This window comes from Oceanisphaera avium (assembly GCF_002157875.1).
Taxonomy (GTDB): domain Bacteria; phylum Pseudomonadota; class Gammaproteobacteria; order Enterobacterales; family Aeromonadaceae; genus Oceanimonas; species Oceanimonas avium.
The window spans coordinates 865073-922743 of record NZ_CP021376.1; the positions used below are offsets into that span (position 1 = coordinate 865073).

At 46.7% G+C, this 57671-nt stretch carries 55 protein-coding genes, 1 tRNA gene and 1 other RNA gene (2 of these 57 running past the window's edge); 21 read left to right on the plus strand and 36 right to left on the minus strand.

The window, feature by feature from the left end:
• The 3 genes in view from CBP12_RS03900 to CBP12_RS03910 are tightly spaced (each overlapping or abutting the next) and all read right to left on the minus strand, a layout consistent with a single transcriptional unit that may run on beyond the window.
• Positions 1-136, minus strand: partial view of a c-type cytochrome gene (locus CBP12_RS03900; protein WP_198341854.1) — the beginning only. 458 nt of this gene lie to the left of the window's left edge; only the first 136 of its 594 coding nucleotides appear in the window; its start codon is at positions 134-136; the stop codon falls past the left edge of the window.
• Positions 137-754, minus strand: a complete 618-nt coding sequence (locus tag CBP12_RS03905) for a cbb3-type cytochrome c oxidase subunit II (RefSeq protein ID WP_086963141.1) — start codon at positions 752-754, stop codon at positions 137-139.
• Complete coding sequence (locus CBP12_RS03910; RefSeq protein ID WP_086963143.1) at positions 751-2367, minus strand: cbb3-type cytochrome c oxidase subunit I; 1617 nt, start codon at positions 2365-2367, stop codon at positions 751-753. Before CBP12_RS03910 ends, CBP12_RS03905 begins: the two co-directional genes overlap by 4 nt.
• Positions 2368-2642: 275 nt before the next feature.
• Between CBP12_RS03910 and CBP12_RS03915 the strand changes: the two genes are divergently transcribed.
• The gene (locus CBP12_RS03915; protein ID WP_198341883.1) at positions 2643-3326 is read left to right on the plus strand and encodes an adenine nucleotide alpha hydrolase; all 684 of its coding nucleotides are present in this window, start codon (positions 2643-2645) and stop codon (positions 3324-3326) included.
• A 119-nt stretch (positions 3327-3445) separates the two neighbouring features.
• Positions 3446-4378: a DMT family transporter gene (locus CBP12_RS03920; protein ID WP_086963147.1), complete on the plus strand. Its 933-nt coding sequence runs from the start codon at positions 3446-3448 to the stop codon at positions 4376-4378.
• Between the two features lie 13 nt (positions 4379-4391).
• Here CBP12_RS03920 and CBP12_RS03925 read toward each other — a convergent pair whose 3' ends face one another.
• The 3 genes from CBP12_RS03925 to CBP12_RS03935 form a co-directional block, all read right to left on the minus strand.
• Positions 4392-5159, minus strand: coding sequence for a methyltransferase domain-containing protein (locus tag CBP12_RS03925; RefSeq protein ID WP_086963150.1), 768 nt, complete (start codon positions 5157-5159; stop codon positions 4392-4394).
• A 216-nt stretch (positions 5160-5375) separates the two neighbouring features.
• A complete protein-coding gene (locus CBP12_RS03930; protein ID WP_086963152.1) occupies positions 5376-7310 on the minus strand; it encodes a methyl-accepting chemotaxis protein in 1935 nt (644 codons plus the stop codon).
• 308 nt (positions 7311-7618) lie between these two features.
• On the minus strand, positions 7619-9553 hold the full coding sequence (locus tag CBP12_RS03935; RefSeq protein WP_086963155.1) for a methyl-accepting chemotaxis protein: 1935 nt from the start codon (positions 9551-9553) through the stop codon (positions 7619-7621).
• A 486-nt stretch (positions 9554-10039) separates the two neighbouring features.
• Here CBP12_RS03935 and CBP12_RS03940 point away from each other — a divergent pair, with 486 nt between their 5' ends.
• Positions 10040-11194, plus strand: a complete 1155-nt coding sequence (locus CBP12_RS03940) for a cytochrome P450 (protein ID WP_086963158.1) — start codon at positions 10040-10042, stop codon at positions 11192-11194.
• A gap of 465 nt (positions 11195-11659) precedes the next feature.
• On the plus strand, positions 11660-12577 hold the full coding sequence (gene arcC, locus CBP12_RS03945; protein WP_086963160.1) for a carbamate kinase: 918 nt from the start codon (positions 11660-11662) through the stop codon (positions 12575-12577).
• Between the two features lie 96 nt (positions 12578-12673).
• Here the strand turns inward: arcC and CBP12_RS03950 are convergent, their stop codons facing one another.
• Both CBP12_RS03950 and CBP12_RS03955 read right to left on the minus strand, forming a co-directional pair.
• Positions 12674-13732 carry an NAD(P)H-dependent flavin oxidoreductase gene (locus tag CBP12_RS03950; protein ID WP_086963163.1) on the minus strand — a complete coding sequence of 353 codons (1059 nt, stop codon included), beginning with the start codon at positions 13730-13732 and terminating at the stop codon, positions 12674-12676.
• 64 nt (positions 13733-13796) lie between these two features.
• Positions 13797-14405 carry a cupin domain-containing protein gene (locus CBP12_RS03955; RefSeq protein ID WP_232455143.1) on the minus strand — a complete coding sequence of 203 codons (609 nt, stop codon included), beginning with the start codon at positions 14403-14405 and terminating at the stop codon, positions 13797-13799.
• Positions 14406-14756: 351 nt separating this feature from the next.
• Here CBP12_RS03955 and ggt point away from each other — a divergent pair, with 351 nt between their 5' ends.
• A complete protein-coding gene (gene ggt / locus CBP12_RS03960; protein ID WP_086963165.1) occupies positions 14757-16493 on the plus strand; it encodes a gamma-glutamyltransferase in 1737 nt (578 codons plus the stop codon).
• 10 nt (positions 16494-16503) lie between these two features.
• Here ggt and CBP12_RS03965 read toward each other — a convergent pair whose 3' ends face one another.
• Positions 16504-16989, minus strand: a complete 486-nt coding sequence (locus CBP12_RS03965) for a hypothetical protein (protein WP_086963167.1) — start codon at positions 16987-16989, stop codon at positions 16504-16506.
• A gap of 256 nt (positions 16990-17245) precedes the next feature.
• On the opposite strand from CBP12_RS03965, the gene CBP12_RS03970 reads away from it, so the two are divergent.
• The gene (locus CBP12_RS03970) at positions 17246-17686 is read left to right on the plus strand and encodes a YkgJ family cysteine cluster protein (protein WP_086963170.1); all 441 of its coding nucleotides are present in this window, start codon (positions 17246-17248) and stop codon (positions 17684-17686) included.
• On the opposite strand, the gene betT is transcribed toward CBP12_RS03970, so the two are convergent.
• The 5 genes from betT to CBP12_RS03995 all read right to left on the minus strand — a co-directional run bounded on the left by betT (position 17683) and on the right by CBP12_RS03995 (position 22756).
• Positions 17683-19899 carry a choline BCCT transporter BetT gene (betT, locus tag CBP12_RS03975; protein WP_086963172.1) on the minus strand — a complete coding sequence of 739 codons (2217 nt, stop codon included), beginning with the start codon at positions 19897-19899 and terminating at the stop codon, positions 17683-17685. The two genes, CBP12_RS03970 and betT, sit on opposite strands and share 4 nt — an antisense overlap.
• A 254-nt stretch (positions 19900-20153) precedes the next feature.
• The gene (locus CBP12_RS03980) at positions 20154-20498 is read right to left on the minus strand and encodes a hypothetical protein (RefSeq protein WP_086963174.1); all 345 of its coding nucleotides are present in this window, start codon (positions 20496-20498) and stop codon (positions 20154-20156) included.
• 41 nt (positions 20499-20539) lie between these two features.
• Positions 20540-21397 carry a PA4780 family RIO1-like protein kinase gene (locus CBP12_RS03985; protein ID WP_086963177.1) on the minus strand — a complete coding sequence of 286 codons (858 nt, stop codon included), beginning with the start codon at positions 21395-21397 and terminating at the stop codon, positions 20540-20542.
• Positions 21398-21716: 319 nt separating this feature from the next.
• Complete coding sequence (locus CBP12_RS03990; RefSeq protein ID WP_086963179.1) at positions 21717-22025, minus strand: DUF6172 family protein; 309 nt, start codon at positions 22023-22025, stop codon at positions 21717-21719.
• 149 nt (positions 22026-22174) lie between these two features.
• A complete protein-coding gene (locus CBP12_RS03995) occupies positions 22175-22756 on the minus strand; it encodes a DapH/DapD/GlmU-related protein (RefSeq protein ID WP_086963181.1) in 582 nt (193 codons plus the stop codon).
• 118 nt (positions 22757-22874) lie between these two features.
• Between CBP12_RS03995 and CBP12_RS04000 the strand changes: the two genes are divergently transcribed.
• Positions 22875-23258, plus strand: a complete 384-nt coding sequence (locus CBP12_RS04000) for a DUF1971 domain-containing protein (RefSeq protein ID WP_086963183.1) — start codon at positions 22875-22877, stop codon at positions 23256-23258.
• Between the two features lie 34 nt (positions 23259-23292).
• Here CBP12_RS04000 and CBP12_RS04005 read toward each other — a convergent pair whose 3' ends face one another.
• The 6 genes from CBP12_RS04005 to CBP12_RS04030 all read right to left on the minus strand — a co-directional run bounded on the left by CBP12_RS04005 (position 23293) and on the right by CBP12_RS04030 (position 27883).
• Positions 23293-23658, minus strand: coding sequence for a hypothetical protein (locus CBP12_RS04005; RefSeq protein ID WP_157420037.1), 366 nt, complete (start codon positions 23656-23658; stop codon positions 23293-23295).
• A gap of 5 nt (positions 23659-23663) precedes the next feature.
• Entirely contained in the window at positions 23664-24206 is a 543-nt protein-coding gene (locus tag CBP12_RS04010; protein WP_086963189.1) for an alpha/beta hydrolase, read from the minus strand.
• A gap of 112 nt (positions 24207-24318) precedes the next feature.
• A complete protein-coding gene (locus CBP12_RS04015; protein WP_086963191.1) occupies positions 24319-25368 on the minus strand; it encodes a lipoate--protein ligase family protein in 1050 nt (349 codons plus the stop codon).
• Between the two features lie 137 nt (positions 25369-25505).
• Positions 25506-26072 carry a tellurite resistance methyltransferase TehB gene (gene tehB, locus CBP12_RS04020; RefSeq protein WP_086963193.1) on the minus strand — a complete coding sequence of 189 codons (567 nt, stop codon included), beginning with the start codon at positions 26070-26072 and terminating at the stop codon, positions 25506-25508.
• An 80-nt stretch (positions 26073-26152) separates the two neighbouring features.
• Positions 26153-26725 carry a DUF2799 domain-containing protein gene (locus tag CBP12_RS04025; RefSeq protein WP_086963195.1) on the minus strand — a complete coding sequence of 191 codons (573 nt, stop codon included), beginning with the start codon at positions 26723-26725 and terminating at the stop codon, positions 26153-26155.
• Between the two features lie 267 nt (positions 26726-26992).
• Positions 26993-27883 carry a hypothetical protein gene (locus CBP12_RS04030; RefSeq protein ID WP_086963198.1) on the minus strand — a complete coding sequence of 297 codons (891 nt, stop codon included), beginning with the start codon at positions 27881-27883 and terminating at the stop codon, positions 26993-26995.
• Between the two features lie 698 nt (positions 27884-28581).
• Here CBP12_RS04030 and CBP12_RS04035 point away from each other — a divergent pair.
• Entirely contained in the window at positions 28582-28791 is a 210-nt protein-coding gene (locus CBP12_RS04035) for a CsbD family protein (protein WP_086963201.1), read from the plus strand.
• Positions 28792-28941: 150 nt separating this feature from the next.
• On the opposite strand, the gene ffs is transcribed toward CBP12_RS04035, so the two are convergent.
• Positions 28942-29039: signal recognition particle sRNA small type (gene ffs / locus CBP12_RS04040), an RNA gene on the minus strand.
• Positions 29040-29163: 124 nt separating this feature from the next.
• On the minus strand, positions 29164-30891 hold the full coding sequence (locus CBP12_RS04045; RefSeq protein WP_086963204.1) for an SLC13 family permease: 1728 nt from the start codon (positions 30889-30891) through the stop codon (positions 29164-29166).
• A gap of 121 nt (positions 30892-31012) precedes the next feature.
• On the opposite strand from CBP12_RS04045, the gene cysD reads away from it, so the two are divergent.
• From cysD to cysN, 3 genes are all read left to right on the plus strand, one after another.
• The gene (gene cysD, locus CBP12_RS04050) at positions 31013-31912 is read left to right on the plus strand and encodes a sulfate adenylyltransferase subunit CysD (RefSeq protein ID WP_086963207.1); all 900 of its coding nucleotides are present in this window, start codon (positions 31013-31015) and stop codon (positions 31910-31912) included.
• 179 nt (positions 31913-32091) lie between these two features.
• Positions 32092-32439 carry a four helix bundle protein gene (locus CBP12_RS04055; protein ID WP_086963209.1) on the plus strand — a complete coding sequence of 116 codons (348 nt, stop codon included), beginning with the start codon at positions 32092-32094 and terminating at the stop codon, positions 32437-32439.
• A 114-nt stretch (positions 32440-32553) separates the two neighbouring features.
• Positions 32554-34473, plus strand: a complete 1920-nt coding sequence (gene cysN / locus CBP12_RS04060; RefSeq protein ID WP_198341855.1) for a sulfate adenylyltransferase subunit CysN — start codon at positions 32554-32556, stop codon at positions 34471-34473.
• Positions 34474-34544: 71 nt separating this feature from the next.
• Here cysN and CBP12_RS04065 read toward each other — a convergent pair whose 3' ends face one another.
• The 4 genes from CBP12_RS04065 to prmB all read right to left on the minus strand — a co-directional run bounded on the left by CBP12_RS04065 (position 34545) and on the right by prmB (position 37623).
• Positions 34545-34841: a YfcL family protein gene (locus CBP12_RS04065; RefSeq protein WP_086963212.1), complete on the minus strand. Its 297-nt coding sequence runs from the start codon at positions 34839-34841 to the stop codon at positions 34545-34547.
• A gap of 145 nt (positions 34842-34986) precedes the next feature.
• Positions 34987-35514 carry an elongation factor P hydroxylase gene (locus tag CBP12_RS04070; RefSeq protein ID WP_086963214.1) on the minus strand — a complete coding sequence of 176 codons (528 nt, stop codon included), beginning with the start codon at positions 35512-35514 and terminating at the stop codon, positions 34987-34989.
• Positions 35515-35596: 82 nt separating this feature from the next.
• Positions 35597-36682 (minus strand): chorismate synthase, encoded by a 1086-nt coding sequence (aroC, locus tag CBP12_RS04075; RefSeq protein ID WP_086963216.1) that lies wholly within the window; start codon positions 36680-36682, stop codon positions 35597-35599.
• Positions 36683-36693: 11 nt separating this feature from the next.
• A complete protein-coding gene (prmB, locus tag CBP12_RS04080; protein WP_086963218.1) occupies positions 36694-37623 on the minus strand; it encodes a 50S ribosomal protein L3 N(5)-glutamine methyltransferase in 930 nt (309 codons plus the stop codon).
• Positions 37624-37684: 61 nt separating this feature from the next.
• Here prmB and smrB point away from each other — a divergent pair, with 61 nt between their 5' ends.
• Positions 37685-38209 carry an endonuclease SmrB gene (gene smrB / locus CBP12_RS04085; RefSeq protein ID WP_086963221.1) on the plus strand — a complete coding sequence of 175 codons (525 nt, stop codon included), beginning with the start codon at positions 37685-37687 and terminating at the stop codon, positions 38207-38209.
• Positions 38210-38266: 57 nt separating this feature from the next.
• On the opposite strand, the gene sixA is transcribed toward smrB, so the two are convergent.
• Positions 38267-38779 (minus strand): phosphohistidine phosphatase SixA, encoded by a 513-nt coding sequence (gene sixA, locus CBP12_RS04090; protein ID WP_086965362.1) that lies wholly within the window; start codon positions 38777-38779, stop codon positions 38267-38269.
• Between the two features lie 945 nt (positions 38780-39724).
• Here sixA and CBP12_RS04095 point away from each other — a divergent pair.
• From CBP12_RS04095 to CBP12_RS04105, 3 genes are all read left to right on the plus strand, one after another.
• Positions 39725-40711 (plus strand): YeiH family protein, encoded by a 987-nt coding sequence (locus tag CBP12_RS04095; protein ID WP_086963223.1) that lies wholly within the window; start codon positions 39725-39727, stop codon positions 40709-40711.
• A 37-nt stretch (positions 40712-40748) separates the two neighbouring features.
• Positions 40749-41192, plus strand: coding sequence for a universal stress protein (locus CBP12_RS04100; protein ID WP_086963225.1), 444 nt, complete (start codon positions 40749-40751; stop codon positions 41190-41192).
• A gap of 170 nt (positions 41193-41362) precedes the next feature.
• A complete protein-coding gene (locus tag CBP12_RS04105) occupies positions 41363-42055 on the plus strand; it encodes a DUF2982 domain-containing protein (RefSeq protein ID WP_232455144.1) in 693 nt (230 codons plus the stop codon).
• Positions 42056-42115: 60 nt separating this feature from the next.
• Here CBP12_RS04105 and CBP12_RS04110 read toward each other — a convergent pair.
• Positions 42116-42203 (minus strand) — tRNA-Ser (locus CBP12_RS04110).
• A gap of 259 nt (positions 42204-42462) precedes the next feature.
• Between CBP12_RS04110 and rnt the strand changes: the two genes are divergently transcribed.
• Complete coding sequence (rnt, locus tag CBP12_RS04115; RefSeq protein WP_086963227.1) at positions 42463-43161, plus strand: ribonuclease T; 699 nt, start codon at positions 42463-42465, stop codon at positions 43159-43161.
• A gap of 90 nt (positions 43162-43251) precedes the next feature.
• Here rnt and modF read toward each other — a convergent pair whose 3' ends face one another.
• Positions 43252-44718: a molybdate ABC transporter ATP-binding protein ModF gene (gene modF, locus CBP12_RS04120; protein ID WP_086963228.1), complete on the minus strand. Its 1467-nt coding sequence runs from the start codon at positions 44716-44718 to the stop codon at positions 43252-43254.
• 174 nt (positions 44719-44892) lie between these two features.
• On the opposite strand from modF, the gene CBP12_RS04125 reads away from it, so the two are divergent.
• A complete protein-coding gene (locus CBP12_RS04125; protein ID WP_086963230.1) occupies positions 44893-45138 on the plus strand; it encodes a TIGR02647 family protein in 246 nt (81 codons plus the stop codon).
• 72 nt (positions 45139-45210) lie between these two features.
• Here the strand turns inward: CBP12_RS04125 and CBP12_RS04130 are convergent, their stop codons facing one another.
• Positions 45211-45822, minus strand: coding sequence for a peroxiredoxin (locus tag CBP12_RS04130; protein ID WP_086963232.1), 612 nt, complete (start codon positions 45820-45822; stop codon positions 45211-45213).
• A gap of 302 nt (positions 45823-46124) precedes the next feature.
• On the opposite strand from CBP12_RS04130, the gene CBP12_RS04135 reads away from it, so the two are divergent.
• From CBP12_RS04135 to aguA, 3 genes are all read left to right on the plus strand, one after another.
• On the plus strand, positions 46125-47447 hold the full coding sequence (locus CBP12_RS04135; RefSeq protein WP_086963234.1) for a Na+/H+ antiporter family protein: 1323 nt from the start codon (positions 46125-46127) through the stop codon (positions 47445-47447).
• A 206-nt stretch (positions 47448-47653) separates the two neighbouring features.
• Positions 47654-48544, plus strand: coding sequence for an N-carbamoylputrescine amidase (gene aguB / locus CBP12_RS04140; protein ID WP_086963236.1), 891 nt, complete (start codon positions 47654-47656; stop codon positions 48542-48544).
• Positions 48544-49614, plus strand: coding sequence for an agmatine deiminase (gene aguA / locus CBP12_RS04145; RefSeq protein ID WP_086963238.1), 1071 nt, complete (start codon positions 48544-48546; stop codon positions 49612-49614). Before aguB ends, aguA begins: the two co-directional genes overlap by 1 nt.
• A gap of 88 nt (positions 49615-49702) precedes the next feature.
• Here aguA and CBP12_RS04150 read toward each other — a convergent pair whose 3' ends face one another.
• The 6 genes from CBP12_RS04150 to CBP12_RS04175 all read right to left on the minus strand — a co-directional run bounded on the left by CBP12_RS04150 (position 49703) and on the right by CBP12_RS04175 (position 57135).
• Entirely contained in the window at positions 49703-50440 is a 738-nt protein-coding gene (locus CBP12_RS04150; protein WP_086963240.1) for an SPOR domain-containing protein, read from the minus strand.
• 30 nt (positions 50441-50470) lie between these two features.
• A complete protein-coding gene (gene folC, locus CBP12_RS04155) occupies positions 50471-51745 on the minus strand; it encodes a bifunctional tetrahydrofolate synthase/dihydrofolate synthase (RefSeq protein WP_408634969.1) in 1275 nt (424 codons plus the stop codon).
• Entirely contained in the window at positions 51742-52635 is an 894-nt protein-coding gene (gene accD / locus CBP12_RS04160; RefSeq protein WP_086963244.1) for an acetyl-CoA carboxylase, carboxyltransferase subunit beta, read from the minus strand. Before accD ends, folC begins: the two co-directional genes overlap by 4 nt.
• 210 nt (positions 52636-52845) lie before the next feature.
• Positions 52846-53640 carry a tRNA pseudouridine(38-40) synthase TruA gene (gene truA, locus CBP12_RS04165; RefSeq protein WP_086963246.1) on the minus strand — a complete coding sequence of 265 codons (795 nt, stop codon included), beginning with the start codon at positions 53638-53640 and terminating at the stop codon, positions 52846-52848.
• 90 nt (positions 53641-53730) lie between these two features.
• On the minus strand, positions 53731-55860 hold the full coding sequence (locus CBP12_RS04170) for a FimV/HubP family polar landmark protein (RefSeq protein WP_232455145.1): 2130 nt from the start codon (positions 55858-55860) through the stop codon (positions 53731-53733).
• 165 nt (positions 55861-56025) lie between these two features.
• The gene (locus CBP12_RS04175; RefSeq protein ID WP_086963248.1) at positions 56026-57135 is read right to left on the minus strand and encodes a 4-phosphoerythronate dehydrogenase; all 1110 of its coding nucleotides are present in this window, start codon (positions 57133-57135) and stop codon (positions 56026-56028) included.
• A 121-nt stretch (positions 57136-57256) separates the two neighbouring features.
• Between CBP12_RS04175 and CBP12_RS04180 the strand changes: the two genes are divergently transcribed.
• Positions 57257-57671, plus strand: the 5' portion of a protein-coding gene (locus tag CBP12_RS04180) for a phosphatase PAP2 family protein (protein ID WP_086965368.1). Its footprint extends 344 nt past the window's final position; only the first 415 of its 759 coding nucleotides appear in the window; it begins with the start codon at positions 57257-57259; its stop codon lies beyond the right edge, outside the window.

Here is a 57671-nt window from a genome sequence, read left to right on the forward strand (position 1 = left end):
GCCATGCATAATAGCCCACCCCCCAGACGATTAAACACACGATCCATACAATGACTAGCTTAGGGACTCCGCGAGCGCCTTCTTCCGGTTCGGGAGCTTCGCGGCGTTGCGCGCGATGTTCATCTTGACTCATCATCTACTCCTTATCTGCATCTGGCTTAGGCTCTGACTGCGGTAATGTCGGAGCCGGATAGGTATGATCTAGTGATAATAAGTAAGCAACAAGGGCTTTCGCTTCTTCTGTTGCCACAATTTCACCTGACTCAGGACCATAAGGAGGGGGAATATTTACCACTCTATCGTTAGGGCCTGCTTTATCAACATGGCGAAATAAAAAGCGATACGGAGGCATAATACTGCCCTTCATCACGGCTTGCGGATTATATAAGTGGATCATATGCCAATCTTCACTGGGCTGGCGCGCGCCGATATTAAACAAATCCGGTCCGGTGCGCATGGTGCCCAATAAATGTGGGCGATCGTAAGTGTAATCACCCGGTACACCTGGGCGCCCCCAGCCTCTGTCTCTGTCTCCTGGCGCAAAGCTGGGATCGCGAGGCTGCTGACTGTGGCAGTATAAACAGCCATTTGCGATATAAGACTGGCGACCTACCAGCTCTTGCTCTGTATAGGGCTTTAAGTCTGGTGGCACTTGCTCAGTCGACATCTCAATGTAGGGCAGCACCACTAAGGTCATCATGGCAAGCAGCAAAATAAAAGCCGCACCTACCATTATTGCGAGAGCACGTTTCATGATGAGACCTCCTGGGCATTTACGCGAAATAAAGTCGGCTCATTTTTAGCGCGTCCACTGTGTTTAAGCATCGCCACAAAATGCACGGCAAAAACAATATGCCCTAACACCATTAAGCTACCCCCTAGAGTACGAGCTTGAAGATACGGAATCGTCATTTGCACTATTTCTAAGAACGGCGTCTTCGCATCAAGCAGCGCTAAGCCTTGTAACCAACCTGCTGTTGTCAGTGACACGAAATAAATCAAAATACCGATCGCCACTAACCAAAAATGCAAGCTGATCATGCGTCGCCATGGCCACTCCCAATCAGTTAAACGCGGCATAATGAAATACACAGCACCAAATAAGATAAAGCTTAAGAAAGCATACATCCCTAGGTGAGCATGACCCACGGTGTAATGCGTAAAGTGGGTAATAACGTTAATACTACGCAGCGCTTCCATGGAGCCTTGCAAAGACGATACCGTGTACATAAGCGCACCAATCCATACAAAACGTAAGGTAGGTGAGTCTTTGAGTCGTGAGAAATGTCCCCACATAGTGCCGTGGTGGTTAATGGCCACGGTAATGACTGGGACCGACATCATAACACTGTGCACAATCGACAAGGTCACCAACCAAGTGGGAATGGGGCCACCAATAATATGGTGAATACCTACTTGGCTATAAAACAACGCCAGTGACCAAAAACCGATTAAAGACAACTTATAAGAAATAATCGGACGACCTAAGATTTTAGGGATCAAATAATAAGCCGTACCAATCCCTAGTGGGGTAACCCATAACCCTAATACGTTATGCGCAAACCACCAGTTAACCGTGGCTCCCGTCGCACCTGGAAATAAATAAGGCGCATTAGCGATAAAAAACAAGAAGGGAAACCACACTAAAGCCGCAAGAAAATACCAGCTAGACACATACAAATGCTGAACTTTACGCTTAGCGCAGGTGACCAACAAAGGCACGGCACATAAGCCGCCGCCAAAGACAAACAAGATGTCTATTTGCCAGGGAAACTCCAACCATTCTTGGCCATCGGATAAGCCCATATTGATAGCGCCTAGGCCGAGCAGCATGCCGATATTCCAAATAACAGCCCCTGCAATGGCATATTTAGCACCGCGTAATGAGGTTTTAAATAGTCTGGGAATTAAAAATAATACCACCCCAATTCCCGCCATCGACGCCCAGCCATAAGTAACGGCGTTAAGGTGCATGGGTCGGATCCGGCCAAATGTCCACCACTGGCTATCGGCTAAAAACTCGGGATAATGCATTTTGATGGAAGAAAAAATTCCATACATTGAGCCGATAAGTAACCAGACAATGGCTGAGCTTAGCCAAGTGAGTACCGCAGATTTTGAGGAGTGATCCGCAATCCAACGAGCGGTCACTGCTTCGTGTTGCACTTTGTTTTCGCCTTGAAAAGACGAAACCTCCTCTCGTGCAGGGTCTTCTATGTGTCCTTCTTCTCCTGGTGTAAAAATGGTCCGTGCTGCCGCTTGGCTTTGACTAAATTGATTGGTGGCGATTGACCAAATCAATAGCAGTAAACCCACGGTAGACAGCAAAAAAGTGATGATAAGCAACAGTGCTATTGTCGGCGTCATAATGGATCCTATTGATTTATATGGGATGCATATTACGTTTTTTGAGTATGATAATTATTGTGAGAAAATCAAGAAGCCCATTGCGAGGTTCTCGAACGCTGCTTTCTTATCCTAGTCAAACTTAGGCTTGTTAACCATATGTAGCGGTAAAAACAAGTTGATAACATAGCAAATCAGCAAACTAACACTTTAAAAACATATTGGTCTCAATAAACTCTTTAAATAGTGCCTGCCAATACGAATTTCACTGGACAGACCAGTAACAAAAGGAAGAAATAATGAGAAAAAAAATTTTAATGTCGTGGAGTAGCGGCAAGGACAGTGCGTGGGCATTGTATTGTTTATTGCAAAACCCCGCGTTTGAGGTAGTCGGTTTATTTACCACAGTCAATGAAGAGTTTCATCGGGTAAGCATGCATGGCGTGCGCCAAGAACTGCTAAAGCTACAAGCACAAAGCGTAGACTTACCCTTAGCGATCATTAGCTTACCTAACCCTTGTAGCAACGAGCAATATAACCAAATTATGGCGAGCTTTTTGGAACAGGCAAAAAAGCGCGGCGTCACAGCCATGGCGTTTGGCGATATGTTGCTAAAAGATGTACGAGACTTTAGAGAGCAACAACTGAAAAAGCTGGGGATGGAGGCGATATTTCCGCTATGGGGACTCAATACGCATTTAATTCCTTATGACATGGTGAATGCAGGCGTGCGCGCCTTGATCACTTGCCTAGATAGTCAAAAAATAGCACCCCATGTTGCGGGCTTAGAGCTAACACCCGCTCTGCTAAGCGCCTTGCCTAACGAGGTAGACCCCAGTGGTGAAAACGGTGAATATCATACTTTTGTGTTCGATGGCCCTATGTTTAAGTATCCTTTACTTGTCAAAGTAGGAGAAGTGATCACAAGAGAGCATTTGGTCTTTGCCGATCTCTTAATTGATAAAGCCTGCCCCCAATAAACGTACGTCAATTTGCGACAGAGAGTTATTTTTATTGATCCGCTTGCGTTAATTAGCTGTTAAAGTAGCGTAACGTTACCCATTTATCTTAGTAATTAACTTACCTGCATAAGGCAATTATGACAGCTGCAACTCAGCCTTCCTCCACACATCACGCTTGGCTGGTGCCCTTATTGTGCTTATTTTTAGGCGGCGCCTTACTAGGATTATCGACCAACTTAGCCAAGCTGGCAGGGGAAATGACGCTTCAGCCATTGGCTTTTTTAACTTGGGCTATTGTCGGCGCTACCGGTATTTTATTCGTGTTGGCGACCATTCGTGGTGTACTCCCTCCCGTTAATAAGCGCACGCTAGAATATTATACGGTGGCGGCACTAGTAGGAGTGGCTGGCTCAAACTTTATTTTCTTTTCGGCTGTGCCCCATGTGGGAGCCGGATTTGTAGCACTTATTATTTCCTTGCCTCCTTTGTTAACCTATGTCGGCGCGCTAGCGCTCGGGATGGAGCGCTTTAATATGCTGCGCGCACTCGGAGTGGTAGCCGCGCTAGCGGGTGCGGCGGTATTAGCGGTGAATAAGCTCAATGCCTCTAGTGCCGATAGTTTTTGGATTTTAGTCGCCCTATTAGGCCCTGTGCTTTTGGCTATAGGCAATATTTACCGCACGCTGCGCTGGCCACCTGGGGTATCTGCCGATGCGCTAGCGCCTGGCATGCTAATGGTGGCCGCATTAATGCTGTTATTATTGGGGCTATTAAGCGAATTACCACTAAGCCTACCTCGGCAAAAAACGGGGCCTTTAGTATTAATTGCTTTGCAGTCAGTGGTATTTGCGGGTCAGTTTTTATTATTGTTTATTCTGCAAAAGACCGGAGGCCCGGTATTATTAAGCTTACTCGGGGCGGTCGGCGCCCTAGTCGGTGTACCCGTTGCTGTGCTGTTGCAAGGGGAAGCCCCGCCTGAGGGCTTATTACTTGGAGCCTTATTAATTGGCGTTGGCGTGGCTTTTGTGACCTTGGGTAAAGCAAAAACGCCGGCAAGCGGCGCTACTTAAAGGGGAGGAGTGATTAAATAAGCGTGGCTTTAGCATATCCAATTTCACCGGCGCGCGCGTGCAACTCTTCTCCCACTAAACGCCAATGAAAGATACGGGGCTCATGGCTATCATCCCCATCTAGCGTCAACATTAAGCGGTGGCCACATAAGTCGGTGGCGATCACTTCAATAGACTGATCATTTAGCCATGCCTTAGCGTTAAGACGTTGAAATTTTTGGCTTAGTAGCACTTTATAATGGTGCTGTTCTTTGGTTTTCCATTGCCACACACCTGCCACATTGCCCGGCACCACCCATTTATAAATATGAGAGCCTGCAGCGTAGCTGCGATCATCTGGCTCCCACTCTCCCATATCAAAAGAATTAGATACGATACGGGTACCGGGTTTGAGCTCAGTTAACAATCTGGGTCTGAGTAATAAATTAATACTTTGTAACAAATATAAGGTCACGACGGTCGCTTGACTGATATCGGCATTAAAGAAGTCATCTTCAATAAATTCAACCAGATGATCCATACTCATGGAAGCGGCAAACTCGCGTGCCTCATCTAAACGCAGTGGGTCCATATCAATGCCCACGCCGCGGGTTTCTCGCCCCATAGCTGCCGAAACTAAAATGCGACCATCACCTGAGCCTAAGTCATAGAGCAAATCTTGCCCAGTTACGCCAGCCAAATCGAGCATACTCTCAACGATAACTTCATCAGAGGGCACAAAAGGCACATTAAGATCAGAATTAAAATCAACGCCATCACCCAGAACAAATTCGCTAAACAAGCTCGACTCCTAATATCACTGGACAAAGTCGGTAGAAAACCGACAAGCGTTTATATTAACACACTCGCCTCTCTTTGATTAATGTGTCAGCGCAAGCTTAGCGCTACTTTTAAGAGGCATATTTTGTTAGCAAAAAAAAGTGAGCCAATTAAAGAGCGTATAAAGGCTCTTAAATTAGCTCACTCTAGAATATTATTGACGGGTTAAAGTAAGAGATTACACCTTAAATTGCGTGACTAAAGCGCGCAGTTGGTCGGCACGCCCTTGCAATAACTGTATCGCTTCCAATTGCTGCTGCGCATTTTGATAAATACTAGCAGCACTGTCTGAAATAGCATGGGCCGACTCATTAATGTGCTCCGCTACCGCACCTTGTTCTTCGGTGGCTGCCGCTACTTGCTGATTGCCTGAGCTAATGGCTTCAAACTTTTGCTGAATATTCATTAGCGCTGCTGCTGACTGCTCGGTGTTACTCGCCACTTGCTGACTACTCACAGTGCCTTGGTGAATCGCATGAGTGGATTGCTGAGCCGTTTGCTGCAATTGACTAATTTGCTCGCGAATTTCAAGCGTTGAGGCTTGAGTACGCTGGGCAAGACTGCGTACTTCATCGGCCACTACCGCAAAGCCACGACCTTGCTCACCGGCACGCGCCGCTTCAATCGCCGCATTAAGCGCAAGCAAGTTAGTTTGTTCTGAAATATCATTAATCACTTCGACCACGGAATTAATCGCCGCCGCTTGACTTGCAAAGTCGGTAATAGTTTTTTCAATATCCGCCATCACGCCGTTAAGCTCTTGCATGGTTCTTGAGGTCAGTGCCATATTGTCATTGGTATTATTGGTATCGGCTACTGCCGACTCGGTATCATTGGCGTTACGATGGGCAATGCCTGAGACTTCAGTAATAGTTTGGCCCATCTCAGTAATGGCGGTCGCCACTTGATCGGTTTGGCCGCGCTGCTGTTCGGTGGAGACAAAGGTCTCGTTGGCTAATTGTGCTAACTGTTCAATCCCCGCTTTCATGGCAGTTTCTGTTTGTTGGATTTCCGCCACTAACTCGCGAATTTTACCAATAATGGCATTAAAGCCTTTTGCTAAATGGCCTAATTCATTATTGCCGCTGTCATCTAAGCGGGTAGTTAAATCCCCGCCATGGCCCGACATACTTAATAAATCATCACCGACGCGGCGAATCAACTTACTAAGAGAGTTAGCAAAGAGTACCGTTAAGCCGATAAACAATAGCGTTAGTAATACACTCACCCAAACGGAAGTAGAAATAACATGATTAATAGCGCCACTAATTTCTTTAGTTGGCAATACCGCCACTAAGGTTAAGTCGGTATCACGCACATCTTGAATAGCAATATACACATCTTCATTTTGTAACTGACCCTGCCCTAGCGAAAAGCCGGGCTTATGCTGTGCTAATAAAGAATTAACATCGCTATAATTACTTAATTCTTTAACGTGTTTACCGACCAGCGACAAGTCAGGATGCACAGCTAATACGCCATTTGAATCTACTAAAAATAAATAACCCTGCTCACCGAGCTTATAATCGCCAACTAGACGCGCAACGGCAGAAACATCATACCCCAGACCGGCCGCGCCCACGGCTTGGCCATCAATAGACACTCGGGTATTAACAAATAACGTTAATCGACCGTCTCTTTCATCAGGATCAATAGAGAGTGCTTGTTGCTCACCGCTTTTTAGAAAACCATAATACCAAGCGTCATGCGGGTCAGAAGTCGTAATGGTTTTAAAAGCACCAGCATCCGTATAATAGGTATTACTCCATCCTGATACCCAAAACAAAGTAGAAGCCCCGGTGTTTTGACGCTGGTTTTTAAAGTAATCCATCACCGGCGCATGTTGTTCACTGTCGCTCTCCCCCTCTTTCATCCATTGGTGGATTAAACCGTTACTGGCCATGTCTTGCGATAAAATAATAGCGGGCATTAACTCGGCACGCACTTGCTCAGACACTAAACCTACGCTGCTGGGTAAGTACTCTTGCTCGGTTTGACCATAATACAAACTAGAAAACTGCTTCACACTGATAAAGGTTGAAACCAGCGTTAATAGCACTAGCGCAAGCGTCACAAAGGCAATTAATACCGTTCTTAACTGTAAATTTCTCATAGATGCTCCGAGCCTGCTGCGTATGAGATGGCTATTGGTTGTTTTATAAAAACAATGAAAAAACGCTCACTTTAATATTCATCTTATATTCACATTGAAATGAATCTATTATGTGGCTGACCCCTTAATTCTTAGCGCTGCTTATCATATAGAAAAATATCAACTTCACTACGCGCTAGATCATGATTTTAATAAAGCGTACTCAATCATTGATACTTATTTTTAATATAAAATAAGGGAGCAAGTATAAGAGACGTGATTGACATGCTATTAACTTACTCCCTTTTACCTTTGCTTAATGGCGATAACTACACTTTAAATTGCGCGACTAAGCCTCGTAAGTGTTGAGCGCGCTGTTGTAGCTCCTGAATCGCCAGCAGTTGTTGCTCGGCATTTTGGTAAATGCTCGCCGCACTGTCCGATATCAAGTACGCCGACTCATTAATGTGCTCGGCCACGGCACCTTGTTCTTCAGTCGCTGCCGCTACTTGGTGGTTGCCTGAGCTTATCGCTTCAAATTTTTGTTGAATACTCAACAGTGCCGCTGCCGATTGCTCGGTATTATCTGCCACTTGCTGACTACTGATAGTGCCTTGCTGAATGGCTTTCGTCGATTGTTGGGCGGTGTGTTGTAGTTGGTTAATTTGCTCACGAATTTCAAGCGTTGAGGCTTGAGTTCGCTGGGCAAGGCTTCGCACTTCATCGGCGACCACCGCAAAGCCACGACCTTGCTCACCGGCACGCGCCGCTTCAATCGCCGCATTAAGCGCTAATAAGTTAGTTTGCTCAGAGATATCGTTAATGACTTCAACGACGGAGTTAATGGCTGCTGCTTGATGGGCAAAGTCGGTAATGGTGTGCTCAATATCTGCCATCACCCCGTTAAGCTCTTGCATGGTACGCGAGGTTAGCGCCATGTTGTCGTTGGTATTATTGGTATCTGCTACTGCCGACTCGGTATCATTAGCATTACGATGGGCAATGCCCGAGACTTCGGTGATGGTCTGACCCATCTCAGTAATGGCGGTCGCCACCTGATCCGTTTGCCCGCGCTGTAAATCAGTAGAAGCAAAGGTGTCATTAGCAAGCTGTGCTAATTGCTCAATACTGGTTTTCATCGCGGTTTCAGTTTGCTGAATTTCTGCCACTAACTCGCGAATTTTACCAATAATGGCATTAAAGCCCTTGGCCAAGTGACCTAATTCATTATCATGGCGCTCATCTAGGCGCGTAGTTAAATCTCCGCCCTGACCAGACATACTCAATAAATCATCACCAACACGGCGAATAGACTTACTTAAGGAGTTTGCAAATAACACAGTGAGTCCAATAAAGAGCAGCGTTAATAACACACTCACCCATACCGACGAGGAAATCACTTTATTAATTGCACTACTCGTTTCTGCTGTGGGGAGTACCGCGATCAGAGTTAAACCGGTATCGCGAATATCTTGGGCTGCAATATAAACGCTCTTATCGTCAACCGTATCGCGATCAAAGCTAAAACCGCCTTGGTGTTGCTTTAGCAAGCGATTAGCAGGCGCTAGCGTGTCAAGCTCGGAGACCTTTTTACGTGTGACATTGATATCAGGATGAACAATCACCTGTCCGTCTTGATCCACTAAGTACAAATAGCCATTTTTTCCTAGCTTGTAGTTAGACACTATCTCTACTACAGAGGAAACGTCATAGCCTAAGCCTGCCACTCCCATAGGCTTACCATCAAGAGTGACTAAAGTATTTACAAACAGCATTAATTTTCCAGATTGTTCATCGGGATCGATTTGTAGTACTTGATCCACGCCACTCTCTAGAAAACTGTAAAACCAGCCATCTAGGGGATCGTTGGGAGAAATACGCTTAAAGACTTCACCGTTACGATAGTTAGTATTCGTTTGCCCAGACACCCAAAATAAAGTGGAGGCGTTAGCATTAACTTGTTGTTGTTTAAAGTAGCGACGCACTTGAGCGTCTTGCTCACTGGCATCTTCACCGTCTCTCATCCAATCCAGTAATAATGGATTGTGCGCCATGTCTTTAGATAAAATAACAGCCGGCATCAGCTCAGCACGTACTTTCTCGGCCACTTGCCCCACGCTGGTGGGCAAAAACTCTTGCTCAGTTTGTTTGTAATACAAATTTGAGAATTGGTTAATATTGATGAGTGTCGACACTAAGGTCAGTAACATGAGTGTTAGAGTGACAAACGCAATAAGAACGGTACGTAACTTAAATTTTTGCATGGCTTCTCCACCGGCCGATAAGTGTTCAGGGCAACAACAAAGTGCCTTGTTATGCATTAACACTCGCTATGATCCAAGCATCAGATAAAGCGAAATTGTTAAGACATTGATGATGTTGGCTATGTGAATGGCCATATCTGCTTTACTATCGGCAAGCTGCTGAAAAACTTAACCTAAGGTGTCTTTTAAATTACAGATTTATCTCCACCACGTGACTCCAGCAAAATGTGGAGAATAAACCAGCAAAAAAAGCACTCACCCCCCTCGTTAGACCAAGAGTCTTTGTCTTTCATCAATAAAAACGCATAGCTAATGCGCTATTATGCAGTGGTTTATGCTAAATAATCATTCAGTCTTTTGTGGTAAAAATCGCGCTCCTTGCTCGTGCAAGACAGAGCCGTTACTCTAGTTACGCCACGCAACTTCGCATTTACTCTGCGCTTCCTCTTAGGCACAGCACATATATGCGACCTGTAAGGATCTATTATGACTGCTCACCAACCGACTTCTGAGTTATCTGGCTGCCCCGATGTGCGAAGCCAAACGGATCGCCAACGCGCACAGCAGCGCCTCATTAAAAATGACGCTAACGATTGGGTCTTATTACATCACGCCGATGTATTGGCGGCAGCAAAAGACGACAAACGTTTTTCTAGCCAAGTCTCTCGTTTTCTCCAAGTGCCTAATGGACTTGATGGCGCTGAGCATACCCAGTTTCGAACGCTTATTGAGCGCTATTTAACCGCAGAGGCTATTACACCGTTTGTCGCGGACTTCGAGCGCATCGCCCAAGAATTAATGGTAAGCCTGCCTATGGATACTCCGATAGAGGCGGTAAGTGAAATAGGAGCAGTGTTTGCAGTGCGAGCACAAAGTGCATGGCTGGGCTGGCCCGCTAGTTTAGAGCCCGCGCTATTACAGTGGGTTAAAAATAATAATAACGCAGCCCAGCAGCAAGACCCGATATTGCTGCGACAAGTCGCCGATGACTTCGATGATATTATTCGCTCTATTGTGCGTCCTCGGCGCGAGGCAGCACCCGGCAGTCCTTTATATAACGCCGACGATATTACCAGTCGCTTATGTCGAGAGCGCATCGATGGCCGCTTACTCAGCGAAGAAGAGCTGGTATCTATTTTGCGAAATTGGACTGGCGGCGATTTAGGCTCAATCGCACTGTGTGTCGGCGTGATCATGGCTTTCCTAGCCCAGCACCCCGAACATGCGCAACGATTAGCACATGCTGATAATCAAGATGTTGAGCAAACGCTTGATGAAATCATTCGCCTCGATAATCCCTTTGTGAGTAATAGACGCATCACAACTTGTCCCGTCACTGTGGGAGAGCACACCATTGCTCCTCACAGCCGAGTTTACCTTAATTGGACATCTGCCAATCGGGACGAGTCTGTATTTGGTGTGGATCAATTTAAGCCAAGCGCGCATGCGCCCCATAATTTAGTATATGGTGCGGGTAAACATGTTTGTCCAGGCCGATTGCTGGCCACTTGGCAACTAAGGATCACCACTCAAGCATTATTAAAAGCTTGTAAAGATATTCGCTTAGCCCCTAACTCGCCGCTGGTGCGTGAGCGTCCGCCTCTAGGAGGTTATAGTCATGTGTGGGTGTTACTAAGCTAGCCTCTTTAAGCCGTCGTCATTGCTGGCGGCTTATTATCTTCTGTTCACCTTTCTTATCTTGCTTATCGCTGTTGCTCTTTTTTATCTCTTAGCTCTTTAGCGAACCCTGCCTGCTAAGGCAACGGGGGCCGCGCCAAGCTGGCTATTTTTATAAAGTGACTGGTTTTTTAATAAAACACTAATCATTTCAAATTGTTGATAAAAATAATTTCTTAAAACATCAGTTTGTAAGGTCACTAGCTGCTAAGCCGACTTTAATGGTGTTTTTATTATGCCAAATGAGTAAAATGCGCGGCAACAGTAAAGTGAGCATCAGTGATTACGTCTTTTCCACTCCTGAAATTCACTTGTACTGCGCAAATATTCAGTATTGAGCGCTTTGGGCGCAGGCTTTGGCCCGTGTTTTCATAAGCAACAGTCCTACTTTATTGTATCTACGATAGAGACAAACTTAAGATATAAATTATGTTAGTTGTAGCAGCTTTAGGTGGTAATGCCTTATTACAACGCGGTGAGCCTCTCACCGCCGATATTCAGCGTGAAAATGTAAAAGTAGCCGCCAAGGCACTCGCGCAAATTGTAAAAGCCGGTCATCAGCTAGTGATCACCCATGGCAACGGGCCTCAAGTAGGGCTGTTATCGTTGCAAGCCGAGGCGTATAACGCGGCTGAAAGCTATCCACTGGATGTATTAGGCGCACAAACCGCGGGTATGATTGGTTATTTAGTAGAGCAAGAGCTAGAAAATGCCCTTAACAACAACCGCCCTATTGCCTCTTTGTTAACTCAAGTAGTAGTGGATGCGAAAGATCCTGCTTTTTTAACTCCCACTAAATTTATAGGTCCTGTATATAGCGAAGCAGAAGCCAAAGCACGGGCCGCTATCGCAGGCTGGGATATTGCAAAAGATGGTGACAAGTGGCGCCGTGTGGTGGCTTCCCCTACTCCTTTGGATATACCCGACTTAAGGGTGATTCAAATGCTAGTAGAAAAAAATGTAGTGGTAATTTGTAACGGCGGTGGGGGTATTCCTGTTATTCGAGGAGAAGATAATCGCCTGCAAGGGATAGAAGCCGTCATTGATAAAGATTTATCCAGCGCATTCTTAGCCAAGCAATTAGGCGCCGATGCCTTGCTGCTATTAACGGATGTTGAAGCCGTCTATCAGGGGTTTGGCACACCCGAGGCCGAGCCATTAAGTACGTTAACTGTCGCTGAAAGTCATGCCCTTAACTTGCCTGCCGGCTCCATGGGCCCCAAAATTACTGCCGCCTGTAATTTTGCTGAGTCTGGTGGCTTTAGTGCCATTGGTCGCTTATCCCAAGCGCTTGCGTTATTAGCCGGCCAAGCGGGCACGCACATTTTAAATACGACGGCTGACTAACAACATACACTAAGCTATGCAGTCTTAAGTAGGTGGTTTAATTATTAAGCCATCTACTTATTTGAGTGCTGCTCTAGCGCCACTTTGCTTCTGTTATCAGCGCCTCTTCTCTTCAAGCTCTGTAATTAACTGCTGCATTAGCTCAGCCGCTGGCAAGGCGCGGGCTAAGGGCGCGCCTTGTCCTGCCCAAAAGGGCGCAAAATCAAAGCATCCTTGTTGACTAGCCGCTAAATGCAGTGCTTTTCCTACGCTGTAAGCTTGAGGGTAAGCGGCCACAGGGATTGCAAGTTTTGCTAATTCTTGATGTGCTCGGTTAATCAAACCTCGTGCAGGGCGCCCTGAAAGGCAGCGCGTAATCCCCGTATGAAACGCCTTAGCACTGCTTAACTGACTACGATATGCTTGGCTGGCATCAGACTCTGGACAAAGAATAAAGGCGGTACCAAGCTGGGCACCACTGGCGCCCATCTTTAACACCTGAGCGATACCTTGCCCATTCATAATGCCTCCCGCTGCAATAATGGGCAGCGAGCATTGGCGGGTTAAAAGTTGCAATAAGCCAAATAAACCCAGCTCTATATCTTCTTCTGGCTTAAATACACCGCGATGACCGCCTGCTTCTATACCTTGGGCAATAATACCATCTAGCCCCGCAGCCATAATGGCGCGTGCCTCTCCTACTCTCGTTGCGCACCCTAACAGCTTTATACCCGCGCCTTTAAGAGCGGTTATTGCCTCGGCACTGGGAAGTCCAAAGTGAAAACTTACCACAGCCGGGCGCTCTGCTAATAGCAGCGCTAGCAGATGAGGATTATCATTAAAGCTTGGATGAGCTTGAAAAAGACGCAGCGGCGGCTCTGCAGAAAATTCTTCAAAATAAGGAGTTAAAGCGTCTAGCCAACCTTGTTCTGTGGCAACATCTTGCACCGGTGCTGCATGGCAAAACACATTGACATTAAAGGGCTTAGAAGTCGCACGCTTTAGTGCGCGAATGTGCTCGCTTGCTTGCTCAACCGTGCTCGCTCCCAAGCCAATAGAGCCCAAACCACCCGCATTGGACACGGCAGCGGCTAAAGCGACAGTGGCGGTCCCCGCCATGGGAGCTTGAATAATAGGATATTCAATATTTAGCATGCTAAGTAATGAATTGGGCATTAACGTACTCCTTTAATTAGCCGCCACTGCAAAGGCAAGCTTACTGTTAAAGCTAGTGGTATTTTTATAGGCGATGAGCGGGGTTTAATGGATCTCCCATTAAATGAGCTTCTAGGTGCCCAACTTTTACGTAAATAAGCGCCCCCTCCTGTTCAGTAAAAGGCGCATGGCGGCTATAGCAAGGACTTCTTATCCAAGAGTCGGCGGGATAGGAGCCAAATTCATCATGAAACACCCCTTCTAATACTAAAATTTCTTCTCCGCCGACATGAGTATGAGCACTAAATTGAGTGTAAGGCGCCCAGCGGACTAAAGCAGTGTTTACGCCATTATGTTCATGCAAAGGCATCACCGATAAGCCGGTTACTGCTCCAGGCTGCCACAAGCTAGTTTGAGTCTCTATGTTAACTTGCAAGCGATCGGTGTCACTAAATTGCCACAACTTAACCAATAAGGTACATCCCGAAAGAGTATAAGGCTGATGACGACTGCCAGGTGGGTTTCGCAAATAACTACCAGCAGGATAGTCACCGTGCTCATCAGAAAAAACCCCCTCTAACACCAGTATTTCTTCGCCGCCATCATGAGTATGACTGCTATAACCGGCATTTGGGGCATAGCGCACTATGCTGGTGGCTCGTGCCACCTCCTCTCCCACTCTATCTAGCATCATGCGACTCACTCCGGCCAAGGGGAGTCAACAAATTGATATTGTTCAGGGTAAATAACCACTCTTTTGGTAAAATCACTATTAATGTGCATGCTTATCCTTCACTTATTTACCCATTACATTTTGCTAACTGCGACTTAGTCAGTTTAGGTTACACCGGTATGGCTTGAAAACACTAAGTTTAGCGCCTTCTAATTTAATCGCTTTTAGTCGAGCTTCTTTTTAAAAGGCTTGAGCACGTCATTATTGATAACCACGGCGGGAGCTTTGCCACAATTTTGACCGAGAATTACCCCTTTATTGGCTAGCAGCTTACACTGCTTAAGGACTCAATATAGCTATCAGGGACAGATCATGAATATTTATTTAACTCCTGCACTCACAATCAGCATTTGGTTAACCAGCTTTGCGCTACAGGCTGCCCCGCCCGTTAGTACGGGCCATGGCGGCGCCGTTGCCACTATTTCTGAGCCGGCCAGCCAAGCGGCGCTGCAAATTTTAGATAAAGGCGGCAATGCCATTGATGCAGCCATCGCGGCAGCGGCCACCTTGGGGGTAACTGAGCCATTTAGTTGTGGCATTGGCGGGGGCGGCTTTATGTTGATCTACTCCGCCCGTGATCAACAAGTGATTAGCATCGACCATCGAGAAACTGCCCCAGCCAGCGTTACACCGCGCCTATTTTTAGAAGATAATCACGCACTCCCGTGGCCAGACGCCGTGCCCAATGGCATTGCCGTAGGGGTGCCAGGCACAGTATTAGGCTGGCAAACAGCCCTAGAGCGCTATGGCACGCTCAGCCTTGCCCAACTGCTTGAGCCTGCAATTCAAGTGGCAACCCAAGGCTTTAATATTAATGAAAACTTTCACCGTATTAATCAAATTAACGAAGCTAAATTTGCAAAGTTTGAAAGTGCCAGCCAACTGTATTTAACTAACGGTAAGGCGCATCAGATAGGCAGCCATTTTAGTAATCCTGACTTAGCTAATACCTATCAATTATTGGCGGATCGGGGCGCGCGCGCCTTTTACGAGGGTGAGCTTGCAGATGATATAGTCGCCGCAGTTAATACACCGCCAGTGAAAAAAGGCATCACAGTTTTAGCGGGCGACATGAGTCACACTGATCTTAAAAATTATGAAGTTCGGCTACGCCAACCCATACACTCCACCTATCGTGGCTATGATGTATATGGCATGCCCGCCCCTTCTAGCGGGGGTATTGCTATCGCCCAAGCGCTAAATATGCTGGAAACGTTTGACTTAGCCAATATGGAAAGAGCGCAGGTAGAGCATCTTTACTTACAAGCGTCGAATTTAGCTTTTGCAGATCGCAACGCCTATGTGGCGGATCCTGAGTACACCGATATCCCGGTTCAAGGCCTACTGTCTAAAGAATATGCCAAAGCCCGAGCTCAGCTGATGACAGGTAGCGCACTGCAACAAAGCTCGGCGGGCGACCCATTTCGTTACCAACAAGACCCTTCTTGGCCACTGCGTCCCTCACACCCCTTGGGCCAAGAATCATTGCACACGACTCACTTAGCGGTGTCCGATCGCGAAGGCAATGTGGTGGCGTATACCTTTACTATCGAAGATTGGGGAGGCAGTGGCATAGTCGTCCCTGGGCGCGGCTTTTTACTCAATAACGAGCTTACTGACTTTGACTTTAGCTCCCCCCATCCTAATGTGGCCGAAGCCTTTAAGCGGCCACGCTCCAGCATGAGCCCCACTATCGTCCTAAAAGATCAACAACCTGCCTTCACTATCGGCTCTCCGGGCGGATCCACTATTATTACCACTGTGCTGCAAACCATGGTAAATCATATCGACTTAGGAATGTCATTCAGCGAGGCGGTGAATGCGCCGCGAATGAGTCAGCGCAATGGCGATACCACCTTAGTAGAAAAACGGTCTGATTTTACTGACGGTGAGCAAGCTAAAGCACTGGCCGCTAACGGCCATACCTTTGTAGAAACCGAGCAAATTGGCGCAGCTAATGGCATTATTTTTAACCAAGATGGCACAGTGACTGCAGTCAGTGAGTCTAAGCGCCACGGCGTAGGCACTGCGTTAGTCCAACAGCAATAGATAAGAGCGCTTAAAGCGAAGGGATTAATGTCACCGCTTGCTCTTGTTCATCAGGGGTGGCATTTTTTTCCAAAGAAGGATTAGGAGGATAGCGCTCACCATCAAATTCTAATAATTTTTCTTGGCCATCACTATGGACAATCAAATTTTTAAAGCCTTGATTTTCCACCTCGCTCACACGAATAGGCGCTTGGGTAACGGTACTTTGGGAGAGTATTTTATAAACAGGAAATCGCGGATTATCATTAGCCGCACGTCCTTCTAGCACTAAAAAGGTACAACCTCCTGAGCCACACCACTTAGCGCCTTGCAACAGCACGACGACATCGTCAATGCCATCCTCATTTAAATCCACGCGCGCTTGGTGATATTTAATATCTGCTTGCTCACTAAACTCAGCAATCACACTGGCGACTTGATCATCTGGGCTAGTGGCGTGCTCGCAACCCAGCAATACCAACATGGTACTGAGCAAGAGTAAATAACGCAGTTTCATGGTGAGCTTCCTAATAGATAACAATAAAGGGCGCTAAGGCGCCAGTGGAGCGTAGCGGCGAATAACACTAAAGCATTTTAAAAAACCTGCTAGCCCTACTTTGCACTAACAAACAACATTCAACAAGTCACTTGCTTAATGAGCAAGACACCCCGTTAGGTGCGTTAAAACACATAAAAAGTAGCCAATATTGGACTAACTGCATTGATTGTCGCCTAATAGTAAGCAACCGCTTAATTAAGTAGGAGAAAAAAAGTTGCGTACACGGTTTTGGGAGCGCTTTAGTCTAGCAGAGTTAAATGCCAAGGAATGGGAAGCATTGTGCGATGGCTGTGCAAAATGTTGTTTGGTGCGACAGGTAGATGACACAAAAGTACGGGTCTTTAATATTAGCTGTGATTTATTAGATGTCAGCCAGCGGCGCTGTCAAGATTATGAACACCGTTTAAGTAGAGTGTCCCACTGCCATGCATTAACTCCTGAGAACGTGACAAGGTTTAATTGGCTACCAGAAAGCTGCGCTTATCGGCGCCTGTCACAAGGAAAGCCGCTAGCCAAGTGGCATCCCTTACTCACCGGTTCAGCCCAAGCGATGTTGGAGGTAAATATGGCAGTTACCAGCGAGGCCATTCCTCTCTCTCAAGTGCCGCGCCATCGCTGGCATGCCCATATTATTAAAACCCGCTTTTTAAGCTAGTCACTACTCGCAACAGGTGGCGTGAGGACCGAGGGCGTATCGGTTTGGGCAGATAAAGCTAAAAATGCTAAATGAGCTTCATAACGTTCTAATACATCATCAATGACTTGCTGCTTAGTGAGCCCCATTAGGTCATAACCCCCTGAGCCTGTTTGCGTAAAAACTTCAAGGCGATAGTAAACATCAGTATCTATCGACATTTTACCACTAAAGGTAGGAACTGGGGTTTCCACAATCGACACCTGATAATGAAACGCTCTTAGCTCATCAAGGGTAACACGAATTAACGGCCCCTCAATGCCGGTGGCGTTGGCAACATTTGCTCGCTCTACCTCATAACCTTCACGGCGAAACTCCACGGCAATATCATCGAGGGCGGGGCGTACCGTGCGCTCTAGAAACTGAGAGACTTCTCGCAAGGTAGGATAAGCCAGCATTTGGGCAAGACGTTGTTTCCAAGAACGAGCCGGTAAATGCCCGCCACTGGGCGCTTGAGAAGCGCGGCGCAGCACCAATCCTTCACGCTCGGCGCGCTCCATACGCAGTGCTTTATGAAAAGAGGCCATCACTAAATAAGCAATAATAGTCACGGGTAGCGCAAAAATAAGCGTGGCATATTCCATGGTAACCACACCACCTGCTAATAACATGGCTATCGTGAGCATGGCGGTGAGTAATGCCCAAAAAATACGCAGCCACTTAGGTCCATCCTCTGCAGGGTTAGGAATAGTGGCAGAAAAATTAGACATCACCATGGCGCCAGAATTCGCACTGGTGAGATAAAATAATAATCCGGAAAAAGTAGCCAAACAGATCAAGACCATAGCACCGGGAAAGGTGTCAAGCAGCGCATACCAGCCTTGTTCGGGATTAGTGGCGGCTAATTGGGCAAACTCATTATTCCCAGCCAGTACTTCAAATAAGGCAGAGTTTCCAAAAAAAGAGACGATGATAAAGTCGCATAATACGGGAACTGTAATAGCAGCAATAACAAACTCGCGTAAGGTGCGCCCGCGGGAAATACGTGCTAAAAACACCCCCACAAACGGCCCCCACGCCAACCAAAATGCCCAAAAGAACAGTGTCCAGCCACTCATCCATTGGCTACTGTTTGGCTCATAGACTAAGGTACGCAACATTCTTGAGGGCAAAGTCACTAAAAACTGCCCAATGTTTTCTACTAACGCGCCCAGTAAAAAAGCGGTTTGCCCTGCCACTAAGATATAGATCATCATAGCGACCGCGCTCCATAAATTGAGCTCAGAAATCCAGCGAATACCTCTATCAACGCCAGAGGTAGTAGCGACTATGGTTAAAACTACGGCTCCCCCCACCAAGGCAATTTGTAGAATTAAGCCTTGTTCTAGGCCAAATATGCGAGCAAATCCCACATTAAGTAACACCACCCCTATGCCCATGGTGGTGGCCACGCCAAAGACGGTGCCCACTAAAGCCACTATGCTAATACCATCGCCCAAGGGGCCACGGGCACGCTTACCTAATAATGGATACAGTGCGGCGCGAATAGACAGCGGCATATCCCAGCGGTAGGCAAAATAACCCATCGCCATGCCAAGTAAGGCATAAACAGACCAGCCGGCAATGCCATAGTGAAACATGGTCCACACCACCGCATCTTGCAATGCGCCGGCACTGGCTCCTTCTCCGGTGGGGGGCTGTAAATAATTAACCACAGGTCCGGTCACAGAGAAAAACAAGAGATCGATGCCCACCCCAGCGGCAAACAGCATGGCCACCCAGGTCCCTAACTTATATTGAGGACGGGAATGATCGGGGCCAAGGCGCACTCCGCCCTCTTTTGACAGAGCTACCCACACCACAAAGCCAATAATCAATGCCATGGTGAGCACATAATACCAACCTAAGTTAGCCCCTATCCAATCCACCATAATCTTCATCGCCACGCGAGCGCCTTCTGGCATCAACATGGTCCACAATGAAAAAGCCAAAATAATACTGGAAGAGATCAATAAAATAGCCCAATTTACCTGTGCTTTAGGTTGTTCAACCAGCTCTGCTAAGCCCTTACTTAAGTCACTACGAGATACGGGCGCGTCATCACTGGCGCGGTTTGGTTTGCGTTGTGAGCCGCCAAAGCGACTACGCTCAAAGGGCGAGCGCGAGGCAGGAGTACTAGGCTCAGCAGAGCTTGAGACTGTGGGCTGTTTATCGTCAGGGGGATGATTGGCCATGTATTATTCCTTTAAACAAGTGCGCCCATAATCGGGAGAGGATAACTATCCCCAAAGACAAAGTGGCAGAGGTGCTTTAAGCCTAGCAGCTACTTATTTTGCGCACTAGCCTGACTCCTTCAAGGCGTGAGCCAAGCCTAGCAACTATATGCCGACTTCATATCGGCTTAGCAATTATGATATTGATCAGTTAATAAGCTAAGCGCTAGCAAGCCGTCAAAAAAGAAGACTAAGTCTGAGAAGTGAGAGCAGGCTTATTTTATAATTTCATCTTTACCGATAGCGTCGCGCGCTTCGGCTTTGCTCATGCTAAGCGGCGTGTATATGCAAGCGACCCCTGCTTTAGTCAATGCAATACTAAAGCGGTGATCGCAATTAACCGCAGCAAATAACACCGGCAACTGCTCATTCTCAACGCTGCTAGGTAGATATAATATTTTTTGGCCCGCTTTACAGACCAAGGCGCTGGCATCTTTTTGCCAATGGCTAACTTCACATAACTGTTGCTGATCAATATCGACCGTAACTACAGTTTCGGGCTCATTACATGCGCTCAGTAGCCCTAGGCTGAGCGCTAGCATTAAAATTTTTTTAATCATTAAAACTGGCTTCTTAAAATAACAAAGATATGTTTATTCGCTTAATCGTCTTGATTGGCATCGCGAAGGCGATCGCGGCGCGCAAACTCTTCTTCCATCGCCGCATTTATTTCTTCAAGTACCGCATCGACATTAGCGTTTTCGCCAACATCTGCAAATTGGCCGCTTAGCTCAGTATGAGGAGTTAAATTCCCCTCTTCATACAGACTCCACATCTCTTTGGCATATTGAGTGTGTAACAATGAAGGGGCGAAAGTGCCGTAATAGCGGCGCATATTATTAACATCTCGTAAAAACATCGCTTTAGCACTGTTATTAGCAGCGGCATTAACAGCTTGTGGTAGATCGATGATCACTGGGCCATTATCATCAACTAACACATTAAATTCAGACAAGTCGCCATGGATCAATCCCTCACAGAGCATTAACTTGATGTAGTGCATCATTAACTGATGATCTTCAATCGCTTGCTCTTGTGACATAGTGACATCGTCTAAGCGCGGAGCGACATCACCTTCATCATCGGTAACCAGCTCCATCAGTAACACACCATCGACACAGCCAAAGGTCTCTGGCACTCGCACTCCGGCCATGGCTAAGCGAGATAGCGCATCTACTTCGGCGTTTTGCCAAATTTTTTCTTCTTGCTCACGGCCAAATTTAGAGCGCTTAGCCATGGCTCTGGCTTCACGACCACTGCGTACTTGACGCCCCTCTTGATATTGGGCCGCCTTTTTAAAGCTGCGCTTAATAGCATCTTTATACACTTTGGCACAGCGAACTTGCTCACCACAACGAACCACAAATACATCCGCTTCTTTACCGCTCATTAAACGGCTAAGCACTTCGTCAATAAGCCCCTCTTCTACAAGAGGCTGTAGGCGTTTAGGTGTTTTCACGGGCGACCTGCTAAATAATATCGGCGTTCAATCATAGTGGTAACGAAAGCACTTTAGTTAAAGAAAATAATAAGGGGCAGAGGATATCACCTTTGGCCAACAAGAGCAGTGAGCCTAGCAAACTGTAGGCTTATTTTTAATAGGGGAATAGAACAACAGACACTTCTTTGCTAATTCAGAGAGTCGACGCTGGCTGCAACGCCACTTTTTAGCAAAGACAACCAAGGCGGGGTGCAAAAAATAAAAACCAGCGACTAAAGCCTGACTTGCCTCAGTCGCTGGTTACTCACGTGAAAACTAACGCTTCAGCTCTTTATTGTTAAAGCTCGTGATCTGTGTGCTCAGTGCGGGGACTGTGCTTACAGGCCTTAGCTAAAATCTCTAGGTAAAACTCAGTGAGCTCTTGTGCCACCACTTCATCGATGCGCTTATTAATCTCTGAAGGAAATACTGGCGTCGCCTGCTCGGCGGTTATGCCAAAGCGACAGTCAAACGCCCAGTAGTTCATGCCAGGTGGCAGCGTTTTATTACGCTCCCGCTTAAAATACTTTTTGATCTCATGCTTAATGGCATCGACGCGACGCGGCAAAGGAAGTTTAGGATGAGCTAAAGTAAAAATCTTTTTCATGTTATTCCTACTGGGTTTGCAATAACGCTGCATCTAGCCATAAGGCGAGATGTTCATTGATGCGCGCATTCTACATGGTTAAGCCACAGATAACTGCCAATTTGATCGCTTTCTCTCACTTAAGGCAGTCATTATTTGTCTCTAAAGAGTTAATGGCTTTCCTCTAAATACTTAATAACTTTGGCTGGTACTCCGGCGACTAACGTATTAGCAGCCACCGACTGCGTTACAACAGCGCCTGCCGCCACCACAGCGTTTTCACCAATAATGACGCCTGGCAAAACAGTGACGCCAGCACCTAGCCAAGCATTACGTTTAATTAAAATACTTTGCAACACCAAGTTTTTTCTGTCCCTCGCCGTAAGGGGATGATTTTCGGTGATCAAGCTCACTTTAGGTCCAATCTGGACATTATCTTCAATGGTAATGCCGCCCATATCTAAAAAGCTGCAATCGTGGTTTATAAAAACGTGGCGTCCAAGACGAATATGTTGACCAAAATTAGTATAAAAAGGCGTAAATATAATGGTGCTGGCATCAATGTCGACGTTAATAATTTCGCTTAAACGACCGCGTATCTGTTTAACGTCGGTGGCACTGTTAAGCGCGGCCGATAACTTAATAGTACGGGCAATTTTTTGCCATACTTTTTTCATCTCAGGATCGCGATGCTCAATCACTCCCCCAGCCCGCATCCGCGAAAAAATCGAGGCGTTAGTTGCCGTCATCATTGATTACTCACTTTATTAAGTTGCTTTGGGCTTATGCAAGTCTGTCTCTTGACGATGCCTTGGCTAAGCGACTAGGCTGAGCTAACCCTTTTGTATCTGCTAGGCCTTAGGAGCAAACATGGCTAACATCGTTATTCCCAGTCACTGGAAAATTAAACGCTCAACGCATTTTTTTACTAAAAATAATATTCCAAAAGCACTATTGACTCATCACAACACCGCTGAAGGGGTCTATGGTCAAATTTGTGTAATGCAAGGCAGCGTTATTTTCTATGGTTTTGCCAATGAAGCCGCCACTGAGCCTGAAAAAACCATCACTATCAAAGCAGGAGAGTTTGCAGTAAGCCCTCCTCAGTATTGGCATAGAGTGGAGCTAAGCGATGATGCGCAGTTTAATATTAACTTTTGGGCAGAAGCTGACACCGGAAATAAAGCCATGTTTAAAAGCTCACGTATTCATAATCAGCCCATAGAAGAAATATTTGACTCCGCTGATGATTAAGGCAGCACTAGTATGAACAAGCTAAGCATTTAGCTTAGCTTTCATTTTGACCATGCTCTGTTATCCACCTAGCTGCGGCTTGCATAGCAGACTCATTCACCATAATGCCAAGATGAGTGACCTGTTTAAAATAGGCAATGGTGACGTCTTGTTTAAATAATAAAATGCTCGACTCAAACTCAGAGGCCGTGAGTGACTCATCATGGGTGCCCACCATCACCAGTACGGGGGCTTGGGTGTGCATTAAGCTTTCTTTATAGTTAAGAGGATGCATGCCCTTCATTAACCGGTAAGAGTAAGCAAGGGTTTCGCAGCCATTTTGATAAGTTTTGGGTAAGTTAAAGCGCATCACAGGCGTGGCATTAAAGGTACGCAGCCCCACAGCATTTAACACCGACAACACATTCACTTTAGTCTTATTAAGATAGGCCCACCCCCCGCATCTTTTTTTACCATGGCGGTGTTATGCCCAAAATAGGGCGCAATTAAAATAAGCTGTTGAATATCTTTCGCTTGTTCACCACTGGCAATACGTAGCGCTAAGCCGGCACCAGATGAATGTCCTGCCAATATAAATTGTACTCTGCTACTCGACTGCTGCTTAATATGCTCCATTAAGTCCAAGACATCGTGCTCAAGCTGGTCGATATAATCAATATCTCCTCTCCGCTCGGGCGCCGGCCCATGGCCACGCAAGTCCGGTGTGTACACGTTTGCGACTTGCTGAGCGCTGAGGTAATGGGCAAAGGCGTGTAAATAAGCGCTGTGTGCCGCTGAGCCATGCAACAAAATGAGATGGACTTCACAAGGAACAGAAGTGGGATAACAGCGAAAACTTAATTGAGCTCCTCCTCGAGTCGTATAAAATTCCAGTGGCGGCAGTTCATGAGCGGGAAATTTAAGAGGAAACAGCTCGGCGAAGTTAAAAGCGTCTTTTTCAGATGACATGATGAACTCTGTGTAAACGAAGAAAAAACTGCGGCCTTCAATAGCCACCAGTTTCACATAAGTGGGAGTTACTTATAACGCAGCCCTAATCGCTGAGCAAGATAACCGGTAGCTAGGGTATTTTAAATAACCATTCATCAGTCAAAAATTTACGCACAACCTGCTCGTTAGCGGCCGCTATCTCATGCTCGAGGTACTCGCCCATTTCTACACTATACAGCGTACAGAAATGCTCAATAAAGGCATCGATAATGGCCGCTTGGCTTAATCCACTTTGACTGCGCATAGGATCTACGCGTTTATTCGCACTCTTAATGCCTTTATCCGAGAGCTTTTCTCGGCCAGTACGTAAAATTTGCAGCATTTTTTGCCCGTCAATGTCATAAGCCAGCGTGGCGTGATGAACTAACACCCCATTCGCAAAGCGTTTTTGGGCGGCTCCGCCTATTTTACCCTGTACTGAGGCGATATCGTTTAGCGGCACATAATGTGCTTTAATGCCAACGGTCGCTAAGGCACCTAATACCCACGTATCCAGATATTGATATGACTGCTCTATGCTCATGCCATCCACTAATGAGGTTGGCACAATAAGCGAATAGGTAATGCAGTTACCCGCCTCCATAAACATGGCGCCGCCTCCCGTAATGCGCCGCACTACTTTAAGGCCTGCTGAGTGGGCGGCGCTCATATCTACTTCATTTTTAACGGATTGAAAAGCGCCAATAACCACTAGCGAGTCATCCCAATCCCAAAAGCGTAAGGTAGGGGGGCGCAGGCCTTGGGCAACAGAATTGACGAGCACTTCATCTAAAGCCACATGTTGGATGGCGGGCAAAGAAACAGGCGGGATCACCATAAAGGTATGATCTTGCCAACTCGTGGCTTTACCTAACGCACGCCTCACTGCTGTGGCTATCGCTTTTGCAGAAACGCCAAACATCATTACTTCATCATCGAGGGCGCTTAAAATAACTTGAGTTAAGGTATGATGGCTTGCTTGGCCAGATTGGCCTACTAAGGCGTTATTGATTTGTGCTAGCGCGCAGTCGGGTTCAAGAAAAAAATCACCGGAAATACTTACGTGAGTCATCACATCTTGCACAAGCTCGATATCTGCAACGACCAGCTTACCCCCTAGCACCTTATACTCACCATGCATAATACCCTCCTCCATCAGCGTAACCGTATCGTCAATTTCAATATAAATAGAGCCAAGAGTGGGCTCAGAGAATAGGCGCTAAAAAACGCCTAGTTTTAAGAAGGAGGCGCGCGCCAAAAACGTGTTCAGAGCGCCTATTAGGCTATTTTTTTAGCAAGCAAAGTGGCAAATTGTAGCTGTGCGCCATTATGCATAGTACCCAGCTCCTCATTATATTTAATGAGCTCCCAGCCTTGGTAGGCGTTTTTTAACTCACCGGTATCAAAAGTAAACGAAAATGGCATAGGGCAAGGGTATTGATCAGTACTCATAGCACAGACGATAAGGTTATAACCATTGGGCGCGGTGTGCGCTTGCATATCTTTAATCACCTTATCGACGACGCTAGGTTTAAGAAACATTAAAGTCACAGTACAAGAAATAAAGCCATAGCTCTCACTTAACTGAGCTTGATTAATATCATAAACCTTAGCGTTAATATTATTCAGTCCTTCGTCGTTAATAATGCGCTGCAACATATCAATCGCATTAGCATTATTATCCACTGCCGTCACCTCAAAGCCTTGCTGACTCAAAAATAGGGCATTACGTCCATTAGAGCAGCCCATGTCTAACACCTTGCAAGGCGTTATAATATTACAGGCAGCTTTCACTTCACTGTGCGCGGCATTTAACCCATAGCGGCTATTTAGATCAATTGTCATGGTGTCCACTCATCATAAGATTATCACCCTCTTACTTTACCCTTTTTAAATGCACTTTAATATGTATTTAAAATGCTAATTCATGGATAGCGTAAGCGGCGTTCAAGATAACGCTGCTCCTCTTGTACTCGCCTTAGCTCCCAGTCTCGCTCACGAAGGCTTTGATAAAGATAGCGACGAGTATTAGCATCCTCTTCTTCTATTAATAATCGCTCTAATTCTTGTCGCTGCTGCTGGAGCTTTTCAAGGGTTTGCTCTGTTTCATAGAGTGCTTTTCCTTTATCAAAGGCGACTAAAAATGCTTGCTCTAAATGAGCCGGACAGGCGTTGCGATAAGTTTGGCCTTGACGCCCGACTCTTAAGCCGTTTTCAGGGGTGCAATAGCTAAGTATTCCTTGGTCACGGCCTTCGAAATAACGCGCTTCATTTGGCGTTACGCCAACCTTAGCACAGGCTTTTCGATGATCGGCAAGGCGAGCTAACGGTTGTCCTACTCGGCCATCACGAAAGCCTTGATCCAGCCAATTAGCCGTTAAACACTGCTCTTCACTCATACTGGCACAGCTGCTGAGCAACAATACAATAAAGGAGATATAAGAAAATTTGACCCAATCAGCTGTTAATAAATAATAAGTCCTGCTTATCTGTTTCATAGCCTCACCTATTAGCTCAGTGAGCAAAAATTAACCCCGTATCAATGCAGAGTAGCAAATATTAAATTTCTAACCATTTAACTCTTTGCCCACCATAACAAAATACAGGGTTAGCCTAGACGTTATAGCCAAAGTGATTAACTAAGATAGATAAAAAAGCATGTGATTTAACACCCAACAATAAGTCACATTTAATTTACGGCTATAAAAAAGCGCTGCTTGTCTACACAAGCAGCGCTGTTAGCTAGCAATATTATGATGCCAAGCTTACAAGTCTCTTGCTCTACCCCCTATGGTAGCGGCAAAACTAGCAACAAATGCACCTAACAGTAATGATGCAAAGGCCCATAAAGCAAATACCGCGGCGGCTTTTCTTGCTTCATCGGCCGCTTCTCTTACTTTGGCTTCTAGTTCAGAGGCGGCTAATTTGGCATCGGCGGTCACTTGTTGTAATCGCTCGCGCGCTTGCATTTCAGACATATCAGCGCGCTTGGCAATCACAGCGACCAGATAGTCTTCATCTTGCTGCGTCATTTCACCCTGCGCTAGGCTGCGAGTGAGTATGGTAGTGATTTCTTTGCGATTATCATTTCGATAATACGCCTCAGAGGGATCATTAGGACGTAATAAGGTGTCGGTAAAATAATCTAGCGAGAGCATATCGTTATCTTTAGCACTTTCCTCTGCTACTTGGGTGGCAGCACCCGCTCCTGCACCCACCATAGTGGCACCGGTTTGTGCCGTACCTGAGACAATAGAAGCCGCAGCTGAGCTGAGTAACACAAAGCCTACTACCGAGCTCAAAGCCCATACTACAAAGCCATGCGCTGTGTCTCTAAAATAAATTTCATCGCCTATAACGTTAGTCCATTTAGTGCGCAAGCGTCCCGTTACATAGCCTGCCACCCCATATGCAATGATCTGCGTAGCCAATAGCCAAACAATGGTGCCAATAGCAAGAGTGCTACCCGAGGCGCCATCATTTTGCCAAGGCGACACCGATATTAAACCAAGCCCTGTTCCTCCAGTGATCAGCGTTATCGTTAACGCCGCACCAATCACGGCACCGGCAATAATCGCTCCCCAAGATACAGCCGAGCGCTGAGACTCCCCAAGTGGCTGCACGACGTTATCTGAGACAAGTTCGCTTTTGATCATAGCAAGCTCCGTTATGAAGTAATTTAGTAAGGTAGGTGCATAAGAGATGCGTCTTCATTAATGCATAAATAACGCGAGTAAAATAATAATGGGTATAGGCACACCTATTAACCACAGAAGAATAGATCGCATGGTAGTCTCCTTATCGAATTAACAATACAAACTAAATAAGTAAACGCTAAGCTAAGTTTAGTTTAGTACTAGCGGCGACTCATTACTTATAAAACTAACCTAATTTTTCTATTCTTATCCTAAAGTACTTAAACAACACTCTCAGTGTAGTAACTCTTTATAAAATAACATCTTTTTTAAAAATAACTTTCAATCTTAGAGCAGAACTCACACTTTTCACTGACTATCTTCATAAGCACTTACTTATTTTTACGTAATATAAAAGTAAGCTTATTTAATTGAAGTAGAGAATCTGACTAAACTCAAGGAGTGGCATTAACACAGCGACGCAGTTTGTTGTATATTAAAAACGGTCTTTAGTTAACTAACGGCCTTACCAAAAATAATGCCCAACTGTATCTTTTAAATAAGCCCTAAATTAGACGGCACTGTTTTATAGTTTAATAGAAAAGCCAAAAATTAATTTAAAAATATATTGGCAATTCTATTAAAGTTATGTCTAGACTATCTGTGTGCTTACGCACTTACTTTAAACTTTTAGAGACGTTTATTTAAAGGAGTTAGGTATGAACGAAGATATCGCTAAAGGTAATTGGAAGCAGTTTAAAGGCAAGGCAAAAGAGCAATGGGGCAAATTAACCGATGATGATCTGGATGTCATCGACGGTAAGCGCGAACAACTAGTCGGCAAAGTACAAGAGCGCACTGGAATTGCGAAAGATGAAGCTGAAAAGCAAGTTTCCGATTGGGAAACCACACACCAATATCGGTGGTAATTTCTTCTAAAGGCCCACTCGGGCCTTTTTTATTGGCTCTTTTAAGGCTATTAAGCAGACACGGCAAGACGCTGTGATAAATTATCATCACAGAAAAATAACAGTAAAGGTTTTTATTGGAAGAAAATAACACTGAAGATTGGGTGGCAACCCCGCCAGCCACATCCCGGCACTCAAAGGTTCCTGCTTTGGCTGCTCCCTTCCGGGCCTGACCTAGTAAACAAGATTCTGATGCGAGAGGACCAACGGGGTCACCATTGAAGAAAGGCTAGTCTAACAAAGCTGAAGCACAATGCAACGCCCCTCCTACTGTTTGCGGCTTTATTAAGCATAGCGCTTAAAGTAAACGCTATTTAGCCGCTCCTGTGTGATTTAAAATGGAAATACCATCGGCACTAGCGTGAGCACACTGGCAGAATACAAAATGCTGACTGGCAAACCTACTTTTAGATAATCCACCATTCGATAGCGTCCAGGTGAATACACCATAAGGTGGGTCTGATAGCCAAAAGGAATAATAAAGCAAGCACTGGCTCCAAATGCCACAGCCATAATAAAAGGCATGGCATCGGCATTAAAGGCGGTAGCTGTGGATAAGCCAATCGGAAAGACTAAGGCGGCGGCGGCATTATTGGTCACTACTTCCGTTAAAATAAGCGTAATAAAAAATACCCCAATAAAGGCTCCATAAACCCCATAGCCATTACAGACACTGCGTACCGCATCAGCGACTAACTGTGCGCCACCTGAGCTTTCTAGCGCTTTAGCTACTGTCAGTGCTGAGCCGATAATCAGCCACAATTCAAAAGGAAAACGCCGGCGTAATTCACTGAGTGAGAGCACTTTAGTAACTAATAATATGGCTAGCAGTAATAATAAGCCATTGAGCAAAGGCAGCAAACTAAGGGCCGACAAACCGATAACGGTACCAAAGCCAACGAAGGCCAATAAGCTTTGTTTAGGCGCGAGTTTAGGACGTTGCAGGGTCCCACTCAGTACATGAAAATTTCGATCAATATAGCGCTGTTCTTTAAAGTCTGGCCCGACTGCTAGCAATAAACTGTCACCCACGCGCAGCGGTATTTGCCCAAGCTGCCCCGTTAGTCGGTGCTTTCCTCGTCGTATCCCCACCACGCCTGCATTAAATAAGGTTCTAAAGTCCACTTCACGCAAGGTGCGTTTAGGTAATTCAGACTCGTGGCTGATTACCACTTCCACCAAATTAGAAGCTAACAAGCGATCGACTTGGGTACCAAACAGTTGTAAGCCCGAAAAGCGTTGTAAGGTTTGTACCTTTTCCACTTCTCCGGTAAATACCAACACATCGCCCTCTTCTATTACCTCTTCTGGGGTGACGGGACTGAGCAAACGATCGTGGCGCACAATTTCCAGTAAAAATAAGCCATCGAGGTTACGTAGCTGGTTATCTTCAATGCTATTACCGATTAATGAGGAGCCTGCCATCACTTGGGCTTCTAAAAAATAAGATTGGGCCACTTCTTGATCTAGCATGCGGTTTTTCGGTAATAAACGAGCGCTGAACATTAAGCCCATTATACAAATTAGAGCTACCGGTAGTCCTACTAACGTGAAGTCAAACATGCCAAGGGCCGGTAAGCCGGCATTAATTACAAAAGAATTAACCACCAAATTAGTGGAGGTGCCTACCAAGGTCGTTATCCCACCCAAAATAGAAGCGTAAGAAAGAGGGATCAATAAACGAGAGGCAGGAATATAGCGTTGACGAGAAATAACCCCCAACAGAGAGCCCACCACGGCGGTGTTATTTAAAAATGCCGACATCATGGCCGTTAGTCCCATTAAGCGCAGACTGGCCATAGACTCTCGACCTTTTAATAGGGCATCGGATAATCGATCAAGTAAGGGAGAGCGCTCAAGAGCTAATGACACCAACATTAATACCACTAACGTCATTAATGCGGAATTAGAATAACTACTTAGCAGCGCTTGTTGGTCAATCACGCCTACAAGGACTAAGCCCACCGCCCACGAGGTGAATAAGACGGCCGGTGACCACCGCCCCTGGATCAGCAAAACCAACAAGACTCCAACCGATGCTAATACCCAATATGCTGTCATATATAACCACTCGCTCTTTAGCAGGGCTATCATTGTACCGTTATATCAAATAAACTTGATACATAGATCATCTATAACATTTGGTTATTAGCATAATCCATAATTGAGAGCGAAATCACTAATGAATCTAACGCACCTACAACGGCTTGAAGCCGAAAGTATTCACATTATGCGGGAAGTTGTAGCGGAAGCTGACAACCCGGTCATGTTGTATTCCATCGGTAAAGACAGTGCCGTTATGCTGCACTTAGCGATGAAAGCTTTTTATCCTTCTTTGCCTCCTTTTCCCTTGTTGCACGTCGACACCCGCTGGAAATTTAGCGAGATGTATACCTTTCGCGACCAAATGGTAGAAAAATTAGGATTAGAGTTACTCACTCACGTTAATCCAGAAGCCATAGAAAAAGACATCAACCCTTTTACTCATGGCTCGGCAATTCACACCGATATCACCAAGACCGAAGGCTTAAAGCAGGCATTAGATAAGTATGGTTTTGATGCCGCCTTTGGGGGTGCGCGTCGTGATGAAGAAAAATCTCGCGCTAAAGAGCGTATTTTCTCGTTCCGTACCGAGCAACACCGCTGGGATCCAAAAAACCAGCGTCCAGAATTGTGGAAGTTGTACAACGCGCGCAAACATAAAGGCGAGTCCATCCGGGTGTTCCCTATTTCTAACTGGACTGAGCTCGACATTTGGCAGTATATCCACTTAGAAAACATTCCGATTGTGCCGCTGTATCTGGCCGCACCGCGCCCCGTTGTTGAGCGTGATGGCACCTTAATTATGGTGGACGATGAGCGTATGCCGTTACAAGAAGGTGAAGTGCCGATGATGAAAAATGTGCGCTTTAGAACCCTAGGCTGTTATCCACTGACCGGTGCTGTGGAGTCAAACGCTGCCACTTTACCCGAAATTATCCAAGAAATGCTGTTAACAAAAACCTCCGAGCGCCAAGGCCGCATGATAGACCATGACTCTGCCGCCTCTATGGAGAAGAAAAAACAAGAAGGCTACTTCTAACCTGCTAACGCAGGTTAGAAGAGCTATCAGCTTTAAGCCGTCAGCTATCAGTTAAACAATTAAAGCTGAGAAATAAAGTACATGATGACCTGCTCTCTAACAGTTGAAAGTTACTCGCTTACCGTTCTCACAAGATGAACAGCCTAAGCTTAAAGTTTAAACAAGCTAGGAGCAGCAACATGAACTTTGAAAAGCTTCAGGTGTGGCAACGTTCGGTAACGCTCTCTGCAGCCTTATATAAAGGCTTAAGTGAGCTTAGAGATTTCAGTTTTCGAGATCAAATTACGCGCTCTGGCTTGTCCATTCCGAGCAACATTGCTGAGGGTATGACACGGCGTACGGACAAAGAAAAGATACACTTTTTAGTTGTTGCTAGAAGCTCATGTGCCGAATTGCGAACCCAAGTCTACCTAGGTATAGATATTGGCTACATACATGCAAAACTAGGCAAACAATGGCTGGAGGAAACCAGAGAAATCTCCGCCATGATTAATGGCCTGATGGTTAAATTGCAAAATAATGACTGATTGTTGACGGTATATCGCTATATTTTTTATGTTCCTGGTGAGCATCAGGAGCTAGTTTTTTGTGTAACTGACAGCTTAGCGCTGATCGCTTACAGCTCAAAAAGGTACTTTTTGATGAATTTATCATCTTTGATTGAAACGGATATTGAAGAATACTTGAAGGCTCACGAACAAAAGAGCTTATTACGCTTTATTACTTGTGGCAGTGTGGACGATGGCAAGAGCACCTTGATTGGGCGTTTGTTATTTGAGTCTAAAATGCTGTTTGAAGATCAACTAGCGGCCATGGAAGCGGACTCCAAAAAATGGGGTACGCAAGGCGAAGACATCGACTTTGCACTGTTAGTCGATGGTTTAGCCGCCGAGCGCGAGCAAGGCATTACCATTGATGTGGCTTATCGTTTCTTCTCTACTGATAAGCGTAAGTTTATTGTGGCTGATACCCCAGGTCATGAGCAATATACGCGCAATATGGTGACCGGTGCTTCTACCGCTGATGCTGCTATTTTAATGGTCGATGCCCGAAAAGGTATTTTGACGCAAACTCGTCGTCATAGTTATTTAATGTCATTACTGGGTATTAATCACATTGTAGTGGCTATTAACAAGATGGACTTAGTGGAGTATTCACAAGCCCGCTTCGATGAAATTATTGCCGAATATGCGGCGTTTGCTGAACAGCTAGGTTTAAAAAACGTCACCTATATTCCGCTGTCTGCCTTTAAGGGCGACAACATAGTGGAAGCTAGCCCGCGCATGCCTTGGTACAGTGCACCGCAATATCAAGCCACTACCTTAATGGATTTTTTAGAAACGGTAGAAATTGACGACATTCGCATGCAAAAAGCGCCGTTTCGCTTACCTGTACAATGGGTTAACCGCCCTAACTTAGATTTTCGCGGCTTCTCGGGCACTATTACCAGCGGCATCATACAGCCTGGGGATCGCATTCGCGTGCAACCATCGGGTAAAGAAAGTGAAGTGGCCCGCATCGTCAGTTATGACGGCGATCTTGAGCAGGCCATTGCCGGACAATCCATTACCCTCACGCTCAAAGATGAAATTGATATCTCACGAGGGGATGTGATCTCCATCGCTGAGGCACCGGCTGAAACTGCCGACCAATTTGAAAGCACCTTGGTGTGGATGCACGAAGATGCCTTGCTGCCTGGTCGTCCTTATTTACTAAAAATTGGCACCCAAACTGTTACTGCCAGCATTACTGACATTAAATACCAAGTAAACGTCAATACGCTGGAGCACACGGCGGCTAAGCAATTAGAGCTCAACGGCATTGCGGTATGTAATATCAGCTTAGACCGCGCTATTGCCTTTGATGACTATCAAAGCAATAAAGATACCGGCGGCTTTATTGTGATTGACCGCTTAAGCAATACCACAGTGGCAGCGGGCATGTTGCACTTTGCACTGCGTCGCAGTCAAAATATTCACTATCAACATGTGGATGTAAACAAAGACGCCCGGGCCAAGGCGAAGGCACAAACGCCAAGCGTGTTATGGTTTACCGGTTTATCCGGTGCGGGTAAGTCGACCATTGCCAATATAGTCGAGAAAAAACTCCATGCCTTAGGCAATCATACTTATCTGCTCGATGGCGATAACGTACGCCACGGTTTAAATAAAGACTTAGGCTTTACCGATGCCGACCGAGTAGAAAATATTCGTCGCATTGGTGAAGTGTCTAAGCTAATGGTAGATGCCGGCTTAATTGTACTCACCGCTTTTATTTCGCCCTTTACTGCTGAGCGTAGAATGGCACGCGAGCAGTTAGCTGAGGGGGAGTTTATTGAAATATTTGTTGATACGCCGCTCGCAATTGCTGAAGAGCGCGACGTTAAGGGCTTATATAAGAAAGCGCGAGCCGGTGAGTTGAAAAACTTTACCGGTATCGACTCCGCTTATGAACGCCCAGAAGCGCCTGAAATCCACTTAGACGCCGCACGCTTAAGTGTAGAAGAAGCCGCTGACTTAGTAGTGAGTGAATTACGTAAACGTGGCGTGATCCACGGTTAAGTAAAATGAGTCAAAAAAGGAGCCTTAAGGCTCCTTTTTTATGGTCGCTCACTAATCAGTAAGTTAGCGATTTATGAGGCGCTGGTACTAATAGCTTCTACTCTATTAAGTAAATAAGCCCAAAAATTTTCTACTAACGCTTGGTCTGCTTCATTTAGCTCACCAGCCATAATGGCGTCATTAAGGCTGCGATTAACCCGTGACTTAACATCACGTAAATGCGTGCGGCCATCAATATCACACTCGGCAACAGATAAGGTAATGTGGCCTCGTAAGTAACCACCGGCAAATAACTGATCATCAGTAGCCGTGACAATATTGTCATCAATTTCAGCCAGTAGCCGGCGTTCAAATTCAAAAATATCCATCTCTTAACCTCAACTAGGGGGTGCTACCCGCTGTAATATATGATTATCTCTTCCCCTAATAAATCAGGGCGATGCTGTTTTTTAACGCTAATAAGTGCTTGGCAATCATGTTACTTAAGGGTGGTACAGTATTAAAAAGGCCCTATTACAAAGTAAAATCACCGGCATTTGGCAAAGGTTGCTGAAAATAAGCACTTAACGCCGCCATTAACTGCTGCACTCGTACAGGAAAGCCATTTTTCAAGTAAAGAAGAGCTTGTTCGCGCACTTTCGCTTTAAAAGCGTGTCTGTCTGGCTCTACACTGCCATTTAAGTTATCGCAGCTTACATTAAAAGCAAAACCACAGCATAGCGATAATGCCCATTCAATAGCTTGTGGTTTAACTTCCACCGCTTCAAATTGCGCTTGCTGAGTCGCATCTCGACCATCGGGACAATACCAATAGCCATAATCTTCTTGCTGGCGACGCGCCTCACCCGCTAATAACCAGTGAGCGACTTCATGTAGCGCACTGGCAAAATAACCATGAGCAAACAGTATTCGATGATGCCTTACTTTAGCGTCTGCCGGTAAATAAATAGGCTCGTCATGGCCGCGCTCAAGGCGAGTATTGTAACTGTTGGCAAAAGTTTGGTTAAACACCACAATGAGATCTTGATAGCAAAAAGACATAAAAAAGCGGTCCTCAATGAAGGACCGCTATTCTACCTCGCGCTCTCGACTAAGCAAAGTCAGTGCGTTCGCGCCTAAAAGGCTAAGTTAATTTTGGCGTATGCGTCATTACTTCTGCATTTTGCCCACGATGCATTAAAAAATGATCTAATAACACTATGGCTAACATAGCTTCAGCTATGGGTACCGCACGAATGCCAACACAGGGATCATGGCGCCCGCGCGTGACTAACTCTGCAGCTTCCCCTTCAGTGCTAATGGTATTACCAGACACCATAATACTAGAAGTGGGTTTAAGGGCGATGCTGGCCACTATATCTTGGCCACTGGAAATACCGCCTAATATACCGCCAGCATGGTTACTGGCAAAGCCATCGGGGTGCATTTCATCGCGGTGCTGAGAGCCTTTTTGCTCCACAACGTCAAAGCCATCACCAATTTCTACGCCTTTTACCGCATTAATACTCATTAAGGCATGGGCGATATCGGCATCTAAGCGATCAAAAACAGGCTCACCCAGTCCAACGGGGACGCCTTGGGCGATGACTTGAATTTTGGCGCCAATGGAATTTCCCTCTTTTTTCAAGTCGCGCATATATTGATCTAGCGCGTCTAATTGTCCAGCATCGGCAAAAAAGAAGGGATTAGTCTCAATAATACTTTTATCAAAGGCTTCAGCTTTGATAGGTCCCAGCTGAGTGAGGTGAGCAAAGATAGACACCCCATATTTGGCTAATACTTTTTTAGCAATCGCGCCAGCAGCCACGCGCATCGCCGTTTCACGGGCAGAAGATCGCCCACCGCCACGATAATCACGAATACCGTATTTTTGGTGATAGGTATAGTCGGCGTGTCCGGGGCGAAATAGGTCTTTAATGTCGGAGTAATCTTTGGAGCGCTGATCGGTATTTTCAATCAATAGACCAATAGAGGTGCCCGTGGTCCTACCCTCAAACACGCCACTTAAAATACGCACTTCGTCCGCTTCACGCCGCTGAGTGGTAAAGCGTGAGGTCCCGGGCTTTCGTCGATCAAGATCTTGTTGTAAGTCAGCTTCGCATAACTCAATACCAGGAGGTACGCCATCAATAACAGCGCCTAGGGCAATGCCATGGCTTTCACCAAAGGTTGAAACGCGAAAAAGGGTGCCAATACTGTTCCCTGCCATAGTCACTTCCTTTATAAATTAGTAAATTGTGATTGAAATGGTTCAAGATCACGGTAGCTAATAACACACACCCCGTGTCCACCATGTTCAAATTCTATCCAAGTGAGTGGCAATTCAGGATAAGCCTGCTCCATGTGTATCTGGCTATTGCCCACTTCTAAGACTAACAAGCCCTCTTCACTTAAAAACTCACAGGCTTGAGCTAATAAGCGCCGAGTAAAGTCTAAGCCGTCAAAGCCAGAAGCCAAGGCCAGCTCTGGCTCATGGTGAAACTCTTGTGGCAAGTCACTCATGTCTTCTTCGTCAACATAGGGCGGGTTAACCACCATTAAATCGTACTTATCACCTTTAGGCAGTGCTGAGAAAAGATCCGACTCAATAGGCGTAACTTGTTGCTCCAAGCCATGATTTTGAATATTAATTTCAGCCACATCTAGCGCATCACGAGAAATATCTAGCGCGTCCACTTCTGCATCCGGAAAGCTATGAGCCAGTGCAATCGCGATACAACCTGAGCCCGTACACATATCTAGAATACGTTTAGGCTCCAGTGCTAACCAAGGAGCAAAGCGGCTCTCAATTAATTCCGCAATGGGTGAGCGTGGAATAAGCACTCGCTCATCCACATAAAACTCATAGCCACCAAACCATGCCGTGTGCGTGATGTAGGGCGTAGGTATGCGCTGCTCAACGCGGATTTTTAACGCATCAAACAACACTTGGCGCTCATGGCTCAATAAACGAGCTTGTTGGATTTGCGGCGGGCAACCTTGAGGAAGGTGCAATAGCGGCAGAATTAATTGCACCGCTTCATCCCAGGCATTGTCGGTACCGTGGCCATAAAAAAGGCCCGCTTGTTGAAAATGACTAACACAATAACGCAGCCAATCGCCTATGGTGTGCAACTCTATAAGAGCTTCTTCATTAAAAAGCGTGTCCAAAACCCCTCCGCCTCGCTAAGATGGCTATTTTTATCTATTAAATATTACGGAATGTATCACCATGCCCCCCTCCTCTTTACCAGAAGACGACGATTTCATGCTTTTTAAAGCAGCGGTGCAAGGTGTGCGCAAAATAAAGCAGGATACCATAAGTCCCCATCGGACGCCGGTCAAGGTAAAAGCCCAGCGACAACAGGTTCGTAAAGACCGCGCCCAAGCACACCCTTTTTCCGATGTGTATGAGCCCTACTTAGAACAAGAAGGCCCTACTCGCTATCGAGAGCCTAATACCTCAGCTTATGAGTTAAAAAAATTGCGCCGTGGCGATTATATGCCGGAGTTTTTTCTCGACTTACATGGCTTAACTCAAGAGCAAGCCAAACAAGAGTTATCAGCATTATTATTGGCCGCCAAACGCCAGCATGTAGAATGCGTCTCTATTATGCACGGCCACGGTAAAAATATTTTAAAGCAACGCCTGCCCATGTGGCTGGTACAACACCCACAAGTACTGGCTTTTCACCAAGCCACTCGCGCTTGGGGAGGAGATGCAGCACTACTGGTATTGCTAAAAATTGAGAGTTAAGTCAGCGCCAAAAACAACAATACCGAGCTAGGCTCGGTATTGTAAATTGCTATGTGCTTAGCCTAAAGAGCGTAGAGCCTGAAAGGTAGGCTTATATAGTGCTTGGATATTATGCGGCCCTTCAAGCCAAGACAAAATGCCGCCACTGCCCGCCTTTAAGCTGATATTGGCGATGCCAGAGGTAACAAATATCGGCGCCATCATGCCCGCACACAAGCTTTCTACTAAATAGCCCACCATCGGCATATGGCTCACCACTAATATATTACCATTCGGATAAGCACTGGCATGAGCCAACACTAAACTGGCACTTAAGTCAGCATCGCAATTAGGTGTGAGCTCGTCACAGGTTTCAACGTGGCTGGCGGGTATGATAGTTGCCATCTGTTGCCACGTTTGTTGTGCTCGTAAATATGGGCTTACCAGCACCAGATCAAAGTGTGGCACTTGAGGCGCCAGCCAGCGAGCCATTAAGCTCACTTCATCTATTCCTTGCTCAGTCAAGGGTCGTACTGCATCACTAAACGCGTCTGGTGTTGCTTGACCATGGCGCATGATAAAGATATTCATCCCCACCTCACTTTCAGGCGAACCCGCCTTCATAACGGCGGGCATCATACCCCTGCAGGTAATTGGGCTCAAGGCACTAGCGTACGTTTTATCGCCGACTTTTGGCTTTGAGCATGCCAACTTCAAGAAAAGACTAAAGAAATTTATCTTAAAAAACTAACTTAACGCCCTTTTTAACACGCTAGTTTCATGAGCTAATGGCGGTTAAAAAATCTTGCTTTGACTTTATAATAGCTAAAATTAGTCCTAACTAGACGAAGATGAGTCTCTATTACTCTAGCATGCGCGCTTATAACACGCTGGGCAGACCAATCAGCAGCCAAAAAAAACTGGCACTAGGCCAGTTAAAAAACTCATATTAGGTGCATAACATAAAAAACGCTGACGCTAACTATTTATCGTTAACACAGAGCTCGACTGAAGCTTAGTTGAGCCCGCCAGCTAAGCTCACCCTAGCGCCTATCGATAGTTAGTTTTATGATCTGAATCAAAAATTTGACTATTGCTAAGCGCCTTAACGTCGGCGTTTCTTCTCAGTTTTTATCAAAATTACACAACTTATCAAGGCTAAGAGAATAAAGCCTAAACCAAACAACGCGGGTATCGCCAGCTCACCCAGCAACTCCCAGAAAACGTCTTGTACTATGTCCATCTCATCACCTTTAGCGACGCCTCAGATTAGCGCCCTGAGCCTGCCTCGCTTGTTGCATAGCAATAAATGTGTGCGTTAAGCGCGTAATGACACTCCCTATCTTTAGCGAAAGTGCGTATTTGCTCTGTTAGCGCAGCTATTTTCGCTCAATATTAACATGACTTTACAACGGAGAGAGGCCCTTCTCAAAATTTGTTAATCAATTTATTTGATAAATAAAGTCAAAAACTTCAATTTTTATCGCATCAAAAATTGGCATACACTCAATCCATATTGTAAAAAGGAATATCGTTATGCCTAAAATCATTAAAGGCCTGTTACTCGCCGCCTTCATCACGCTTGCCAGCATTTTATTAACCGATGTGCTGCATAGCAGTATTAGCCCGTTAATTTTTGCCATTGTATTGGGGCTGATTATCGGCAACCTTCGCCCTCAGTTAACGGCTGGCAGCTGGCATCCAGGTTTAGATTTTTGTAAAAAAAGATTACTGCGCATCGGTGTCGCTTTTTATGGCATTAATATTACTTTGCAACACATTGCCGATGTCGGCACAGCGGCATTAGTCGTCGATGTCATTATGTTGTCTTCTACCTTATGCCTTGGCTATTGGATTGGACATAAATGGTTTGGCTTAGATGCCCCTACTAGCTTGCTCGTGGGCGCTGGCTCTGCCATTTGCGGCGCAGCAGCCGTGTTAGCCGCCGAGCCGGTGGTTCGAGCTAAACCCCAACAAGCCACCTTGGCAGTGGGCACTGTGGTTATCTTTGGTACTATCGCCATGTTTTTATATCCCATTATGTATCCTCTGCTTGGCTTAGACCAAGAAAGCATGGGTATTTTCACCGGCGCTACGATTCATGAAGTAGCCCAAGTGGTTGCAGCGGGGGATGCAATTAACAGCGAAGTGGCTCAAACCGCGGTGATCACTAAGCTCACTCGAGTCATGATGCTAGCACCCGTGTTAGTACTGTTAGGTCATTGGTTAAGCCGCAAGCAAGGAAGTGATGCGGTGCGTCCTCCACAGCCTTGGTTTGCTTATGGTTTTATTTTAATTGTCATTATTAACTCTGTACTCAATTTACCCGCAGCCTGGGTAGGCGTTATTAAGCATCTAGATATCTGGGCATTAACCATGGCCATGGCCGCGCTGGGCTTGAGCACCCACATTAGCGAGCTTAAGTCTGTCGGCTGGAAACCCATGGCACTGGGCGCCATACTCTTTATACACTTAATGGTGGCCGGTCTTACCGTCACCCACTTAGCCACCACTTGGCTTTAAACCTTAAGGCTGACTTGGTAATTAAAAGGGAGCCATCATGCCCTATCACAATATTTTGCTGGCACTTGAGCTAAACCATTATGAAAAACCCTTACTGAAACGGGCACTAGACTTAGCGGAGTTTCACAATGCAAAATTACATATTATCCATGTCGCACCTGAGTTAGGCTCTGTGTATACCGGCAGTTTAAATTTGGACTTACGCCAACTTAAGGCCAAGCTGCGTATAGAAAATGGCGCACAAATTATGCAAATGCTCAAAGACGAAGCGTACAATGCCAACAGCATTTCGCTACCTGGCGGCGATATTCAACAAGCAGTACGCCATACTGTACAAGCGCTTAATATCGACCTACTCATTTGCGGCCGTCAGCAATCGCGCCCTTTTTTTGGTCATCTCTTTTCTAATTCCAGTGGATTTTTAGATATAGATGGATGCGATATATTGGTTATAAAGCTAAGTGATAAAGCCAGTCATTAGCTAAGTGGCACTTTGCTACATAACACACAAAAACACCGCCTTTAGGGCGGTGTTTTACCTTTAACGTAAGTTAAATTGTCAAAACTGTATTTTAAGACTATTTGATAATAAAGCAGTGTGTATGATAAGCACAGACTCACTCATATAACTTAATAAAGAGGTGGCACTCGGTGCTGGCAACACAACATATAGAGCCCACTGCTCGTCATAATGGCTTAACGCTGACCGTAGCAGGTTTAGGTTTAATGCCGCTCATTTTAGCGGTGGGCTATTGGCTAGATGGTCGCGGCCAACTCGTGATAGTGTTTATCTTTTTAGCCGCCATGATCATGGCGTTATTAGGGGTGTTAAAATTACGAGAGCCCGAGTTTAGCTTTACGCTTAGTGCTGAGCATTTACACTTTCATCACAAAGTCGGCGGCTGGAGCTTACATTGGAGCAATGTACAGCGCATCGATCAGCCGCGCTTAACTCGTGGTATGGAGCTAGTGGACTTACCCTATGTGGGCATTAAAATTCGTGATTACGATGCGTTCCTGCCCTTAATGACGCCCCGCTTAGCGGTACATATCTTAACTGAACAACGCCCCTTACTCTCAATGGCACTGCGCTATGGCGCCATTAGCCGCCATGAGCTCCATGATTGGCTTATTGAAGACAGTCAGTTTCGCTCAGCAGGGGGCCATCAATACACGGGGCTTACCGCTATGCTGGGGCATCGCTTAGGGCATTTACGAGATTTATACGGCTATGACTTACTCATTCACGAGTCTTCCCTAGATCGCGATGCAGGCGAGTTTGCAAGCTTACTGCGCACTTACTTAGCTAGCTCACGGGCGCCGCAGCATCTACCCCAAGAATAAGCAACACTGTTAAACAAACACAAAAAAACCCTTGTGTTAACAAGGGTTTAATTGATAATTTGGCGGTGAGGGTGGGATTCGAACCCACGATACGTTGCCGTATACACGCTTTCCAGGCGAGCTCCTTCAGCCACTCGGACACCTCACCAAATTGTAGTCATACTTAATTTAAAAGTGGTATGTCACTTTGCTAACTAAATCGAATCTTGTTCGTTCAGCGGGGCGTATAGTAAGCAAGGCTGAGCTAAGGTGCAATGTTTTTTTGGCCAAAGGCAACCGTTTGCACACTTAACCAGCACTTTGCTTATTTTAGAGCTAAATCGTCGTGAGTTTTTGCGAGATAGGCGACGATGGTCACTGATTAAGGCATAATAGCCTCCCAGTTTTGATGGTGAATTAGGACAATAATGACGGCAACCGCAACTTTAACTCAGCTTAATGAACGCTTTCGTGGTTACTACCCTGTAGTGATAGACGTAGAAACCGGCGGCTTTAATGCCAAAACCGACGCCTTGCTAGAGATTGCCGCTATTACGCTTAAAATGGATAAAAACGGCTGGTTGGTTCAGGATCAAAGTTTTCATTTCCATGTCGCTCCGTTTGAAGGAGCTAACCTTGAGCCCGCTGCCCTCGCCTTTACCGGCATCGACCCTCATAGCGCACTGCGTGGCGCGGTGAGTGAACGTGAAGCGCTCGACCATATCTTTAAAGGGATCCGCAAAGGCTTAAAAGCCAATCATTGTCAGCGCGCCATTATGGTGGCGCACAATGCGTCTTTTGATCATGGCTTCGTTATGGCCGCCGCTGAACGCGCCGAGTTAAAACGCAACCCCTTCCACCCCTTTGCAACTTTTGATACGGCAACACTTGCCGGCCTCGCCTTAGGGCAGACGGTGCTTGCTAAAGCGTGTAAAACCGCGGGCATTCAATTTGATAATAAAGAAGCCCATAGCGCCCTCTATGATACCCAAAAAACCACCGAACTTTTTTGCTCTATTGTTAATCGCTGGAAAAGCTTAGGTGGCTGGCCGCTAGCTCCCGTTGAAAACGAGGCTGTCGGCTCAGAAATCGCCTCTTGTGCCAGCACCGACTCATCAGCCTCCTAACTTAAGAGCAAAATGCAACAGCCGCAGCATTAAATTGACTGCGGCTGTTAAACGCCCTTGTGCATTTATTTTAGCTAGAGGTAGGAAGTGCTAAATTTTGCCTACTACAAAGCCAAAACCCTCGTCTTGGGCGACAAAGCGCAAGCGATGCGTAATACAGCTGGGCGCATCTTGTTGGTGGTGAGACACAAATAATAATTGGGTGTCCCCTTCGCCGACCAACAAGTCAATCCAACGTTTCACCCAATGACGGTTAAAACTATCTAAGCCTTGAAGTGGCTCATCCAAAATTAGCAACGGTGGGTGCTTAACCATGGCGCGAGCAATCAATAATAAGCGTTGCTGGCCGTAGGATAACTGATGAAATGGCTCATTAGCTAACTGGCTCATGCCTAATAACTCCAACCACTCTTGTGCTAACTTAAGCTGAGTGTCTCCCGGCTGTTGGTAAACTCCGATAGAGTCAAAAAAGCCCGACAAAATCACCGCTTTCGGGGTGGTAGTCACTCTATAATCTTGTTGCATGCTGGTACTGACATAACCAATATATTGTTTGATTTCCCAAATACTTTCACCACTGCCTCGGCGCCGGCCAAATAAGGTTAAGTCATTACTGTAACCTTGCGGATGATCGCCGGTCACTAAACTTAATAGTGTGGACTTCCCCGCACCATTGGGCCCCATTACCTGCCAATGCTCGCCGGGATCAACTTGCCAGTTTAAGCCCGCTAATACTTGTTTATCACCGTAGTTGATTAACATATTGCGCATTATGATACGCGGGGTTTCTTTATCGAGTTTGCGCGTCTTAGCATCGGGATCCGCCGCTGGCAAACGCTGTGCAGCTGCTTCCATATTAGCTAAATGGCGCAGTTGACTAAGCTCAGCCGAAGCCGCCACCTCAGCTCTTGGCCCCGTCACACTAAGCTCACACTCAGTCAGTAATCCGAGTTGATCACTAAAATCGGGTAACTCTTCTAAACGATTAATAATCAGTACTAAGGTTAGGCCGCTGGCTACCAGCTGCGCTAACAACGTCATTAAGCTGGCATGAGCATCGACATCTAGGCCGTCAAAGGGCTCATCTAACACTAATAACTCAGGTTTTTGTAATAAGGCGCGACATAACAATACTTTGCGGGTTTCGCCGGTAGATAACACTTGAAAGCTGCGATCCAATAAAGCGCGAATGCCAAAACGATGGGCTAATTCGCTTAGCTCGCCATCACTGGCGCCTAACTCTAATATGAGCTCTCGGGCGCTGCGCCCCGTATCTTGATAATCAAGAAAATCACTCTCATCTTGCTCACGCTCACGATCTGCTAACGCTTGCAGCTGCTCAAAAGAGACCCATTCAATCGACTTAAAGCTGTTTTCTGCTGTACCTTGCATCAGAGTTAGCTCACCCGCAAGGGCACGCGCCAAGGCAGTTTTACCGCTGCCATTTGCGCCCACAAAGCTCCAACACTGCCCTTGTTCTATCTTTAAATTAGCAATACTTAATATCTGTTTATCACTAATAAAGAATTTGGCGTCCGACATATTAATCGCGCTCATGGCAGCAGGTTCCTTGCGATGATTTAAATGCCATCTATGATCAACCTCTCTAGCCTGTGATGCAAGTCACAAGACTTATAAAATCTCAGCGCTGATTGTGAGCTATAACGCAACCAAAGTGGCCATAACAGGCTAACGTAACACTATTGTCATTATTTCATTAAGGGATGCCTAATGCGCTATGAGACGTCATCGTTACATGAGCTCAACTTATTACTTAAATTTGATTTAGACACCACTCAACAAGGCATTAAGGTGCACAAAGATGCCGAGCCAGGCTTAGTTAGCGCGGCTCAATCTTTATATGACAAAGGCTTAATTACCTTACAAGATGGGGGGTATTTAACTGATTTAGGACGTGAAGCCTGTCGCCATGCACAATCGCTGTTATCTTTACTGCGCGCGCCGGCATTGGCTTAAGCGGTTAATTAATGAATAAAAAAATGCCGACAATAAATTGTCGGCATTGTTAATAATTAGATTAAGCGCTGATTAACGCTTTAAGTCAGCAGAGTGCTGGCTTAAGTAGGCAGCCACACCTTCAGTAGAGGCTTGCATACCTTGTTTTCCTTTCTCCCACTGTGCAGGGCACACTTCGCCGTGCTCTTCGTGGAACTGCAGCGCATCAACCATACGTAACATTTCATCAATGTTACGGCCCAGTGGCAGATCGTTAACCACTTGGTGGCGAACTTGACCGTTATTATCGATCAAGAAAGAACCACGGAAAGCCACGCCGGCTTCTGGGTGCTCAACATCGTATGCTTTACAAATTTCGTGCTTAACGTCGGCAACCAGTGGGTATTTAACTTGGCCAATACCGCCATTTTCAACACTGGTGTTACGCCATGCGTTATGGCTAAACTGAGAGTCGATGGACACGCCGATCACTTCAACGCCGCGCTTTTGAAACTCTTCAAAACGATCATCAAAGGCAATTAGCTCTGAAGGGCACACGAAGGTGAAGTCTAGCGGGTAGAAAAACAATACCGCAGCTTTGCCTTTAGTGAACTCTTTGAGGTTGAAGTTTTCAACGATCTCGCCATTACCCAATACTGCTGCAGCGGTAAAGTCAGGGGCCTGACGGCCAACCAATACGCTCATGTCTATCTCCTTGGTGGATTTACATTTGGACTTGGGGCAGCAAGTGCCGCAAATCTCGTCGTTCATTACCTATATAGGGGCGCTCACCTTAAAACCCAAGAGGCAACGCCTTAAGAATATCGAATTGTCGTTCGTTTGCATAAAATTCATACAACAAATGTATAAAAGCGGGCGTTAATCGTAAAAATTAGTGTTTTCTGCGCATCTTGCCCAATAAAATAACGAAACACCTCGACTTTTAGCGTGAAATTCGCACACTAAGCGCAATTAATTTATTTTTTTAAAAATTCTAAGGAAACCCAATGAATCCGGTAGTTATCGCCGTCGGCTTAATGCTGGTGCTGAGCTTAATGCGCATTAACGTCGTCATTGCCATCTCTTTGAGTGCCATGGTCGGGGGAATGGTGGGCGGCTTATCACTCACCGAAGCGGCAAATGTTTTTGCACAAGGCTTAGGAGGCGGTGCCACCATTGCCTTAAGTTACGCTATGTTAGGCGCGTTTGCCGTGGCCATTGCTCGCTCGGGCATTACTGACCTTTTAGCTTTTAAGATTATTAAAGCGCTTGGCCAAGACGCCAGTGCTGGGCGTATGCTGTGGATTAAAGCGCTGTTGCTCAGCACCCTCTTATTGGCTGCGGTAGCCTCGCAGAATTTGGTGCCGGTACACATTGCCTTTATTCCTATCTTAATTCCGCCTCTGCTCCATGTGATGGCCAAACTTAAGCTAGACCGTCGTGCTGTGGCTTGCGTATTAACTTTTGGCTTAACAGCCACCTATATGATGTTACCCGTGGGCTTTGGCGGCATCTTTTTGCATACAGTGCTATTAGCTAATATGTTAGAAAACGGCGTAGAAGTAACCAAGTCTATGTTGCCTACTGCCATGGGCATTCCGGTATTTGGTATGTTTCTCGGCCTATTGGTGGCGCTATTTTTTAGCTATCGCAAGCCTCGCTTGTATGATGAAAGCAAAATTATGGCCGTGGAGCCTGAGCATATTCAGATAAATGTTGCGCACTTAATGGTGGCGTTGGTGGCTATTATCGCCGCGCTGAGCTTACAGCTTTATAGTAACTCCATTATTTTAGGAGCCATGGTCGGCTTTGTGATTTTTACCCTAGGCGGTGTGATCAAATATAAAGAAAGCCAAGATGCTTTTACCCAAGGGGTAAAAATGATGTCGTTAATTGGTTTTATTATGATTGCTGCAGCAGGCTTTGCTAGTGTGATCAAAGAAACCGATGGCATCACCAGCTTAGTGGCCGCCGTAGAGCTGACTATGGGCGACAACAAGGCATTAGCTGCCTTAATGATGCTGGTGGTGGGCTTGTTGATTACAATGGGGATTGGCTCTTCTTTTTCTACCATTCCTATTATTGCGCCTATTTATGCGCCCTTGTGTCTAGCGCTTGGTTTTTCACCGATAGCCGCGCTGGCTATTATAGGTACAGCTGGTGCATTGGGTGATGCAGGCTCACCTGCTTCAGACTCAACGCTGGGCCCAACGTCGGGGTTAAACGCCGACGGTCAACACGACCATATTTGGGACTCTGTGGTACCGACTTTTATCCATTATAATATCCCCTTGATTATCTTTGGTTGGATAGCCGCCATGGTGCTCTAGCTAGCTCCTTTACCTAAATAACAGCCGCTACTTTTAAAAAAGAGCGGCTTTTTTACAGCGACTTTTAGCCATTGCGGCTAAGAGTTGAGCAAGGCACACTATTGCCTATGCTCTTTGAAGCAGACTGAAGGCTGCTCTCTGTTTTTTATGCGCTGTCATTTCCTTTGCTCTACATTAAAGAGTCAGCCCCTATCTTGAGGAATGTTATGACTACAGTTACGGTCGCTGCTAGCCAAATGGCGTGCAGCTGGAATTTAGAAGACAATATTCGCCGCGCCGAGCAATTAGTTCGTGACGCCGCCCAACAAGGCGCACAGATTATTTTGATCCAAGAGCTCTTTGCCGCCCCCTATTTTTGTATCGACCAAAGCCCCGAGCACTTTGCTCTCGCACAAGAAGTCGATAACAGCCCCTTAATTCAGCACTTTCAAGCGCTCGCTAAAGAGCTGGCGGTAGTATTGCCGCTCAGTTTTTTTGAGCGTGCGGGCAATGCCTTTTATAACTCGTTAGTGGTCATTGATGCCGATGGCAGCGTGCTGGACCTATACCGTAAAACCCATATTCCTAATGGCCCAGGTTATCAAGAAAAACAATTTTTCACCCCAGGTGATACCGGCTTTAAGGTGTGGCAAACGCGATATGCAAAAATTGGCGTGGCCATTTGCTGGGATCAATGGTTTCCAGAAACCGCTCGCAGCTTAAGCTTGATGGGTGCCGAGTTACTCTTCTTCCCTACCGCCATTGGCAGCGAGCCACAAGATGCGAGTATTGATAGCCAGCCCCATTGGACGCGCACTCAGCAAGGTCATGCTGCAGCCAACGTGATCCCAGTGATTGCTTCAAATCGAATTGGTACTGAGCACAGTAAGTTTATCGATGGCTTGCACACCACGTTTTATGGCTCTTCTTTTATTACCGATGAACTGGGCGCATTAGTCCAGCAGGCCGATAAAACCAGCGAAGGCGTTATCGTACAAAGCTTTGACTTGGCAGAAATAGCAAAAATCCGTGCTAGCTGGGGATTATTTCGCGATCGCCGCCCCGCCATGTACCCCATGTTGCAAACTTCTGATGGTCAGCGCCAAGGTGGCCACTAATGAGCTCCCTAATGATGCCAGGCGAATGGGCGCCCCAAGCGGCGGTGTGGATGATTTGGCCCTATCGACCTGATAATTGGCGAAATAAGGGCGCACCGGCACAAACGACCTTTAGTGAATTAGCGCGCCTTATTGCTAAGGTCACGCCTGTCTATATGGCCGTGCCCGCAGAGCATATGTATAAGGCGCGCGCCATTATGCCAAGTGATATAACACTGGTGGCGATTGAAAGTGATGATGCGTGGGCGCGCGATACTGGCCCTACTGTCGTACTTAATGCTGAAGGTGAGCGTGTAGGTATTAATTGGGTATTTAATGCATGGGGCGGCACACAAGGCGGCTTATATGAGTCTTGGAGCCAAGACCAAGCGGTCGCCGGCGCTATGCTAGCCCAGCATGCTATCCCAAAGCGAGACTCGCCTTTGATTTTAGAAGGCGGCGCTATTCATGTTGATGGCGAGGGCACCTTATTAACCACTAAAGAATGCTTATTAAACTCCAATCGTAATCCTAACTGGAGCCAAGCCGAGATTGAGCAAGAGCTCAGTACTCAGCTGGGAGTCAGTCATTTTATTTGGCTACCTAAGGGTGTCTATCTGGATGAAACCGACGGCCATATTGATAATATGGCCTGCTTTGCCCGCCCTGGTGAAGTTATCTTGCACTGGTGTGACGATCAAGCAGACCCCCAATATGACCGCTCTCAGGCCGCGTATCAGGTATTAAGTCAAGCGCGCGATGCTAAGGGTCGAGCATTAAAAATTTGGAAACTCCCCCAGCCTGGCCCCTTAACCATCACCGATGAAGAAGCGAGCGGCGTACAAGCCAGCACCGCTCAGCCGCGAATAGCCGGGGAGCGTATGGCGGGCTCGTATGTAAATTTTTTAATCACCAATAATCGGCTTATTTATCCGCTATTAGATGCCAAAACCGATAACAATGCCCATCAGCTACTAGAAGAAATTTTTCCAGAGCTCGAGATAATCGGCCTACCAGCACGGGAAATTTTATTGGGGGGTGGCAATATTCATTGCATCACTCAGCAAATACCTGCAGCTAGAAAAATATAACTTAACGCTCACGCTAATAAATAACCCGAGCCTGCAAACAGGCTCGGGTTATTATGTTTTTTAATTTAGCACAGTGAGCTTAACGCTATTACTTAGCTCTCACACTACCACTTAAGCCAGTTAAGCGTTGGAGTGCGGGTAATTGTTGCTCTAAGCGCGCTTTACTATCTGGCCCAATCCACACCCGATTAATCTCGCCCTCTCGCGCAGGGCTTGGCGTGGTTTGGGCGTTATAGCCGGCCGCTTTTAGTTTTTGTACTAAGGCATTCACGTTTGCCGCATTCTTAAACGCACCTAACTGCACGATAAACTGACCTTGCGTCGCCGCCGCTGGCTTAGGCTCACTCGTTTTGGGCGCCGCTTTAGGTTCAATTTGCTGAACTTGGCCGGCACTTAATTTAGGTTGGGTTGTGGTTTGCTCCATGGCCTTAGGCGCAGGTTGAGGCTTTTCTTGGGACGCAGCGGGGGCAGGCTTAGGTGCAACCGGTGCGGCTTCTTGAGTTTGTTCAATCGTCCACACCTCAGGTTTAGCTTCGGGCTTTGCTGTAGGTTGAGCTGGCTCGGCTGCTTGCTGAGCCGCAAGCTGTTCAGTTGCTGCTGCCACTTGAGCTGCGGCTTCTGCAGCACGCCCTGCGGCCTCAGTGCCGGGGCGCGGCGGCGGAGTAATCGCGGGTAAAGGCGCGGCTAATTCAGGGCGCAGCGGAATCGTGACCGCTTCATCAGGCACGAGCTGCTTTTTACCACTAAGCAAGTCGGGTAAAAATATCACGCCTATGGCTACCAAGATCACGGTACCAATTAATCGCTGCTGAAATTGTGTAGCCAATGCTCGCTCCTTTAGTGCACGCCGCTTGGGCTAAAATGTGGGGTGAGTTATTACAGACCGGGCTGCGAGTACATCGGCCACGGTAAAAAAAGAACCAAAAACAACAATAACATCGTCGGCCTGGGCTGCGTGCTCGGCACCAGCAAGTGCATCGATAACTGAGTCAAAGCATGCTCCGCTTTGCCACTGGGCAAGCTCAGCAGCACTCGCACCTCGAGGGCCTGGTAAGCTTGCTAAATACCAACTATCAAACAGCTCACTAAGCGCACTTAAAGTATGCTCAATGTCTTTATCTTTAAGCATGCCCACCACCGCCAATAATCGGCCACCTTGGCGCAGACGGGGTATTTGACTGGCCAAGTATTGCGCCGACTCAGGGTTATGTGCCACATCTAGCCATAATTGCGGGCTAAGCTGTTGCAAACGCCCTGTTAATTGCGCTGCTCGCAAGCCTTGATGGATAACCTGTTCATTTAGGTTAAAAGGTGACAAGGCGAGGGTTGCTAGCGCGGTGGCAGCATTCATTACCGGCAACAGAGGTAGCGGCAAATCCCTTAGCTCTAAGCCGAGACCATTAAAAGACCAGCTAGCGCCCTTCACTTGCCAGTGATAATCACGCCCATTGCAATATAAGGGCGTATTCATACTGGCTGCATGAGCAACTAAGGAGCGCGGTGGGATGGCGTCACCGCACACGGCGGGCTTTTTCGCTTTAAAAATACCCGCTTTTTCAAAGCCCACACTCTCACGTTCCTCGCCTAACCAGTCGGTGTGATCGAGCGAAACTGTAGTAACCACGGTTTGATCTGAGGCCACGACATTGGTGGCATCTAAGCGCCCTCCTAGCCCTACTTCTAATAACACTACTTGGGGAGCGGCTTCACGAAACAGCCATAACGCAGCTAAAGTAGTGAATTCAAAATAGGTTAACGCAGTGGGCGCTCCGTCTGCACTCACTCGCGCCGCTGCTACTGCTGCAAAGGCGGCACAAAATTGAGTCGTACTGGGGCTATCACCATTAATTCGCACGCGCTCGCGATAATCCACTAGATGCGGAGAGGAGTACACGCCGACACTGATACCACCGGCACTTAACATCGCCTCTATCAAGGCGCAGGTGGTGCCTTTACCATTAGTCCCCCCCACTGTGATGACATGGCTTGGCAAACTTAACAAACCTAAGCGACTTGCCACCACTTGCATGCGGGCTAACCCAAGCTCAATGTGCGCCACATTGAGCTCGTCTAACACCAATAGCCAATCAGCTAAGCTGCGGGTATGAGTGGCCGGCTGTGGGCTCATTATGCACCAACCTGCTCATGATCCACAGGGGATGGCTCGCTGGGCTCGACGTTCATCAGTTTGCCAACTACTCCGGCAACTTTATCGCGCATTTCACGGCGATCAATGATCATATCAATAGCACCATGCTCTAACAAAAACTCGCTGCGCTGAAAGCCCTCAGGGAGCTTTTCACGCACCGTTTGCTCAATAACGCGCGGGCCAGCAAAGCCGATTAATGCCTTTGGCTCAGCCACATTAATATCACCTAACATGGCAAGACTGGCAGACACACCGCCCATGGTGGGGTCAGTTAATACCGAGATATAAGGCAAGCCTGCTTGTGATAAGCGATTAAGGGCGGCACTGGTTTTAGCCATTTGCATCAAAGAAAACAAGGCTTCTTGCATGCGAGCACCACCTGAGGCAGAAAAACAGATCAGTGCGCGACGCTCTTCAATACAAGCATTTACTGCGGCAATAAAGCGCGCCCCCACCACTGACGCCATAGAGCCACCCATAAATGAGAACTCAAAGGCGCACACGGCGACGGGAATCCCCTTTAAGGTACCGGTCATGGCAACCAGGGCATCTTTTTCATTACTGGATTTTTGAGCCGCACTAATTCGGTCTTTATAGCGCTTGGAGTCTTTAAATTTCAATACATCTTGTGGCTCAAACTCTTCGCCCAGCTCCACACGATTTTCAGTATCTAAAAATTTATCTAAGCGCAAGCGCGCGCCAATGCGCATATGGTGATCACACTTTGGGCACACTTCTAAATGACGGTCGAGCTCGGCACGATATAAGACCTGCTCACAGCTGGAGCACTTACTCCATACCCCTTCTGGGATGTTTTGACGACGTACACCGATGTTTTTATTCTTAGGAAGAATTTTATCTAGCCAACTCATGGAAATCCTTAGCGTAATTGCATCATTAATCTACAGGCTGGAGGTTGCTGTTAGGTATTAGTCAGCAAGCGCCGCCATTAATGGCGGCATTAAACCATATCTCAGCCTAAAGGTTGATAAAAAGCGTAGTAAATCTGTTATCCCGTGGATAATAAAAGCCGAGTTGCGACTTAGTTAAGCACATTAAGCTCTTTTTCATCATCTATCTGCTTAGCGCAGCGCCTCCGGTAGCCATAGGGGGCCGACTGCAGGCTTGGGCAGCGCAAAAGTTTCAGGATAATCGACGGCCACCATATATAAGCCCCCCGCTTTTGCCGTGTGTCCAGCTAAGCGACGATCGCGAACCGCTAACACCTCTTGCACCCATTGCAGCGGTGCTTCACCCAAGCCCACTTTAATTAAGGTGCCGGCGATATTGCGCACCATATGATGGACAAAAGCATTGGCCTTAATATCTAGCACCACATAATCTCCATAGCGTTGCACATTTAAATGTAAAATAGTGCGCACTGGGCTGTGTGACTGGCATTGCAAGGCTCTAAAAGACGTAAAGTCATGCTCACCTAACAAGCACTGCCCCGCCGCATGCATACGCTCAGCGTCTAGCTGCCCTACATAATGACTCACCCCACTGTGTAAAATAGCGGGGCGCATATTATGGTTATAAATAATATAACGATAGCGACGAGCAATGGCACTAAAGCGCGCATGAAAATCATCATTCATCGGCTTTACCCAGCGCACGGCAATATCTGGCGGTAAATTAGCATTCATGCCTAACGTCCAAGCACTGGCTTTACGATCGGCGTCGGTATCAAAATGCACCACCTGCCCAAGACCGTGGACACCGGTGTCGGTACGACCCGCACATTGAACCATGACCGGATGATCGGCAATTTTTGAAAGGGCTTTTTCTACTTCAGCTTGCACACTGGGCACTTCTCGCTGTCGTTGCCAGCCACAATACTGGCTTCCGTCATACTCGATGCCAAGAGCAATGCGCATAAATCACTTCCAAGGGATTAAAAAGAGGGCAATTATACTCTTAAAATAAATAAATTGAACAACCGGCCCACAGAGGTGGGCCGGTGGAGGTTAAGCGCGCTTATCTAAGCGTTGTAAAAGCTTCTTCGCATCGCGCTGCTGTTCGGCGTTACCTCGCTCTAGCGCTTGGTTAAGCAAGTCACGGGCACTGTCGGCATCATCAATTTCCAGATAAGCACGCGCTAAGTCTAATTGACTACTTACGCCGCCCTCATCAATATCGATATCTACATTTTGCCCTTGCCCCATGACATTGGCATAGTCATCAAGCTCTAGATTTAAAGACCGCTCCAAGTCAGGCTCAGGTCCCTCGCCGCGTTCTGCATCAGCCATTAACTCATCTACTGAGACATAGGGCTCAACAGTGTCTTCAGGCTCAGCCTCGGCGACGGGCTCTGGCCAGTCATCCATTAAGCGCGCAGGCGGCGTATCGGCCTCATCACTGGCTTGTTCAGTTTGCGCGGCCGTCACCGGTGTCTTAAGCTCAGACTCGCTGGGTGCCACTTCACTTAAGCCCGCCGCCGCTAATTGCTCAGGCGATAAGGGACCATTTAGCCAATCACTTGCTAACTCCTCGCTGTCAGCGTCGCTGGCTTGGGGGTCTACAGCAAACAAGTCTTGTTCAGCAAAAGCGTCCTCAACACTGGCCTCAGACGCGGTATCTTCTTCTGACAACGCCTGTTCATCAGCAGTTAAGCCAATATCGTCTTGAGTGGCGGTCATGCTAAACAGATCATCAAGCTCTTCATTACTTAGTGCATCATCAGAGCTTGTGAATGAGGCTTCATCATCAAATAAAGTATCTTCTAGGGGGCCTTCATTTGGCTCAGCTTCTGGCTCAACTTCTGGCTCAGCAGGGGGCGCAGGTACTTGTTGTTCAGCTTCTACTTCTTCCAGTTGCTGTTGCTCTTCTAAGAAGCGCGCAAAGGCATCTTCATCAATATTTTGCTCAGCAATAGGTGCTGGCTCAATCGTTTCTTCTTGTTCATTAAGCAGTGTTTCTTCTGGCTCTGAGCTAAATAAGTCAGAAAACTCGTCCTTATCTTCTTCCATTAAAATGCTGGTTTCAGCTAAGGCTTGTTCTTGCTCAACTAAGTCACGCTTCTCGCGATTACGCCACCACAGCGTAAATAACGCTAACAACAATAATGCCGGTAATATTAATAACAATGCCAGGTTAAGCGGGTTATTCAGTAGCTCTTTAAACCAGCCCTCCTCCTCAGGCTCTGCTTCTGGCGCTGTAGGAGTCTCAGCACTGGCTTTAAGTGCTGCCACCTCGGCTGTTAATTGCGCTAAGTGCTGGCGCAACGCTTGATTGTTATCGGATAAATTAGCCAGCTGCTCATTAGACATAGACACTTGCTCACGCAGCTCATCCATTAGCTGTAATTGTAAGCGAGTAAGCTGGGCCTCTTCGACACTTTGCGGCGTTGTCGCAGGACTCGCCGGCTCGACACTCTCAGACTCAGTCACCGCGCTAGGCGCTGGCGTAACAGTAGGCTTAGCCGCAGCTTTTGGCTCACTCAGCCCATTACTGGCCACCGCTGGCTCATTTTTCGGTGGTTGCGCCACGTTGGGCGCAGCTTTAGTAGATGCTTTAGGTGCTGCAGGCGTCGCAGCGGCCGGTTTAGGAGCAGTCACCCCAGTTTTTGGTTGTGAGGTGGCTGCTAGCACCGGCTTAGGCGCGGTTGCAGCCTGGGTAACACGGCGATTACCTTGGCGAGTTAAGCGGCCAAATTCCGCTTGTGCCTCCCCTGCTGAGCGCTGGCGAGCTTGGCTTTCGGTAGGCAAACGTAAATAAGCACCGCGCTGAAGGTTATTAATATTACCGCGTACAAAAGAGCGCGGATTAAGATGATATAAGGCCACCATGGTTTGCTGTACTGTCACCGGGGAACGGGTATATTTTTCCGCTATGGTCCATAAGGTGTCGGTACTACGAATAGGCCCATAACGTCCACTGGTGGTTTGCGCACTGCCAATTTGTTGAATAGGTCGGCTTGCTTGAGCAGGAGCCACTTGCTGTACTGGGCGAGCAGCGGGCGCTTGGCGAGTTTGCGCGCTAGACTGGCCTTCTGGGCCCCTAAGCTCAATATAAAAATCTTCTTGAGCCATGACCAAAGACGCGCTGGCTACCCAAGCCGCAATGCCCACACCAAGATAGGGTTTGAGTCGTTTCATCGAGTTTTTGTGTCCTTTGTGCTGACGCTAAGCCAAAAGTGGCAGCTTAAGCGCGGCAATGGCCGACGTATAAATAAAGAGTGTAGAAAAAACGGTGCCAATAGGAACCGAAGTTAAGTCACTTACCATCAATAGAGGCAATCTTACGCTATTGGCGAGTAATGTTTATATTTTAAAACCTAAAGTCTGCGCTGTGTCATCGATTGATGCGCCAATTAATTGCAACGAAGCCAACTCTCGCCGTTCAGGGTAATGCTTGCGCAGGCGATCAAAAAAATCAGGCGCAGTCAACGCGGCTCTAAAGCGAGCATCGTCTTTTTCAATGTCATAAACCAAGCCCACTAAACGGGCGATACACGACTGCGTCAGCGCAGTATTAACCGTCACTTGAGTAAAGTCCGCCCGTGGTAATAACTGCGCTAAGCTATGTTTTAGCTCCAGCTGATAATGAGAGGCGAGCGCTTCATAAAGAGCATAAGTTCCTCTGGCCTTACCTTCTAAGCTATAACCGGCAATATGCGGCGTTGCTATTAAGGTGTAGGGCACAAGCGGTGCCAGCACCTGTGGTTCATTTTCCCATACATCCATCACTAAGGTCAGCGGCGCACCGCGCTGCTGGCGTGCTAATAAAGCCTTATTATCCCACACCTCTCCCCGACAAGCGTTAATTAATACTTGCTCAGGGTGTAAGCAGTCAATGGCCGCTTTATCTAATAAATGCCAGGTGGGGTAAGGGCCTTGAGTCGTGATAGGTACATGAAAGCTCACAATATCCGCCGTTAAGGCTTGGGCTAACTCGACAAAAGCTGTCGGGTCGCGCTGTGCTTTAAAAGGGTCACAACGCCACACTCGCATGCCTAATGCTTGGGCGCGCGCCACCACTTGTAAGCCGGTATTACCCACCCCCACTACCGCAATGGTTTTATCAGCCAGTGACCACTGTTTGTGTTCGCCTACCTTTAATAATGCGGCTAATACGTAATCCCCTACCCCCACCTTGTTACAGCCGGGCGCCCTGGAAAAAGCAATGCCACGCTCGGTTAATAACGAGGTGTCTATGTGATCACAGCCAATGGTGGCGGTACCTACAAAGCGCAAGCGATTAGCTTTAGCAAGTAAAGCGGCGTCCACGCGGGTAATAGAGCGCACCAGTAATACATCGATATCAATCAACTGCTCAGGAGTCATCTCTCGACCGGGGCAAGTCACAATCTCAGCCCAATCACCAAATAAATCATGAACGTAGGGCATATTTTCGTCGGCGAGTATTTTCATATTTTCCTCCTGAAGGCCCAGGTATGTTAGCGGCTAATGAAATAAATTTCAGCTATCAATAGTGGCGCTATTTGTTAATATCGCGCTATTCTTTTTCGCCAATTTTATAGTTAACGCCCTTATGAACTCCCGTATTTTTTATATATTACCGTTATTACTGGTGTTACCGGTGGCCGTTGCCAGCCTTGGCTATCAATGGCAATGGCAGTGGTTTCCTTTGCTCGACTTAGATGAAATACCCGCAATGTTTGCCTATAGCCTAACGCTGACCATAGATGAAATAGGCATCGCTATTATTTTATCACTACTGAGCGTATTGACCTTATTTAAGTGGCGCCGGCGTCGCGGTCAATATATTGTATTTTTCTTTTGTTTAATGGGCGCACTGGGTAGCGCTTTTGTAACGAAATCCGTGGCTAAGCAATTCTTTAAAGAACCTCGTCCTTATATAGTGTGGTTAGCCGAGGAAGGTCGTCTGACTGACAGTAATAGCTTTTATGCGCAGTTACCCAAAACTCGTGAACAATGGATTGCTA

Bases quoted from the DNA above. Each gene is read 5' to 3' on its own strand.
- CBP12_RS03905 (WP_086963141.1), bottom strand. From the start codon at position 754: ATGAAACGTGCTCTCGCAATAATGGTAGGTGCGGCTTTTATTTTGCTG.
- CBP12_RS03910 (WP_086963143.1), bottom strand. From the start codon at position 2,367: ATGACGCCGACAATAGCACTGTTGCTTATCATCACTTTTTTGCTGTCT.
- CBP12_RS03920 (WP_086963147.1), top strand. From the start codon at position 3,446: ATGACAGCTGCAACTCAGCCTTCCTCCACACATCACGCTTGGCTGGTG.
- CBP12_RS03930 (WP_086963152.1), bottom strand. From the start codon at position 7,310: ATGAGAAATTTACAGTTAAGAACGGTATTAATTGCCTTTGTGACGCTT.
- CBP12_RS03935 (WP_086963155.1), bottom strand. From the start codon at position 9,553: ATGCAAAAATTTAAGTTACGTACCGTTCTTATTGCGTTTGTCACTCTA.
- CBP12_RS03940 (WP_086963158.1), top strand. From the start codon at position 10,040: ATGACTGCTCACCAACCGACTTCTGAGTTATCTGGCTGCCCCGATGTG.
- arcC (WP_086963160.1), top strand. From the start codon at position 11,660: ATGTTAGTTGTAGCAGCTTTAGGTGGTAATGCCTTATTACAACGCGGT.
- CBP12_RS03950 (WP_086963163.1), bottom strand. From the start codon at position 13,732: ATGCCCAATTCATTACTTAGCATGCTAAATATTGAATATCCTATTATT.
- CBP12_RS03955 (WP_232455143.1), bottom strand. From the start codon at position 14,405: ATGATGCTAGATAGAGTGGGAGAGGAGGTGGCACGAGCCACCAGCATA.
- ggt (WP_086963165.1), top strand. From the start codon at position 14,757: ATGAATATTTATTTAACTCCTGCACTCACAATCAGCATTTGGTTAACC.
- CBP12_RS03965 (WP_086963167.1), bottom strand. From the start codon at position 16,989: ATGAAACTGCGTTATTTACTCTTGCTCAGTACCATGTTGGTATTGCTG.
- betT (WP_086963172.1), bottom strand. From the start codon at position 19,899: ATGGCCAATCATCCCCCTGACGATAAACAGCCCACAGTCTCAAGCTCT.
- CBP12_RS03980 (WP_086963174.1), bottom strand. From the start codon at position 20,498: ATGATTAAAAAAATTTTAATGCTAGCGCTCAGCCTAGGGCTACTGAGC.
- CBP12_RS03990 (WP_086963179.1), bottom strand. From the start codon at position 22,025: ATGAAAAAGATTTTTACTTTAGCTCATCCTAAACTTCCTTTGCCGCGT.
- CBP12_RS03995 (WP_086963181.1), bottom strand. From the start codon at position 22,756: ATGATGACGGCAACTAACGCCTCGATTTTTTCGCGGATGCGGGCTGGG.
- CBP12_RS04000 (WP_086963183.1), top strand. From the start codon at position 22,875: ATGGCTAACATCGTTATTCCCAGTCACTGGAAAATTAAACGCTCAACG.
- CBP12_RS04010 (WP_086963189.1), bottom strand. From the start codon at position 24,206: ATGTCATCTGAAAAAGACGCTTTTAACTTCGCCGAGCTGTTTCCTCTT.
- CBP12_RS04015 (WP_086963191.1), bottom strand. From the start codon at position 25,368: ATGCATGGTGAGTATAAGGTGCTAGGGGGTAAGCTGGTCGTTGCAGAT.
- tehB (WP_086963193.1), bottom strand. From the start codon at position 26,072: ATGACAATTGATCTAAATAGCCGCTATGGGTTAAATGCCGCGCACAGT.
- CBP12_RS04025 (WP_086963195.1), bottom strand. From the start codon at position 26,725: ATGAAACAGATAAGCAGGACTTATTATTTATTAACAGCTGATTGGGTC.
- CBP12_RS04030 (WP_086963198.1), bottom strand. From the start codon at position 27,883: ATGATCAAAAGCGAACTTGTCTCAGATAACGTCGTGCAGCCACTTGGG.
- CBP12_RS04035 (WP_086963201.1), top strand. From the start codon at position 28,582: ATGAACGAAGATATCGCTAAAGGTAATTGGAAGCAGTTTAAAGGCAAG.
- CBP12_RS04045 (WP_086963204.1), bottom strand. From the start codon at position 30,891: ATGACAGCATATTGGGTATTAGCATCGGTTGGAGTCTTGTTGGTTTTG.
- cysD (WP_086963207.1), top strand. From the start codon at position 31,013: ATGAATCTAACGCACCTACAACGGCTTGAAGCCGAAAGTATTCACATT.
- CBP12_RS04055 (WP_086963209.1), top strand. From the start codon at position 32,092: ATGAACTTTGAAAAGCTTCAGGTGTGGCAACGTTCGGTAACGCTCTCT.
- cysN (WP_198341855.1), top strand. From the start codon at position 32,554: ATGAATTTATCATCTTTGATTGAAACGGATATTGAAGAATACTTGAAG.
- CBP12_RS04065 (WP_086963212.1), bottom strand. From the start codon at position 34,841: ATGGATATTTTTGAATTTGAACGCCGGCTACTGGCTGAAATTGATGAC.
- CBP12_RS04070 (WP_086963214.1), bottom strand. From the start codon at position 35,514: ATGTCTTTTTGCTATCAAGATCTCATTGTGGTGTTTAACCAAACTTTT.
- aroC (WP_086963216.1), bottom strand. From the start codon at position 36,682: ATGGCAGGGAACAGTATTGGCACCCTTTTTCGCGTTTCAACCTTTGGT.
- smrB (WP_086963221.1), top strand. From the start codon at position 37,685: ATGCCCCCCTCCTCTTTACCAGAAGACGACGATTTCATGCTTTTTAAA.
- sixA (WP_086965362.1), bottom strand. From the start codon at position 38,779: ATGAATATCTTTATCATGCGCCATGGTCAAGCAACACCAGACGCGTTT.
- CBP12_RS04095 (WP_086963223.1), top strand. From the start codon at position 39,725: ATGCCTAAAATCATTAAAGGCCTGTTACTCGCCGCCTTCATCACGCTT.
- CBP12_RS04100 (WP_086963225.1), top strand. From the start codon at position 40,749: ATGCCCTATCACAATATTTTGCTGGCACTTGAGCTAAACCATTATGAA.
- rnt (WP_086963227.1), top strand. From the start codon at position 42,463: ATGACGGCAACCGCAACTTTAACTCAGCTTAATGAACGCTTTCGTGGT.
- modF (WP_086963228.1), bottom strand. From the start codon at position 44,718: ATGAGCGCGATTAATATGTCGGACGCCAAATTCTTTATTAGTGATAAA.
- CBP12_RS04125 (WP_086963230.1), top strand. From the start codon at position 44,893: ATGCGCTATGAGACGTCATCGTTACATGAGCTCAACTTATTACTTAAA.
- CBP12_RS04130 (WP_086963232.1), bottom strand. From the start codon at position 45,822: ATGAGCGTATTGGTTGGCCGTCAGGCCCCTGACTTTACCGCTGCAGCA.
- CBP12_RS04135 (WP_086963234.1), top strand. From the start codon at position 46,125: ATGAATCCGGTAGTTATCGCCGTCGGCTTAATGCTGGTGCTGAGCTTA.
- aguB (WP_086963236.1), top strand. From the start codon at position 47,654: ATGACTACAGTTACGGTCGCTGCTAGCCAAATGGCGTGCAGCTGGAAT.
- aguA (WP_086963238.1), top strand. From the start codon at position 48,544: ATGAGCTCCCTAATGATGCCAGGCGAATGGGCGCCCCAAGCGGCGGTG.
- accD (WP_086963244.1), bottom strand. From the start codon at position 52,635: ATGAGTTGGCTAGATAAAATTCTTCCTAAGAATAAAAACATCGGTGTA.
- truA (WP_086963246.1), bottom strand. From the start codon at position 53,640: ATGCGCATTGCTCTTGGCATCGAGTATGACGGAAGCCAGTATTGTGGC.
- CBP12_RS04170 (WP_232455145.1), bottom strand. From the start codon at position 55,860: ATGAAACGACTCAAACCCTATCTTGGTGTGGGCATTGCGGCTTGGGTA.
- CBP12_RS04175 (WP_086963248.1), bottom strand. From the start codon at position 57,135: ATGAAAATACTCGCCGACGAAAATATGCCCTACGTTCATGATTTATTT.